At 31.5% G+C, this 51589-nt stretch carries 49 protein-coding genes (1 of these 49 running past the window's edge); 37 read left to right on the forward strand and 12 right to left on the reverse strand.

The genetic code is table 11. The features are described 5' to 3' along the window. The 7 genes from B3792_RS08265 to B3792_RS08295 all read left to right on the forward strand — a co-directional run. Positions 1-199: the 3' portion of a DUF7683 domain-containing protein gene (locus B3792_RS08265; RefSeq protein ID WP_221854021.1), read on the forward strand. Its footprint begins 80 nt before the window's first position; 199 of the gene's 279 nt are visible here — the last part of the coding sequence; its start codon lies off the left edge, out of view; the stop codon is at positions 197-199. Between the two features lie 101 nt (positions 200-300). Further along, complete coding sequence (locus B3792_RS08270; protein ID WP_291069365.1) at positions 301-2466, forward strand: patatin-like phospholipase family protein; 2166 nt, start codon at positions 301-303, stop codon at positions 2464-2466. A gap of 4 nt (positions 2467-2470) precedes the next feature. Continuing rightward, positions 2471-2896: an rRNA maturation RNase YbeY gene (gene ybeY / locus B3792_RS08275; protein ID WP_291069366.1), complete on the forward strand. Its 426-nt coding sequence runs from the start codon at positions 2471-2473 to the stop codon at positions 2894-2896. A gap of 54 nt (positions 2897-2950) precedes the next feature. Further along, the gene (mnmG, locus tag B3792_RS08280; RefSeq protein WP_291069367.1) at positions 2951-4822 is read left to right on the forward strand and encodes a tRNA uridine-5-carboxymethylaminomethyl(34) synthesis enzyme MnmG; all 1872 of its coding nucleotides are present in this window, start codon (positions 2951-2953) and stop codon (positions 4820-4822) included. 1 nt (position 4823) lies between these two features. Next, positions 4824-5717 (forward strand): class I SAM-dependent methyltransferase, encoded by an 894-nt coding sequence (locus B3792_RS08285; protein ID WP_125349119.1) that lies wholly within the window; start codon positions 4824-4826, stop codon positions 5715-5717. Positions 5718-5843: 126 nt separating this feature from the next. Next, entirely contained in the window at positions 5844-6359 is a 516-nt protein-coding gene (locus B3792_RS08290; protein ID WP_286495675.1) for a lipocalin family protein, read from the forward strand. A gap of 26 nt (positions 6360-6385) precedes the next feature. Beyond that, positions 6386-7087 carry an OmpA family protein gene (locus B3792_RS08295; RefSeq protein WP_221854015.1) on the forward strand — a complete coding sequence of 234 codons (702 nt, stop codon included), beginning with the start codon at positions 6386-6388 and terminating at the stop codon, positions 7085-7087. Between the two features lie 70 nt (positions 7088-7157). Here B3792_RS08295 and B3792_RS08300 read toward each other — a convergent pair whose 3' ends face one another. The 4 genes from B3792_RS08300 to B3792_RS08315 form a co-directional block, all read right to left on the reverse strand. Then, a complete protein-coding gene (locus B3792_RS08300; RefSeq protein WP_291069368.1) occupies positions 7158-8249 on the reverse strand; it encodes a hypothetical protein in 1092 nt (363 codons plus the stop codon). A gap of 154 nt (positions 8250-8403) precedes the next feature. Next, positions 8404-9117 carry a pirin family protein gene (locus B3792_RS08305; protein WP_114998600.1) on the reverse strand — a complete coding sequence of 238 codons (714 nt, stop codon included), beginning with the start codon at positions 9115-9117 and terminating at the stop codon, positions 8404-8406. Between the two features lie 338 nt (positions 9118-9455). Next, positions 9456-10409, reverse strand: coding sequence for a 2-hydroxyacid dehydrogenase (locus tag B3792_RS08310; protein WP_291051310.1), 954 nt, complete (start codon positions 10407-10409; stop codon positions 9456-9458). 155 nt (positions 10410-10564) lie between these two features. Next, positions 10565-11437, reverse strand: a complete 873-nt coding sequence (locus B3792_RS08315) for a diacylglycerol/lipid kinase family protein (RefSeq protein ID WP_291051307.1) — start codon at positions 11435-11437, stop codon at positions 10565-10567. Positions 11438-11548: 111 nt separating this feature from the next. Between B3792_RS08315 and B3792_RS08320 the strand changes: the two genes are divergently transcribed. The 5 genes from B3792_RS08320 (at position 11549) to B3792_RS08340 (ending at position 16369) form a co-directional block, all read left to right on the forward strand. Next, on the forward strand, positions 11549-11977 hold the full coding sequence (locus tag B3792_RS08320) for a SufE family protein (protein WP_125349112.1): 429 nt from the start codon (positions 11549-11551) through the stop codon (positions 11975-11977). 29 nt (positions 11978-12006) lie between these two features. Beyond that, positions 12007-13857, forward strand: coding sequence for a monovalent cation:proton antiporter-2 (CPA2) family protein (locus tag B3792_RS08325; RefSeq protein WP_291047390.1), 1851 nt, complete (start codon positions 12007-12009; stop codon positions 13855-13857). After that, a complete protein-coding gene (locus B3792_RS08330; RefSeq protein WP_291069369.1) occupies positions 13811-14842 on the forward strand; it encodes a glycosyltransferase family 9 protein in 1032 nt (343 codons plus the stop codon). Before B3792_RS08325 ends, B3792_RS08330 begins: the two co-directional genes overlap by 47 nt. 57 nt (positions 14843-14899) lie before the next feature. Next, positions 14900-15952: an alkaline phosphatase family protein gene (locus B3792_RS08335; RefSeq protein ID WP_291066125.1), complete on the forward strand. Its 1053-nt coding sequence runs from the start codon at positions 14900-14902 to the stop codon at positions 15950-15952. A 123-nt stretch (positions 15953-16075) separates the two neighbouring features. After that, a complete protein-coding gene (locus tag B3792_RS08340) occupies positions 16076-16369 on the forward strand; it encodes a hypothetical protein (protein WP_280050809.1) in 294 nt (97 codons plus the stop codon). Positions 16370-16469: 100 nt separating this feature from the next. Here the strand turns inward: B3792_RS08340 and B3792_RS08345 are convergent, their stop codons facing one another. Further along, positions 16470-17153, reverse strand: coding sequence for a LysE family translocator (locus tag B3792_RS08345; RefSeq protein ID WP_180905536.1), 684 nt, complete (start codon positions 17151-17153; stop codon positions 16470-16472). A gap of 41 nt (positions 17154-17194) precedes the next feature. Then, positions 17195-19354, reverse strand: coding sequence for a ribonuclease R (gene rnr / locus B3792_RS08350; protein WP_291069370.1), 2160 nt, complete (start codon positions 19352-19354; stop codon positions 17195-17197). Between the two features lie 278 nt (positions 19355-19632). Between rnr and B3792_RS08355 the strand changes: the two genes are divergently transcribed. Further along, complete coding sequence (locus tag B3792_RS08355; protein WP_038336196.1) at positions 19633-20430, forward strand: glycosyltransferase family 25 protein; 798 nt, start codon at positions 19633-19635, stop codon at positions 20428-20430. A gap of 133 nt (positions 20431-20563) precedes the next feature. Here the strand turns inward: B3792_RS08355 and asnA are convergent, their stop codons facing one another. Both asnA and rpiB read right to left on the reverse strand, forming a co-directional pair. After that, a complete protein-coding gene (asnA, locus tag B3792_RS08360; RefSeq protein WP_280034991.1) occupies positions 20564-21568 on the reverse strand; it encodes an aspartate--ammonia ligase in 1005 nt (334 codons plus the stop codon). 231 nt (positions 21569-21799) lie between these two features. Then, on the reverse strand, positions 21800-22240 hold the full coding sequence (rpiB, locus tag B3792_RS08365) for a ribose 5-phosphate isomerase B (protein ID WP_291069371.1): 441 nt from the start codon (positions 22238-22240) through the stop codon (positions 21800-21802). A gap of 540 nt (positions 22241-22780) precedes the next feature. Here rpiB and B3792_RS08370 point away from each other — a divergent pair. The 3 genes from B3792_RS08370 (at position 22781) to B3792_RS08380 (ending at position 27370) form a co-directional block, all read left to right on the forward strand. Further along, positions 22781-23971: a phosphoglycerate kinase gene (locus tag B3792_RS08370; protein WP_291069372.1), complete on the forward strand. Its 1191-nt coding sequence runs from the start codon at positions 22781-22783 to the stop codon at positions 23969-23971. Between the two features lie 489 nt (positions 23972-24460). Next, entirely contained in the window at positions 24461-25612 is a 1152-nt protein-coding gene (locus B3792_RS08375; protein WP_291069373.1) for an ATP-binding cassette domain-containing protein, read from the forward strand. Between the two features lie 12 nt (positions 25613-25624). Further along, positions 25625-27370, forward strand: a complete 1746-nt coding sequence (locus B3792_RS08380; RefSeq protein ID WP_291069374.1) for a hypothetical protein — start codon at positions 25625-25627, stop codon at positions 27368-27370. Positions 27371-27592: 222 nt separating this feature from the next. On the opposite strand, the gene B3792_RS08385 is transcribed toward B3792_RS08380, so the two are convergent. Continuing rightward, positions 27593-28033: a hypothetical protein gene (locus B3792_RS08385; protein WP_291047408.1), complete on the reverse strand. Its 441-nt coding sequence runs from the start codon at positions 28031-28033 to the stop codon at positions 27593-27595. 225 nt (positions 28034-28258) lie between these two features. After that, positions 28259-28864 (reverse strand): hypothetical protein, encoded by a 606-nt coding sequence (locus tag B3792_RS08390; protein ID WP_038336180.1) that lies wholly within the window; start codon positions 28862-28864, stop codon positions 28259-28261. A 261-nt stretch (positions 28865-29125) separates the two neighbouring features. Here B3792_RS08390 and B3792_RS08395 point away from each other — a divergent pair, with 261 nt between their 5' ends. The 13 genes from B3792_RS08395 (at position 29126) to B3792_RS08455 (ending at position 41482) form a co-directional block, all read left to right on the forward strand. Further along, positions 29126-30127, forward strand: coding sequence for an AAA family ATPase (locus B3792_RS08395; protein WP_407932366.1), 1002 nt, complete (start codon positions 29126-29128; stop codon positions 30125-30127). A gap of 25 nt (positions 30128-30152) precedes the next feature. Continuing rightward, a complete protein-coding gene (locus B3792_RS08400) occupies positions 30153-31025 on the forward strand; it encodes a DUF58 domain-containing protein (protein WP_125350567.1) in 873 nt (290 codons plus the stop codon). Then, the gene (locus B3792_RS08405) at positions 31025-31990 is read left to right on the forward strand and encodes a BatD family protein (protein ID WP_291047413.1); all 966 of its coding nucleotides are present in this window, start codon (positions 31025-31027) and stop codon (positions 31988-31990) included. The genes B3792_RS08400 and B3792_RS08405 overlap by 1 nt, the downstream gene beginning before the upstream one ends. A gap of 2 nt (positions 31991-31992) precedes the next feature. Beyond that, a complete protein-coding gene (locus B3792_RS08410) occupies positions 31993-33009 on the forward strand; it encodes a vWA domain-containing protein (protein ID WP_291047415.1) in 1017 nt (338 codons plus the stop codon). After that, positions 33009-34019, forward strand: coding sequence for a vWA domain-containing protein (locus B3792_RS08415; protein ID WP_125350569.1), 1011 nt, complete (start codon positions 33009-33011; stop codon positions 34017-34019). The genes B3792_RS08410 and B3792_RS08415 overlap by 1 nt, the downstream gene beginning before the upstream one ends. 17 nt (positions 34020-34036) lie before the next feature. Continuing rightward, the gene (locus tag B3792_RS08420) at positions 34037-34900 is read left to right on the forward strand and encodes a tetratricopeptide repeat protein (RefSeq protein ID WP_114998633.1); all 864 of its coding nucleotides are present in this window, start codon (positions 34037-34039) and stop codon (positions 34898-34900) included. Beyond that, the gene (locus tag B3792_RS08425) at positions 34900-36693 is read left to right on the forward strand and encodes a BatD family protein (RefSeq protein WP_291047418.1); all 1794 of its coding nucleotides are present in this window, start codon (positions 34900-34902) and stop codon (positions 36691-36693) included. Before B3792_RS08420 ends, B3792_RS08425 begins: the two co-directional genes overlap by 1 nt. Before the next feature lie 165 nt (positions 36694-36858). Beyond that, positions 36859-37485 carry a hypothetical protein gene (locus B3792_RS08430; RefSeq protein ID WP_286495653.1) on the forward strand — a complete coding sequence of 209 codons (627 nt, stop codon included), beginning with the start codon at positions 36859-36861 and terminating at the stop codon, positions 37483-37485. Positions 37486-37551: 66 nt separating this feature from the next. Further along, positions 37552-39084 (forward strand): histidine kinase, encoded by a 1533-nt coding sequence (locus B3792_RS08435; RefSeq protein ID WP_180905517.1) that lies wholly within the window; start codon positions 37552-37554, stop codon positions 39082-39084. Next, the gene (locus B3792_RS08440; RefSeq protein WP_260509601.1) at positions 39085-39807 is read left to right on the forward strand and encodes a CPBP family intramembrane glutamic endopeptidase; all 723 of its coding nucleotides are present in this window, start codon (positions 39085-39087) and stop codon (positions 39805-39807) included. An 8-nt stretch (positions 39808-39815) separates the two neighbouring features. Beyond that, positions 39816-40568, forward strand: coding sequence for a LytR/AlgR family response regulator transcription factor (locus B3792_RS08445; RefSeq protein ID WP_219034073.1), 753 nt, complete (start codon positions 39816-39818; stop codon positions 40566-40568). An 84-nt stretch (positions 40569-40652) separates the two neighbouring features. Beyond that, positions 40653-41267, forward strand: coding sequence for a MarC family protein (locus tag B3792_RS08450; RefSeq protein WP_125350575.1), 615 nt, complete (start codon positions 40653-40655; stop codon positions 41265-41267). A 14-nt stretch (positions 41268-41281) separates the two neighbouring features. Beyond that, positions 41282-41482, forward strand: a complete 201-nt coding sequence (locus B3792_RS08455; RefSeq protein ID WP_125350576.1) for a hypothetical protein — start codon at positions 41282-41284, stop codon at positions 41480-41482. A 44-nt stretch (positions 41483-41526) separates the two neighbouring features. Here B3792_RS08455 and rnpA read toward each other — a convergent pair whose 3' ends face one another. Then, positions 41527-41907 (reverse strand): ribonuclease P protein component, encoded by a 381-nt coding sequence (gene rnpA, locus B3792_RS08460; protein WP_125350577.1) that lies wholly within the window; start codon positions 41905-41907, stop codon positions 41527-41529. A 112-nt stretch (positions 41908-42019) separates the two neighbouring features. On the opposite strand from rnpA, the gene B3792_RS08465 reads away from it, so the two are divergent. From B3792_RS08465 to B3792_RS08480, 4 genes are all read left to right on the forward strand, one after another. After that, positions 42020-42430: a BrxA/BrxB family bacilliredoxin gene (locus B3792_RS08465; RefSeq protein ID WP_038336154.1), complete on the forward strand. Its 411-nt coding sequence runs from the start codon at positions 42020-42022 to the stop codon at positions 42428-42430. A gap of 257 nt (positions 42431-42687) precedes the next feature. Next, positions 42688-43683, forward strand: coding sequence for an aspartate-semialdehyde dehydrogenase (locus B3792_RS08470; protein WP_038336152.1), 996 nt, complete (start codon positions 42688-42690; stop codon positions 43681-43683). Between the two features lie 152 nt (positions 43684-43835). After that, positions 43836-44378, forward strand: coding sequence for an RNA polymerase sigma factor (locus tag B3792_RS08475; protein WP_291047424.1), 543 nt, complete (start codon positions 43836-43838; stop codon positions 44376-44378). Continuing rightward, positions 44375-45412: a hypothetical protein gene (locus B3792_RS08480; protein ID WP_291047426.1), complete on the forward strand. Its 1038-nt coding sequence runs from the start codon at positions 44375-44377 to the stop codon at positions 45410-45412. Before B3792_RS08475 ends, B3792_RS08480 begins: the two co-directional genes overlap by 4 nt. A gap of 36 nt (positions 45413-45448) precedes the next feature. Here the strand turns inward: B3792_RS08480 and B3792_RS08485 are convergent, their stop codons facing one another. Beyond that, a complete protein-coding gene (locus B3792_RS08485) occupies positions 45449-46378 on the reverse strand; it encodes a bifunctional riboflavin kinase/FAD synthetase (protein WP_286495649.1) in 930 nt (309 codons plus the stop codon). 188 nt (positions 46379-46566) lie between these two features. Between B3792_RS08485 and atpD the strand changes: the two genes are divergently transcribed. The 4 genes from atpD (at position 46567) to B3792_RS08505 (ending at position 51249) form a co-directional block, all read left to right on the forward strand. Continuing rightward, on the forward strand, positions 46567-48075 hold the full coding sequence (gene atpD, locus B3792_RS08490) for a F0F1 ATP synthase subunit beta (protein WP_114998651.1): 1509 nt from the start codon (positions 46567-46569) through the stop codon (positions 48073-48075). A gap of 85 nt (positions 48076-48160) precedes the next feature. Then, positions 48161-48454 (forward strand): F0F1 ATP synthase subunit epsilon, encoded by a 294-nt coding sequence (locus B3792_RS08495; RefSeq protein ID WP_280038257.1) that lies wholly within the window; start codon positions 48161-48163, stop codon positions 48452-48454. Between the two features lie 449 nt (positions 48455-48903). Continuing rightward, positions 48904-50211: an O-acetylhomoserine aminocarboxypropyltransferase/cysteine synthase family protein gene (locus B3792_RS08500; RefSeq protein WP_291047430.1), complete on the forward strand. Its 1308-nt coding sequence runs from the start codon at positions 48904-48906 to the stop codon at positions 50209-50211. Between the two features lie 30 nt (positions 50212-50241). Next, positions 50242-51249 (forward strand): homoserine O-acetyltransferase family protein, encoded by a 1008-nt coding sequence (locus tag B3792_RS08505; RefSeq protein WP_038336140.1) that lies wholly within the window; start codon positions 50242-50244, stop codon positions 51247-51249. Positions 51250-51589 lie beyond the last annotated feature (340 nt).

Below are 51589 nucleotides of genomic sequence, written 5' to 3' on the forward strand. Positions count from 1 at the left end.
ATCTGAACAGATTCTTTTTTATTTAAATGATTTTATCTTAAATGAGGATGATTATCCAACAGAAATTTATGATTCATATCCACTTTCTGTTTCACAAATAGAAAAACTAAAGCCTTTTCTAAAACTAAATAAAGCTTTTTCTCCCAACTTTTCAAAGTTTTCATATTATTTAAGTTGTTATGAAAATAATGTAGAATAGTTAAACAATTCTACAACTTAGATTCAAAATTGCTATCTTTATTCCTCAATTTAGATCAATTTATGCGCAGTCTTTTTGCTTTCATTTTCATTATTTCAACCATGACCTTTGCACAAGAAACAAAGAATGATTCAACGCGTCTAAAAGTGGGTGTTGTATTGAGTGGTGGTGGCGCAAAAGGCTATGCACATGTTGGCGCTTTGAAGAAGATTGAAGAAGCGGGAATCAAAATTGATTACATCGGAGGAACAAGTATGGGCGCGATTATCGGTGGATTATATGCCGCTGGATATACACCTGACGAACTCGAGAAAATCATGCATCAATTGGATATTTCTTCATTGATTACGCAAAATAAAGATCGTGCAGAGATTCCTTTTTTCGAGAAAGCATACAAAGAAAAATACATCTTAGAATTACCTTTTGATAAGTTCAAATTAACGATTCCAAATGCCATTTCAAAAGGTCAAGGTCCGCTTGATTTATTGACCTATTTATTGCGTCCAGTTCATGATATTGATGATTTCAATAAACTTCCAACGCCTTTTGTTTGTATTGGAACTGATCTCGAAACTGGAGAAGAAAAAGTCTTTCGTTCAGGATTTTTACCTCGCGTTATTTTGGCTTCGGGCGCTTATCCAACCATGTTAGATCCTGTCACAATTGATGGTAAAATATATGTTGATGGCGGTGTTGTCAACAATTTCCCCGTGAAAGAAGTGAAAGATATGGGTGCTGATATTATTATCGGTGTAGAATTAGGTGATGGTTTACAAAAACGTGATGATCTAAATTCTGCTATTGATATTTTGAGTCAAATTATGACGATGAGTATCGTTAAAAAAACGGATGAACAAAAGAAATTAGTCGATTTATTGATTAAACCAGAGTTAAAAGAATATGCAGTTACAAGTTTTGACGAAGTAGATTCTATTTACAATCGTGGACTTATTGCTTCTGAAAAAGTATATGATCAACTCAAAGAAATTGCAAAAAAACAGCATGCTTCAAACAAAACTCGAAACGAAATTAAACTTGATGATTATGTTTTGGTGAAAGAAATTGAAGTTGAAGGATTGAAGAATTTCAACACAAATTATATCGAAGGTAAGCTAGGCATTCGTACACCTGAAATTATAAAATATGATGATTTAAAAGCTGGAATTTCGAAATTGTATGCTTCCGGAAACTTTAATAATATCACGTATAAAATCTCAGAACTTAACGATGAAGAGAATTTATTGACGTTAAAAGTTCAAGAAAATAAGACCAAACAATCAATCCGATTTGGATTACATTACGATGATTTATTCAAAACAGGATTACTTTTAAACTTCACTTCAAAGAATTTATTTGTCAAAAACTCGGTGCTTTCTGCTGATGTTGTGGTTGGTGATTATGCGCGATATAACATCAATTTTTTCATTGATAATGGATATCTTCCAAGTATCGGCTTCAACTCTTTTTCACATTATTTTGATAAAGAAATTGATCTAAGAAACTTCTTTGGCCAGGATAATATCTACAAAAAAGTAAATTATAACTTTAGAGAATACATCAATCAAATCTACATTCAATCGACTATCAAAGAAAAATTTGCTATTGGCGTTGGATTAGAGCATCAATACACAAAAGTTTTCACGAATAATTTTATTGCTTCTAATGAGGAATTTCCAGCAAAATCCGAAGGTTATTATTGGAAAGCGTATGGATATATCAAAGCAGATAATCGAAATAATGCAAATTTTGCGCGTAGTGGTTTAAAATTTGATGGAAGTTTCAAGTATTTATTTGATTCTAATGTAACTGGGTTTGAAAATAACTATTTGTTAGAATCAAGTTTAGAGGCAAATTTTCCGTTAAATAATTTCCTAAGTTACAGATTTACTGCTAACTTTGGAACCTTTTTCAACGATAATGTAACAATGCCTCAGAAGTTTTATATCGGAGGTTATGTTGAACAAGATTTTTTCAATTACACTAAGTTTTATGGGCTTCCCTTTGGCTCTGCAATTGGCGACAATCAATTGCTTTTTGGCTCTCATATTCAAGCTCGAATTTTGAAAAATCATTACACAAGTCTATTTATGAATATAGCAAATATCACAGATAGATTTGAGCAATTGAGTTTAACAGATTACAAATATCTTGGGTACGGCATTACCTATGGCTACGATAGTCCATTAGGTCCTTTAAATTTTATTTGGAGTTATTCGCCTTACACAAAAAAAGGATTATTTAATTTAAGTTTAGGTTACTGGTTTTAGAACAATGATAGAATTATTTTACGAAACAGATTTTGAGCTAAAAGATGCTCAAACTTGGATAGATTGGATCGTAGAGAGTATGAAGAATGAAAGGAAAACAATAGAAGATTTAAACTATATTTTCTGTGATGATGAATACTTACTTCAAATTAATCGACAATATTTAGAACACGATTATTACACAGATGTTATTGGTTTCGATAATTCTATTGAAGATAAATTGATGGGTGATATTTTTATTAGCGTCGAACGAATCAAAGATAATGCTGAGCAAAATAATATTTCTTTTGAAAACGAATTAGCTCGCGTTGTTATCCATGGGATATTACATTTTGCTGGTTATATGGACAAAGAACCAGATGACAAAGAATTAATGACTGCTAAAGAAAATCAATATTTAGAAACGTTTAGTAGCTATCTAAATCAATAATGTTCCACGTGGAACATTTATTATTTTAACAAGAAAAATAAGTTTACAAATCAAATGATATTTCAATCAGAATATGATGTAATTGTAGTTGGTGGTGGTCACGCAGGTGCAGAAGCAACAGCGGCAGCAGCCAATTTAGGAGCAAAAACGCTTCTTGTTACAATGAACTTACAAACAATCGGACAAATGTCTTGTAATCCTGCTATGGGTGGAATTGCGAAAGGGCAAATTGTTCGCGAGATTGACGCTTTAGGCGGATACTCAGGTATTATTACCGACAAAACTGCGATTCAATTCAAAATGTTGAATCAATCAAAAGGTCCAGCGATGTGGTCGCCACGTGCGCAATCAGACCGTATGCGTTTTGCAGAAGAATGGCGTTTATCTTTAGAGAGAACAGAGAATGTTGACTTCTTTCAAGATATGGTAAAAAATTTAATCATCGAAAATGGTAAAGTTTGCGGAGTAATTACAGCCATGGGAATGAAAATTCGTTCTAAGTCTGTTGTACTTACAAATGGTACTTTTTTGAATGGTTTAATTCATATTGGAGAAAAACAATTTGGAGGTGGACGCATGGGAGAATCTGCTGCTTTCGGAATTACGGAACAATTAGTTGATTTAGGTTTCGAAGCTGGACGAATGAAAACAGGAACTCCTCCACGTGTAGATGGTCGTTCTATCGATTATACGAAAATGGTTGAGCAACCAGGTGATGAAAATCCTTCAAAATTCTCATATACAAATACACAAAAATTAACGAAACAACGTTCTTGTTGGATTACTTATACCAATCAAGAAGTTCATGATTTATTGCGTGAAGGCTTTGATCGTTCTCCAATGTTTAACGGAACAATTAAATCGACAGGACCAAGATATTGTCCATCTATCGAAGATAAAATTAATCGTTTTGCAGACAAAGATCGTCATCAGATTTTTGCTGAACCGGAAGGTTGGCACACGATGGAATTCTACATAAATGGATTCTCAACATCTTTGCCAGATGATATTCAAGCAAGAGCTTTACGTTCTGTTCCTGGTTTTGAAAATGCAAAAATTTTACGTCCAGGTTACGCCATCGAATACGATTATTTTCCACCAACACAGTTAAAACATACGCTAGAAACTAAGTTAATTGATAACTTATATTGCGCTGGTCAAATTAACGGAACAACAGGTTATGAAGAAGCTGCTTCTCAAGGTTTGATGGCGGGTATAAATGCTGTGTTAAAAATTCAAGGAAAAGATCCATTTATCTTAAATCGTAACGAAGCTTATATAGGAGTTTTAATCGACGATTTGATTACAAAAGGTACAGAAGAACCTTATCGTATGTTTACGTCTCGTGCAGAATATCGTATCTTATTGAGACAAGATAATGCGGATGAACGTTTGACAAGAAAAAGTTTTGAACTTGGTTTAGCTTCAGAAGATCGTTTGAGAAGAATGGAAGAAAAATTTGACAAAGCTGAAAAACTTGTTAATTATTTCGAAGAAAATTCCATCAAGCCACAAGAAATAAATGATGTAATTGAAGAGCACGAAGGAACACCTTTGAAACAACCAAACAAAATGATTTCGGTTATTTCTCGTCCTGAGTTAAAACTTTCTGATTTTACGAAATTAGATCGTGTAAAAGAATTTATTGAAACAAATGAATACGATCAAGAAGAATTAGAACAAACAGAAATTCAGATCAAATACAAAGGTTATATTAAGAAAGAACAACAGAATGCAGATAAATTGCATCGTTTGGAAAATCTAAAAATTCCGGCTGACATCGATTATCATGTCTTTGGTTCGATGTCGATAGAAGCTCGTCAAAAATTAACAAAAATAAAACCTGCAACGGTAGCACAAGCATCAAGAATTAGTGGTGTATCACCAGCAGATATTAGTGTATTATTAATTTACATGGGAAGATAATATGGAAAATGTTCCACGTGAAACATCTCAAGAAAATCCTTCAAAAGAAGGATTTTCTGGTATTAAGAAATTAGATTTAAAAGATTATTTTTTAACAAAAGAAAAGTTCGAAATTTACGAAGATTCAGAAACTGAAGTTTTGTATACTCTCCCCCAACCTATCGAAAATTTGGGAAAGTATTACGAAAGTAAAAATTACATTTCCCATACCGATGGAAAGAAATCTATTTTCGAACGTTTTTATCAAATGGCAAAATCAATCAATCTAAATAATAAATTAGAATTGATTAATAAAATTGGCAATGGTAAAAAGATTCTAGATTATGGTTGCGGCGTTGGAGATTTTTTAGAGCATCTACAAAAAAATGGTTACGATGTTTTGGGAATGGAGCCAAATGATTCGGCAAGACGAATTGCTCAATCAAAAGTAGGAATCGAAAAAGTTACTTCTACAGAATTAGAACAGAATACAGAAAAGTATGATGTGATTACCTTGTGGCATGTTTTAGAACACATTCCTAATCTTAAAGAAATAATTACAGAACTAAAGAAACATTTAACAAAAAGTGGTATCTTAGTAATAGCTGTTCCAAACCACCAATCGTATGATGCTAAATATTATGGTGAACATTGGGCAGCTTATGATGTACCTCGTCATTTATGGCATTTCACAGAAACCAGCATGCGAAAGTTATTTAGCAACTTTGGTATGAAAATTGAATCTATCCACCCGATGAAATTAGATTCATTTTATGTGAGTCTACTATCTGAAAAATATAAAGGTAATAAGTTAGGTTTTATCAATGCACTTAGAATTGGTTTGAAGTCTAATACTCAAGCTAAAAAAACAGGTCAATATTCTTCTTTAATCTATATTATTAAAGCTGAAAATTAAAATAAGCGTTTTTAAAGAATGATTATCTAATCAGATGTATTAGAAGTCGTTTTTTTTCTAAAACTTTATTAAATCTAATTTATAGAAGCCGTTTTTTAAGATTAATAATAGATAAAATAAATAGCTATGAAAAAAAGTATTTTATTATTTGGGATATGCGCTTCAGCATTTTTAACTTCTTGTGCATCTACAACCGTTGCAAAACAAGAAATACAAACAGGTAAAGAAGTGAGAGGTGCATGGACTTTGACAAATGTAGACTACCAAGGTTTAACAACAAACGAGGTACAAGGTAATGTAAAAGTTACTGATGCAGTTGCGAAAGTTTTTGACACAGCAAACCCAGAATGTTATGAAGGTTCTACATGGAACTTAGTTCAAAACAACAAAAAAGGAACATATACATTTAATAACGCTGGCGGAGATTGCCCTTCAGGAACAACAAATATTATTTGGGATTTACAACAAGATGGTTCTACAACTTACTTTATCTTCAAAGATGTTACAGGAATCAAAGCGAAACAAAATACAGCAGGATATAAAATGCGTGTAGATTATGTTGATGCAAATTCGATGAAATTGGTACAAGATATCAATGCAAATGGAAAAATTGCACAAGTGATTTATAACTTCGTACGTTAATCAACAATTTAAAAAACTTAGAAATTATGAAAAAAATAAATACTAAAATAGCTGCAATTGTATTAGGAGGATCATTTATTATGTCTTCTTGTACAGCTGTACAAAATGCAAACAATACACAAAAAGGTGCTGGTATTGGTGCTGTTGCTGGTGGTGTTATTGGAGGAATCTTAGGTAATAATATCGGTAAAGGTGGTAACACTGCTTTAGGTGCTGTAATTGGAGCTGCTGTAGGTGGAGCTGCTGGTGGTGTTATTGGTAACAATATGGATAAACAAGCGCAAAAAATTGAGCAAGTTTTACCAGGTGCAGAAGTCGTAAGAACTGAAGAAGGGATTAACTTAATTTTAGATGAAAACTCTAAAGTTACTTTTGATTATAACAAAGCTTCTTTAACTGCTGTTGCTAAATCTAACTTAGATAAATTAGTAGAAGTTTTCAACGAATATCCTGATACAGATTTATTAATTGTTGGCCATACTGATAACGTAGGTTCTCAAAATTATAACTTACCATTATCTCAAAAACGCGCACAGTCTGTAAAAGATTATTTAGTTTCTAAAGGTATTGCTTCTTCTCGTTTAACATCGAAAGGAAAAGGTTTAGAGGAACCAATTGCTGATAATACAACTGCAGAAGGACGTGCTCAAAACCGTCGTGTAGAGATTGCAATTACTGCAAACGCAAAAATGAAAGCGGACGCTGCTAAAGAAGCAAACGGACAATAATTCATTTCAATATAAAACAAGAAAAGCGTTCAGATTTTGAACGCTTTTTTTATGTTTAATACGTTTACGATTATTTAAAATTAACCACAAACCATTTATTATTAATCTTTTCTAAAGTCACTTGATATGTCTTAGAATATTGGTCTTTTAAATTTGCATTCACTTCAACTAATGCAACTTTTTCGTCTGCATCTAACACTTTTGCATCATTAATTGTTGCTTGCTCTAAATTCTTAATTGATTCATCAGAAGAAAATTTTTGGAAAGTATTCCATTCACCACTTCTTGTCAACGCAAAAGCACCAGAATAATTTTTCTTTGATAAATTTGTCATAAAACGATTCGAAAGAGATTTTACCATTCCAGCTTCTTTACTTACATGTGCAGGCGTACTTTCAACCAAAAGAGAATCTACAACCTCAGCAGCACCAACTAAATTCAACGGAACTTTTACCGCTTTACGATTCGTTAAATATCGTTCAGAATTCGGAATTCGAACCAAAATATCTAATCGATCACTCTTAATTTTAGAAGCATCTAATGACGAATATTTAATATTAATTGTATTTTTTCTGTACAAATCATCCATAGAATTTGGATCAATTGTAGAACGAAATGTGTACACAATACTACCTGAATTAAACACTTCTATCGTTGCCGTTACAGCTTTATCCAACTGAATTTCCTCTCCTTGCGCATTGTAGAAAAAAGGAGAAATTGAGATTCCACTATCATCTTGTTTTAAACTAAAATCGAAACGTTGTACATTAGAAGTCGGTTCAGCAGGCGTTTCTACAGTTTCAATTGCACCTGATTTTGGAATTCCATTCACCAAAGGAACTTGATTTCTATTCCATGTAAATTTATTTTGTAACGCGACTTTTTCAGCAATATCAAAAACCTCATCTACTGTTTTTCCATCTAACAACGTACGCACAATTCCCCAACGCGATTCATTATCCATTGATTGACTTGTGTTATACTCGAAAATAATCTGTAAAGCTTCCTTAAATTTATCTTGTTGCATAACAGGCAAAGCCTTCGAAATTTTGTCTACCGTTTCACTAAAAGTTTGCGCAGATGTAGAATCAATTTCAATGTTATCATTTTTACAACTGATAATCATTAAAGCGAAAGAAGCAATGATGAATAAACGTTTCATATAGTATAGATTAATACGTTTTGAGTTAAAGTTTTATAAGCAGTAAATATACTAAATACTTGTGTTGATAATGGTATTTTTTTAACAAAAAAAAAGCAAATTCCATTTCTGAAATCTGCTCTATATATAAAACAACTAAAACTTGAAAAAAATTCTAAATATCCATAGGAACTTCGATTAACATCAAGCGAGAATCTTTTGCTACATTAAACGAAAACTCGTTTGTATCTTTAATCTCGATGACATCTCTTCGTCCTAATTTGTTTCCATCAAATTCAACTTCTCCTTCCACAACCATAAAGAAAACACCATTTCCTTCTTTTTGTACTTTGTATGTTTCTTGTTTATCTTCTGTATAATTTCCTAAAAAAATCCATGCATCTTGATGAATCCAAACTCCTTGATCATCTGCATTTGGAGAAAGAACTTGATATAATTCATTTTCTTTTGCTACTTCACGAACAGAAATTTGTTGATAACGAGGCTCAACATTCATTTTATTTGGAATAATCCAAATCTGAAAAAAATGTCCTTCTTGGTTTTCATAAGCATTCATTTCACTATGAAAAACTCCCGTACCAGCGCTCATTACTTGTACATCCCCAGACTCAATTACAGAACCAGTTCCCATTGAATCTTCGTGAGAAATTCCTCCTTTTGTAGGAATTGTAATAATCTCCATATTATCATGAGGATGTTTTCCAAATCCCATTCCTCCGGTAATTATATCATCATTTACGACACGCAAAGCTCCAAAATGAATACGAGCTGGATCGTAATAATTTGCAAAACTGTAAGAATGTTTAGAGTCTAACCACCCATGATTTCCTCCACCTCTTGATTCTGATTTAAATATTTGGTAATTCATAGTAATTTATTTTTATACAAATTTAGGGTGCAAAAAAAACTTATCTATTGACATGTGATAAGTTATCAATTAACACACCTAGAAGATGAATAAAACTTTTTTTAAATTATTAACAAAATGTTAAAAATAATTTATATTTTAGCATTCAGTTAACACATGAGACATATATATGCTATCAATTTCAGGCGAATCAACATTTAATGTTATACTTTGGATTCTACTCCAAATCGTTCTTGTTATTATAGTAGCAGTTATTTTGTATAAAGTTTACAAAAAACTTACAAAATGAAAAAAGGTTCCGAAGTTTCGGAACCTTTTTAGTTTATATCAATTAATCATTACTGATTATTCTTCCAATCAATTATTTTATCACGAATAAACTCTGCTAATTTCACTTTACTTTGATGCGTCCAACCTGCAATATGTGGCGCCAAAACAACATTATCCGCTTGGATTAAATACTGAAATTCTTCTGGTAAATCAGATGCAACTAATTTCTCAAAACTCGATTTTTCAAATTCTAAAACATCTAAAGCTACTCCTAAAATTTTTCCTGTTTTCATTGCTTCAACCAAATCTTTTGTCACAACAGATTTACCACGCGCTGTATTCACAAAATAAAATGTTTTTTTAAAGTTAGAAATAAATTCTGCATTAATCATTTGCATCGTTTCTGGTGTTTGCGGCGTATGTAAACTTACAACATCAGCTTGTTCAAAAATTTCTTCTAACGAAACTTGCTTCGCAAATTCATTTCCTTTATTTGGCAAAATATCATAACAAATCACATTAACTTCAAAACCCTGCAAACGTCTCGCAAAAGCATTTCCCATATTTCCATAACCAATAATTCCAACCGTTTTTCCCTTCAATTCATCACCACGATTTTCTTCACGTTTCCAAATTCCATTACGAACTTCGTTATCAGCTCTGCGCAAATGATGCATCAACATCAACAACATACCAATCGCATGTTCACCAACAGAATCTCGGTTTCCTTCGGGAGAATTGAATAAAACAATGTTATGATCAGCTGCAAACTCTTCGTCAATATTCTCCAAGCCTGCCCCTACTCTACCGATAAACTTTAAATTCGTTGCTTTTGCTAAAAAATCTTTATCAATTGGAAATCTACTCCTTACAATCATTCCATCATATTCATTAATCTTTTGTTCGATGATCTCTTTGGGTGAATTGTAATCTTCATCAACAATAAAACCAGCTTCGCGAAGTCCATTATTCAAACATTCATGATTAGAATCGATTGCTAAAATTTTATAAGGCTTATTCATTGCAAAAATTTTATTCAAAGTTACAACGAATGCAAGTATTATTATAAAATTGAAGATAAAAATGGTTACAAACAAATCGTTTACAACTCAGTTAATAACATTTTAATTTATTGAAAATGTATGATTTATATTGTTAATTAAATAATAATTGAAGTTTAAAAAATGATTTTTAAACCATTTGGTATGACCTTAACTTTTACTTGAAGTGAATCGGTATTATGAATCTCTCCATCAAGTTGATACGTAATCGGATTATTATCTAAACTTTCAATCTTGAATTTTTTCACTTTTCGATACTTTGCTTTGTCTAATAAATCAATTTTCTTGGCTAAAACCAATACCGAAAAATAAAATTGTTCGAAAACATCTAAATCTTCAATCATCAATAAATCCAATTCTCCATCAGACAAATCAGCTTTCGGTGTAAAAGAGATTCCATAACCAGCAATGTTAGAATTAGAGCAGAATAGATAATAAAAATTTTTTTCAATAATTACATCATCAATATAAAGGCGAAACAATTTAGATTTATAATTCAACAACGTTTTCACAGATGCATCAACATAACCAGTAATCGTACGTTTTTGATTTTCTTCATATGTTTTGATAACTTCTGCGTCAATCCCAAAACCTAAATTGCTAAAAAAATAGTTATCCTCTACTCTACCAACATCAATCGTATGAACAATATGGTTTTTGATAATTTCGATTGCCTTGTTAATATCTTTCGGAATATTAAGATTTGTAGCCAAACCATTTCCAGATCCGGCAGGAATTATTCCCAACGGAATATTTTTTTTCACCAAAGCACTCGCCACTTCATTGATTGTCCCATCACCACCGCACGCAACAATAACATCTGAATTTTCTGCAATCGCCTCCTTCACCAATTCTTTTGCATGAAATTGATAAACGGTTTCTTTCAAAACGATTTCGTCTGAAGAATCAAATTTTGATTGTAAAAAATCGAGCGAAATATCGTGTTTTGCGTTTCCAGAATTAGGATTAACAATGAAAGTGTACTTCATTTTTTGGGAATTGAAATTTATCAAAACACAAAAATAAGAAATCTAAAAGAATCAAGCTATTTAACGTCTTTTTTTGAGGAAAAACTATCAAAAACTTTCTAACTTTGTCATATGAAAATTAAAGAAATTCAAAACGAAATAGTAGATGAATTCTCATTTTTTGACGATTGGGAACAACGCTACGAATATTTGATCGAGTTAGGAAAAAGCTTAAATACTTTGCCTGAAGAAGCAAAAACAGATGATAAAATCATAAAAGGTTGTCAATCTTCTGTTTGGTTAGATGCAGAATTGGATGGTAATACAATCGAATTTAAAGCTGATTCTAATGCTATTTTACCAAAAGGAATTGCCGCATTATTGGTGAGAATGTATAATCATCAAACGCCAAAAGATATTTTAGAATCGGATACAGATTTTATCAACGAAATTGGTTTATCAGAATTTTTATCACCAACTCGTGCAAACGGATTATTAGCGATGATAAAACAATTCAAATTTTATGCGATTGCATTTCAATCAAAACAAAATAATAGTTAGACACATCATCTAATCAACCTTATAAAATAATGAACGACTTTTTAGGCCAAGCATTTATTTTTCTATTTTCCGCTGTAATCTGCGTTCCTATTTCCAAAAAATTAGGAATGGGTTCGGTTTTGGGATATTTAATTGCCGGAGTTTTAATTGGACCTTATGTGCTAAAATTTGTTGGCAATGACGGAACAGACATTATGCACGCCACAGAATTTGGTGTAGTTATGATGCTTTTTTTGGTCGGATTAGAACTTGATCCAAAGGAATTCTGGAAGATGAAAAATAAAATCATCAACCTTGGTGGAATGCAAGTTTTGGGGACGATAATTATTACAACTTTAGTCGGAATGTTTGCCTTGAAAATGGATTTTTCTTTGGCTGTTTCTATAGCTTTTGCAATAACCATGTCTTCAACAGCCATTATTATGCAAACACTTAGCGAAAAAGGGTTGACCAAAACAAACATAGGTAAATCAACTTTTTCAGTTTTATTGTTTCAAGATATTATGGTGATTCCAATCTTAGCAATTATTCCACTTTTAGTTGGAGATTCTTTGATTCAGTCCATTGGAGATGATTCTAAAAGTTTGTTAGTTGGTGGACCAGCGTTCATGAAAACCTTGGTTATTGTTGGTGCAATTACATTTATTTATGTGATTGCAAAATACATTATTACACCTTATTTTAAGTATGTTGGACAATTACAAGTTCGAGAAATTTACACCGCTTCTGCCCTACTTTTAGTCATTGGAGTTTCAATTTTGATGCAAAAAGTTGGAATTTCTCCTGCCTTGGGAGCATTTATTGCTGGTGTTGTTTTGGCGAATAACGAATATAAACATCAATTAGAAAGTGACATTGAGCCATTCAAATCATTATTATTAGGAATCTTTTTTATTGCTGTTGGATCAACCATTAACTTCAAATTAATTGCAGATAAACCTTTTATGATTCTTGGATTAACATTTGGAATAATGTTAATAAAATCATTGGTTTTATGGTTTATTGGAATCAAACATAAATTTGATTTTGATCAGAAATGGTTGTTCATTTTGCTTTTATCACAAGTCGGAGAATTTGCTTTCGTTATCTTATCATTGACTCGAAATTTAGATATTCTAAATAAAGAATGGTACGATTTGATGTTAGCTACAACTGCGATAACAATGGTAATAACACCATTACTTTTAGTCTTAAATGAAAAATTAATTCTAAAATATTTTGGTGTAAAAACAAAAGTAAAAACAATCATTGAAAACGATAAAATAAATCCACATTCAGCAGAAGGTGAAATAATTATTGCTGGATTTGGTGATTTTGGAAACACAATTAGTCGTGTCTTGAAAAGCACTGGAATAAAATCGATTGTTTTGGATAATGATAGTGAGCGTGTAGAGAAAATGCGCAAGCAGGGTTTTAATGTTTTTTATGGCGATGCAACAAATGTTAACTTACTAAAATCGGCTGGTGCTGAACATGCAAAATATTTTGTAGCTGCTTTGGATCCGCCAGAAATTAATCAAAAATTAGTTTATATTGTTCGTAAAAACTTTCCGAATTTAGAAATTATTGTTCGTGCAAAAAATCGTAGTTATGCGTATAATTATTTGAAAGATGGTATAGACGAAGTTTATCGAGAAAACTTTTTCTCATCTGTTTACGTTGGTAGACAAATCCTTATAAAATATGGTTTTTCACCTGAAGAAGCGTCTAAAATTGGGGAAATTTTCATAAAAAGTGACCGAAAATCGTTGCGTAAAATTGCAAAACATGCCGAAAATTCTGATCAATATTTTGAAGCATCTAAGCAAGAATTTGAAAAGCAAATGAAAATGGTTGCAAAAGAAATTAACAATAGGAATAATGGAGAAAACGAATCATAAAAAACTATTAGTTTTACGTTTTTCTGCTTTGGGGGATGTTACAATGATTGCTCCTGTTTTACAAGAGTTTATTGAACAAAATCCTAACATCGAAGTTTATGTTGCTTCGCGCCCTTTTATGGGAAATATTTTCAAGCAATTTCCTCAAATCAAATTTATTTCGGTTGATTTGAACAAAGACTACAAAAGCTTTTTTAGCTTGTTCAAATTATACAAAGAATTAAAACAATATAATTTTGATTATGTAGCTGATTTTCACAACGTAATCCGATCAAAAGTAATTACAACTCTATTCAAACTTAACGGAACAGAAACGGCTACTTTAGATAAAGGTCGTGAGGAGAAAAAAGCTTTAGTCAATCAAAAAAATCGCGTTTTTAAGCAATTAAAATTAACAACTGAGCGCTATGCTGATGTTTTGCGTCAACTTGGTTTTAATATTGATTTAAAGCATAAAATCGAACCAAAATCGATTAAAGAATCTAAATCAATTGGAATTGCGCCTTTTGCAGCCTTTACAAGTAAAATGTATCCAATCGAAAAGATGAAAATCGTTGCGAAGAAATTAGCTGAAAATGGGTACAAAATTTATTTATTTGGCGGTGGAAAAACTGAAATTGATGAATTAAAAACGTGGGAAAGTTTTAATCCAAACATCAAATCTTTAGCTGGAACAATCTCTTTTGAAGAAGAATTACAAGCAATTGCTAAATTAGAAGTAATGATTTCTATGGATAGCGCAAATATGCATTTAGCTTCGTTGATGGGAACACGCACAATTTCTATTTGGGGTGGAACGCATCCATTTGCTGGATTTTTAGGTTATGGACAATCTATGAATGATGTGATACAAGACGAAACGATGAAAATTCGTCCAACTTCTATCTTTGGAAAAGATCCAAAAAAGTTTCAAAATTATGATTATTTTCAAAATTTGAGTGCCGAAGATGTTTATCAACAAATCGTCAATAAATTAGAAAAATAATACTTTTAAAAGCATCATATCGATGCTTTTCCTATTTTTATAAGAAATTATAATCACATGAAGTATACATTTCTTATTCTTGCCTTATTCTCAAATTTTTTATTTGCTCAAGAACCGAAAGTTATTTTGGTAACGTTGGATGGTGTTCGTTGGAAAGAAGTTTTCCGAGGAGTTGAAAAATCAATTTTAAATGATAAAAAATACAACTCACTTATTGTCCAAACTAATGAAAAATATTGGACAGAAGATTCTATAAAACGTCGCGAATTATTGATGCCTTTTACATGGAAAACGATTAAAGAAAAAGGAGTTATTTTAGGAAATCGTGATGAACAAAACTTTGTTAATTTGACCAACAAAAGATTATGGTCTTATCCTGGATACAACGAAATAATTACAGGAAAAGCTGATGATGAGCGAATTAAAAATAACAAAGATATTCCGAATCCTAATGTTTCAGTTTTTGAAATTGCAAATCAGCAAAAGAATTTAAACAATAAAGTAATGGCTTTTGGAAGTTGGAGAATGTATACAAATATTTTCAACCAAGAGCGTTCTAAATTGTTTGTAAATGCTGGATATCAAAATAGTTTTAATCAAAATAAATCTGAACGAGAATTACTAATAGAACGTTTTCAGTTAGAAACACCAAGACAATGGTGGGGAACTAGATTTGATATTTTTACGCACGAATTTGTCTTAGAAGCCATGAAAAATCAGAAACCTAAATTACTTTTTATAGGTTATGGAGAAGCGGATGATTACGGGCATGATGAAGATTACGATCAATATATTACTTCAATAAACCGCAATGATAGAATGATTGAGGAATTATGGAATTATGTACAAAGCGATCCATTCTATAAAGATCAAACAACTATTATTGTAACAACTGATCACGGACGTGGAAATGGAAGACAATGGACAGAACATTATGATGAAATTCCTGGATCGGACGAAGGATTTATTTTGCTGATTGGAAACAGAATTAATCCTAAAAATTTCAAACAAAACCAAACTTATCTCAATCAAATTGCCTCTACTATTGCTGATTTGATGAAAGTAAAAACATGGAATTATAAAGATTCTGGAAAATCTCTTTTGAAGTAAATTTGGCAGATTTGGATATACTCTTCTAACAACAAAATGCGACTTACAGAGCATTTTAAAACTCGATTTTACTTATTCAAAACGGCACTATTTCAAACACAATAATTTAACCTAAAAAAATATATGAACAATCTTTACACAAGATCAGGAGGACTTATAATAGGTTCTATTAGAATCTCAAGTTTACTTGCTCAAATAAATATTTATGAAGACAGGTTAATAATAAATTATTTGTTTTTCTTTAAAATAATCCTTTTAAAAAAAGATATTATAGATATAATTGCATCTAACGATTTTTTTGAAAAAGGAATTAAAATTCTTCATAAAAGCCCTAAATATGATTCAAAAATAATTTTCAGAGTTTCTAATCCTAATAAATTAATAGAAGAAATAAAAAAAACAGGTTTTATGAATTAATGATAAAATATTTATTTTTATTTCTCTACTATTGAGGATTATACAAATAAAAATATTATAAACAAAAAAAGCTCATTCATTGAATGAGCTTTTTATATTTTTAACTTGTTTGTTCTTGATTAATGAGCTGATTCTCTATTTTTTGATCGATTTCTTTAAAGAATCCGAAACCTTTTAGGATAATGATTAATCCAAAGATTAAAAGACAAATTCCAACTCCTTTTCGTACCATAAATACTTTTTGATCGGTAAAACGTTTTTGAAGTTTTCCTGCCAAAAATATTTTTCCCAAATCTATTACAAAATAGGTGGTCAAAACAACGCCCATGTAAAGCATAAAATCGCTTGGATTTGGATATTGAATCATAATTGAAGAGACAATTACAAACCAAAAAACAATGACACCGATATTCAACAAATTCATAATGAATCCATTGATAAACGTTCTCAAATAATTGTTGCTTACAAATCCTGCTTCGCCTTCTATATGTAGCTTTGGTTTAGAGAAATACATGAAAATTCCGTAAATCAATACAAAGAAACCTGCAATGATATAAATACGGTAAAACTTTGGATGATTGGTCACATAATCTGTAAAATCTTTACTTCCATAATAGGCTGCTGCAATACACAAAATATCGGCTGCAATAACTCCTAAATCTAGAACTACAGCGGTTTTCCAACTTCTACGCAAACTGGTTTCAATAAGTAAGAAAAATACAGGTCCAATAAGAATTGTACTTAACAAAAAACCTATTAGTATGGCCGAAAATATTATTTCCATAACATAATTAAGGTCTGCAAGATAAGTCTAAAATATGAAACTTAAGCATCAACTAATTCAAAATCTAATTGCTTCTTGATTAAATCAGCATTTAAAACTTTGATTCTAACCGGACTTCCTAACTGATATTTAACACGTGTGCGTTTACCTATTAAAGCATGATTTTTTTCGTCAAAAACAAAATGATCACCTTTCATAGCACGAGAACGAATCAAACCTTCGCAACGCGTTTCTGGAATTTCAACAAAGATTCCATAATCTTGTACACCTGTAATAAAAGCATCAAAAGTTTCGCCAACAAATTGCTCCATGTATTTTACTTGCATATATTTTATTGACTCTCGCTCTGCTTCTGCAGCAATTTTTTCGCGAGATGAACAATGTTTTGCTTTATCTTCGTAAACAGCCGCTGCAGGAGATTTTTTACCATCTAAATAATCTTGCAACAAACGGTGCGCAATCATATCTGGATAACGACGAATCGGCGATGTAAAATGCGTGTAATAATCGAACGCTAAACCGTAATGTCCTATATTCTCTGTTGTATATTTTGCTTTCGCCATTGTTCGCATTGCCAAAGTTTCAACCATATTTTCTTCTGGTTTTCCTTTCACTTCTGCTAACAACTTATTCATAGAATTGATAGTTGTTTTACGATCTCCAATCTCTAATTCATACCCAAATTGGCGAATAAAATTCTTTAAGTCTAATAATTTATCTGGATTTGGATCATCGTGAACACGATAAATATAAGTGTTCGCATTCTCTTTTCCATGTTTATCTAAACTAATGAATTCAGAAACTTTTTTGTTACATAATAACATGAATTCTTCAATCAATTTATTCGAATCTTTCGAAATTTTGAAGAAAATTCCTTGCGGATTATGCGTTTGATCTAAATCGAATTTTACTTCAACTTTATCAAAATTAACCGCTCCATATTTCATACGCTTTTGACGCATTGTTTTTGCTAAACGATCTAAAGTCAAAATTTCATCTTTAAAATCTCCATCTTTTCCTTCGATAATTTCTTGTGCTTCCTCGTATGTAAAACGTCTGTCTGAATGCGTTACTGTACGACCAAACCATGTTTTTACAATCTTTGCATTATCATCCATTTCGAAAACTCCCGAAAACGTATATTTATCTTCGTTTGGACGCAAAGAACACGCAACATTCGACAGCACTTCTGGCAACATTGGCACTACTCTATCCACCAAATAAACAGAAGTTGCACGCTTGTATGCTTCTTGCTCGATCAACGAACCTGGACGAACATAATGCGTAACATCAGCAATGTGAACACCAATTTCCCAGTTCCCGTTCTCTAATTTTCGTATTGATAAAGCATCATCAAAATCTTTTGCATCTTTCGGGTCGATTGTAAATGTCGTTACATTTCGCATATCTCTACGACGAGCTGCCTCGGCTTCATCTATCGAAGTATCCAACTGATTTGCTTCTTCTTCTACTTCCTCTGGAAATTGTGCTAGCAAATCGTATTCTAACAAAATCGCATGAATTTCTACATCCGTATCATCTGGACTACCCAAAACTTGCGTGATTTCCCCAAATGGTGAATTAGATCCTTCTGGCCAGTTTGTTAATCGAACCACAACTTTTTCTCCTGGTTGAGCATTTTTAATTTTCTCTTTCGGAATAAAGAAGTCGTGATTACCATTTTGCATCGTTACAAAACCAAAATTTCCATTCTTTCCTAACTCGAAAATTCCTGTAAATTCAGTTTTATTACGCTCGACAATTTCTACAATTTCTCCTTCTGCTCTCGATTGATTGGCATGTTTTTTTGGATAAACATATACGCGAACTGTATCGCCCATTAAGGCATTTCGCGTTTTTCCTTTTTGTACAAAGACATCTTGTTCAAGACCATCAATCATAATATAAGCACTCCCTGAAGAAGTCAAATCCGCAATTCCAACCATATAATCATTGGTCGCATTGATTTTGTATTTTCCTCTTTCTACTTCAGAAATCTTTTTGTCAGCTAATAAAACATTCAAATTCTTAATCAATAATTCTGTATCAATTCGATTTGTTAGGTTTAAAGCTGCTGCAATTTGTTTATAATTTAAAGGTTTATTCGGATTTTGAAATAAAACTTCGATGATAGACTTCGTAAACTTTGTTATGTTTTTGTCTTTTTTCGCCTTTGTATTTTTAAAATTTCTTCTTGGCATAATTTGTTTTCTGTCAAATCTCTTCTTGTTTTTTCGAGATTTATTTTAAAATAGTTAATAAATAAACACCTTAATTATTTGATTATCAAATTATTTTTAATAACTATTGATAAGATGTTAATAAACAACATAACCACTGCAAAGGTAATATATCCTTTTTCTAAAATAACAATTTACAGCCAATTCTATGTTACGGAAAGGATAAGATTACTTGTAACGTTTTGATTTATTGCGAAAATTGAGCCAAAAAAACTATTTTTGCATTGATAATTAATTGAATGAAAACTAAACCATTATACCAAACCTACTTGATTAACCTTGATCGAGCTACGGATCGACTTGAATTGATGCAAAAAGAATTCGAAAAATGTGAGATTACTTACGAAAGAATTTCTGCTGTAGATGCCAAAACTTTGGATTCGTCAACCTATAAAGTAAAAAATAAATATGACCGCGATTTAGTTCCTGGAGAAATTGGTTGTTATTTGAGTCATGTGAAAACGCTAGAAACTTTTTTGACTTCTGAAAATTATTTTGCTTTGATTATAGAAGATGATGCTATTTTGGTTAATGATTTCAAATCTGCTGTAGAAAAAGCAATGATTCAATATGATGATTTAGAAAGAAAAGATCATTGGGATGTTTTGAAGTTGTTTAATGGAAAACGAAAACATATCAAAATAGCTGATGTTGACCAAAAATATATAATTGCAGCTTGCGGAACGAGTATTCCAATCACAACAATTGCTGCCATTTGGACAAGAAAGGCCGCAGAAAAATTTTTGAATAAAATTAAAACTCCACTTCCTACAATTCAACGTCCTATTGATTGTGATTTACAGCATGCTTGGGAATTTGATTTAAGAATATATAATCTTCTTCCATCGCTTGTTAAACCAGCTCCAGTAGAAACGCAAATTCAGATTGATCGCAGTTTAAGAAAGTCTAAATTTCCAAGACAAATTCAATACGAATTGAATCGATTATTTCCTAAATATTTCTATTTGATTAATCATCATGGTTTCAAAAAATTCTATGATAGTTTTATTTCGAAGAAAAACGAACGTATTTCTTAATCAACAATTATAAAACATATTAAATATCTGAATTAAAACAAATTAACAGCCTTTATCAACAGTTATAAACATTGTTAATTTCGATATAAAATACAAAAAAAGCAGTTTCAAAACTTTGAAACTGCTTTTTTATTTATAATAATTCGATGCTTTCTTCTTTTAATTTTTCTTTTACTTTTCCGTCCCAAATACTTGCTTGTACTTCACCAATATGTCGAGATTTCAACATAAACATACACATACGAGATTGTCCAATTCCACCTCCAATAGATTCTGTTAACTTGTCATCTAACAACATCGAGTGAAATAATAAATTTTTACGATCCGAAAAATCTCTAATTTCTAATTGTTTGGTCAAAGCTTTTTTATCCACACGAATTCCCATCGAAGATAACTCGAAAGCAGATTCTAAAACAGGGTTCCAAACTAAAATATCACCGTTCAAACCTCTAAAACCAGCACTGTTTTCTGTACTCCAATCATCATAATCAGCGGCACGTGCATCGTGTAATTCACCATTACTCAATTCTCCTCCAATTCCGTAAATAAAAACAGCTCCAAATTCTTTACAAATTGCATTTTCACGTTGTTTCGGCGTAAATGTTGGATACTTTTGTAATAAATCTTCAGACGAAATAAATGTAATTTGTTCTGGTAAAACAGCTTTCAATTGCGGATATTTTGCTTCTACATTTTGCTCAGTTTGTTTAATAACTTCATAAATCGATTTTACTGTCGAAAAAAGATAATCCAATTGGCGATCTTGTGGAACAATTACTTTTTCCCAATCCCACTGATCAACATAAATAGAATGAATTGGAGAATAATCTTCGTCTGGACGCAAAGCGCGCATATCTGTTATAATTCCTTCGCCTGGTTCTATTTCTAATTCTTTCAAACGGATACGTTTCCATTTTGCTAAAGAATGTACAACCACCGCATTTTTATCATTCAAAGATTTTATAGGGAACTTTACAGGTCTTTCGATACTATTCAAATCATCATTAATACCCGTTCCATCCAATACTACCAATGGTCCAGAAACTGGAATAATGTTTAATTCTTTTTGTAATCCTTTCGAAAATTCTTCTTTTACAAAAGAGATTGCTTGTTCTCTACGTAATAATGCTCTGCTCATCTTTTAATCTTTAAATAATTTGTTTTTTTTACTGATGTAAAAGTAGAACAGCTACAATAAATAAATTTACTATTGACTTAAATTGGTTTAAAAATATTTAATTTTAAATATAAAATATTATTTATACTTAACTATTTAAACTTTATAATAGTTTTAAATTTAATTTTTAAAATATAAATCGGTCAACTCTTACGAATTGACCGATTTTGTATCTTATATAGATGTATAAAATTATCCGTTGTATGAACAAGCAATTTTATCTACACGCGCTTGGTGGCGACAACCTTCAAATTCTGTTGCTAAAAATGTATTTACAATTTCTTCTGCATATTCATACGCAATAAAGCGTGCAGGTAATGTTAACACATTTGCATTATTGTGTTGACGAGCTAACTTTGCGATATCAGTCATCCAACATAATGCAGCACGAATTCCTTGGTGTTTATTTGCAGTCATTGTAACGCCTTGCGCACTACCACAAATCAAAATTCCGAAATCTGCTTTTCCATCTTCTACAGCTTGTGCCGTTGGGTGTGCAAAATCAGGGTAATCAACACTCGCTGTTGAGAACGTACCAAAATCCTCAACCTCAAATCCTTGACTTGTTAAAAAGGGTACTAATTTCTCCTTATAATCGAACCCAGCATGGTCCGCTCCGATTGCAATTTTCATTTAATTAACAGGTGTTTGTGTTGTTTTTGTTTAAATAATTGTAAATCAAATGTTAAGTAAAAGTAACAACTTGTTAAAAGATGATTGAATAAAACTAATAACTTTTCAAGAGAAAAATTTGGAAATCTGATTCAAAAAATCAATTAGAAATAAATCAATATAAGTCAAGTAAAAGTTTTCATTTTGGCATAAAAGATTTACACACCGTTATGAATAGTTTTCACAAAACTTCTTTTTAACAAAAGTTGTTTATCAACCAAAATGATAAATTGTTGATAGAATATCTAACTCTTTCATTACAAAACAAAATTACAAATAATAGCTTGTTAATTGCTATTAAATAAAATTTATCTCGCTTTAGTTATCCACATATTAACACTGCTAATAATAGTAACATATTTTTTTTAAAAAAATTTAAAAATTAATTAAACTATATATATTATTATGAATTGTTAATAGTTGAAAATTGTGTTAAATGATTTTAAGTATCAAAATGAAAGTTTGATTACTTTTGTGTAGTTCAAAATTTCAAATCAAAATATGAAAACAATCAACGACTACAATTTCGAAAACAAAAAAGCATTGATTCGTGTTGACTTCAATGTTCCGCAAGACGAAAACTTAAATGTGACAGATGATACACGTATTAGAGCTGCAAAACCAACGATCGACAAAATATTGAAAGATGGTGGCGCTGTTGTATTAATGAGCCATTTGGGACGTCCTAAAGGCGAATTCAATGATAAATATTCATTAAAACATATTGCATCAAAAGTTTCAGAAATTCTTGGCGTTGATGTGATCGTTGCGAATGATGTTATTGGCGATGATGCGAAACAAAAAGTTAGTAATCTAAAATCAGGCCAAGTTTTATTATTGGAGAATGTTCGTTTCCACAATGAAGAAGAAGCTGGAGATAAAGATTTTGCTAAAGCATTGGCTCAATTTGGAGATATTTATGTGAATGACGCTTTCGGAACTGCACACCGCGCACATGCTTCGACTGCAATTATTGCAAAATTTTTTCCGGAAAATAAATGTTTTGGCTTGTTAATGGAACAAGAATTAACAGCTATTAACAAAGTATTAGCTGATGGTGAAAAACCTGTAACAGCGGTACTTGGAGGAGCAAAAGTGTCTTCTAAAATTACAATTATCAACAATATTTTACCAGTTATTGACAACTTGATTATTGGTGGTGGAATGACGTATACATTTGTAAAAGCAAATGGAGGAAAAATCGGAAATTCATTAGTTGAAGATGATAAATTAGATTTAGCGAAAGAAATTTTGGCTGAATGTGAAAAACATAATGTAAAAGTTTATTTACCAGTTGACAATGTAATCGCTGATAATTTCAGTAACGATGCAAATACTCAAACAGTTCCTTCAGATGAAATTCCTGATGGATGGATGGGAATGGATGTTGGTGTAGAATCGTCAAAAGTTTTTGCAGATGTAATTAACAATTCGAAAACAATTCTTTGGAATGGTCCTTTAGGAGTTTTTGAAATGTCAAATTTTGCAAAAGGAACTATAGCTTTGGGTGATGCAATTGCAGAAGCTACTGCAAACGGCGCTTTTTCACTTGTTGGTGGTGGAGATTCTGTTGCTTTCGTAAAACAATTTGGTTACGACGATAAAGTAAGCTACGTTTCTACAGGAGGTGGCGCAATGTTAGAATCGTTGGAAGGTAAAGAATTACCAGGAGTTGCAGCGATTTTAAAATAAGAAAGTGAAAAAAATACTTAAAATAGTAGAAAAATTAAGCCGAGCATTTGCTCGGCTTTTTTTGTGACTTTTAAAGTCATTCTGAACTCGTTTCAAGATCACACCATATGAGAAACTGAGTTTATTTCTTTTTGGTAATTGTTAATAGTAATTGATTGTTATTTAATAAATTAACCACTTTTCAACTGAGTTATAAAAAGAATGTTTATAGCTTGATTAATTACTTAAATTGTTAATAGTAAACTATTTAATATAAATGAATTAAAAAGTTATGAATAGACTTTATTAAAACTTGTGAATAATGATGATTTTAGAACTAAATTGATTCAATAAAGTTAAAATTGTTAATTATAAATATTTGATAAATAATAAATTAAAAAGTAATTAAGATAGTTTATCAAAAATTGTTGAAACTGAAATCTCCCTACAATTAGCCATTTTATTTGTAGAAAAGGATTGTTATATTCGTAATCATTTAATAATCAATATATGAATGAATTTAACCAACGACTAAACGAAGTAGAAAATCATTTGCAGCACAATGATCTTGATTTGGGCTATCGCCGATTAATTGATTGTGTATTGGATTTGGGTGAGAAATCTTTTTACAAAGAGATTATCTCCTATTCGGATCTTTATTACAACGAGAATTCTACGAACGAAAATAAAACAACGCAAGCTTTACAATTGGTGGAAAAGTTGAAACAAGCTTCTCCTCCGCCCTTTCAGAAAGAAGAAACATTGATATCAACCAACAATGTTGAAAAAGCTTATCATCGTCGAAATTTTAAACTTCATCCGATCACTTTTGATTTGAAATTACGAGAAGTTGTTGGATTAGTTGGAGAAAATGGAAATGGAAAAACAACTTTATTACGTTTGATTTGTGGTGAATTGAAACCAACTTCTGGCGAAATAAATTATCATTTTTCTAAAGCAAAACCGTTTAGTTTCGAGCTGAAAACTAAATTGGTTTATGTGCCACAGCGAATTGAGGTTTTATATGGTTCGTTGATGGAAAATCTGCAATTTACCTTGACATGTTATGATATTTACAACGAAGAAAATTGGTTGTTGGCGAATGTTATGTTGGCGCGTTTGGGGCTTTGGCCGTACAAGGATTTGCAATGGCGACAATTGTCGTCTGGTTATAAAATGCGATTCGAGTTGGCGCGAACGTTATTGCGTCGCCCAAAAGTATTGTTGCTAGATGAACCTTTGGCGAATTTGGATATTTTGGCGCAACAAATTATTCTCGAAGATTTGAAATTTTTATCGCAATCTATTCGCAATCCTTTTGGTGTTATTTTGAGTTCTCAACAATTGTACGAAGTTGAAAAAGTATCGACAGAAGTTCTCTTTTTGGAGCAAGGAATGCTTAAAATACAAGGAGATACAAATGATTTGGAAGGTGATTTTACGATTGTTGAAATTGATGTGGAAAACACAAAAGAAGAGTTATTAACAGCTTTATCTAACATCGAAATTAAGCAAATAAAATTCAATGGAGGATCATATATCGCGTATTTTGATGATGAAATTTCGATGAATATGATTCTGTCCGAAATCGGAAAATCATCATTGAAAGTAAAATACATTCGAGATATTTCGAAATCAAGTCGTCGCTTTTTTGTCAATTAAAACTAACCAACTATGTTCAAAAAAATAAATCAAACTTTAATTACAAAATATCCGCTGATTTGGAATCTAAAATTTATTTGGATTTTATTGACGGTTTTAGTTTTCAACTTGATTGCATTTATCAACGGATTTCTATTTATTACTAAAAAATCTCAACTGCAAGAAAGTGGACTTTATGAAGTGTTTTTCAACTCAGGAATTATTATTTATTATCTATTAATTGGTGTTATTATTGGCGTTATTTGGCTGTATTTCTATATTAAAAATAATCGTTTCAAATCTAATTATCCAACTTCGAGAAATTATTTGTTCAAAGAATTTTTGGCCGTTTTCTTCATTATATTTTTGATGTTTTATGTGCCAAATTCGTTCAAAACTGGTCTTAAATTTCGTGTTTCAAATTATATGAGCGAAGAACAGTATTTGAAAGATATCGATATTATAAATAGAACGCAAGGTTTTACGTTGCAACCAAATTTTGGATACGATAATTATTCGAGAAATTTGTCTGTTCCAGCTTTTGATTCGTTGGTTTTGGAAAAAGAAACAAGAGAATTATATGAAAAAAATAAGAGAGAATATTTAAGAAAAAATCCAACATACTCATATGATGCTTTTTTGGATCCGTATTTCAGAAATCCTGAATTTGAAACCTTATTAAGAGATTATTTTCCGGAGCGATTTAGTTATTCTAAAATTAATTTTAATCAAACGTATCAACCTCTAAAAAAGAATAATTCATCTACAGATTCATTTCAAGAAGAAATGGACTATCCTACTACAGCAGCTGTAGATTCAACTTATGCTGTTGTCGATTCTGCTGCAGTATCATTAAATTCTGCTGGAAAACCAGATGTTTATTACAACTTAGCAAGTTTGTATAATTATAGTTTTTTGGTTTTTAACAATCCGAAAGATTCTACTTTAAATCATCAATTTTATGATGAACAATGGATTGCTTTGTTGCAAAAAAATGATCGAAAAGTAATTGAAAATTTATTGAATAATTATACCGATTTATTAAAAAATCAAGAAATTGGTTATCAGTTCAAACATAAAAATTGGATTGATTATTTGCCTCAATATCCATATTATTTCATTGATCATAAATTGAATTATATTGATCCTTATCAAACTGTAGATAAAAAACTGAATGATTATATCAACCAATCAAGTTTAAACAAAGTGTATGAAAATATTGAGTTTTCGAAATATAGTTCCACTTGGTTAGAACATATTCAGTATTATTTACTAATCGCTTTAGTTATTACCGTTCTTATCATTACATTCAGATTTAGTTCGTTCAAAGTTTGGTTAATTTCATTAATTGGCGCAGGAATTTTGGCAATTTTAGGAAGCGTTTTCGGAATTTCTATCGATGCGAGTATTGGTTATACACAATTCACACCTTATATTATTTTATTTGTTTTTTACATTGCATTTATAGTGATTACACTAATTGGCTTACGTTCCAAAAAATATAAAGTTTTGACAGGTGTTAATCTTAATTGGTTTGTTGCGACCAATATTTTTATTGGAATTGTGATGCTTAGTTTTTACACAGATTTGCGTGAAGAAATGTTATATGAAGCAAATAAACATATGAATATTTATGAGTTTAGACAAACAAATAAAGAATTATTGATGTTACAAGAATTTGCAAAAATTTTTCTTTACATCAATCCAATTTTATATTTAATAAGTTTTTATTTCATCATTAATCTTTATAAAAAATGGCAAGCAATGCCAGAAGAATAAAAAAAGAAAAGCGAGCCGATTTAGCTCGCTTTTCACTTGATAATTGAATGAAAATGAATTTTAAAAACTACTTTAAAAAAACTTACTTATGAAATAAAATAACACATTGTGCTATTCAATAATAATTTTAAAACTCATACAAATTTTAAAATATTCTTTCAAAATTTAAATTAATAGAGGTTAACCATCAAAATTTGTAGGTTAACCCTATTTTTTATGATTTTATGCACATTTAGAAGAATGTCTATTTCCTTTTGCATCACGTTTTTTGTGCATACTAAATTTATCAGATTTCATACGTTTTTCACGATCTTGTTTGTATTGATTGAACTGATTTTTGTCTAAAATTTTCTCTAATTTAATATCAAAATCGTTTGTACCTTTTTCTGGTCGAGAACCTCTTTTTCCTTTTTGAGTAGAATTTTTGTCTCTGTTCGCAAATTCTTTTTTCATGTCAGAATCTCTACTTTCTAACAACGATTTTACTTTTTTCTTTTGAGTAGAACTCAAATTATATTGATCAAATTTTTTTAATTGTTGATCTACAGTTGGGCGTTCTCTTTGCTCTTTTCTATTTCCAGATCGTTCACCTTGTTGTGGTCTTTGTTGAGCAGAAACTGCCATAACCATCATTATACTTGCTAATAAAAATGCTTTTTTCATAATCTATGTTTTTGTTTACAACTAAATGTTAGAATTATTTTCTTTTCATTTTTCTTGAAACAAAGTTGCAACACAAAAAAAAGACGTCAAAAATATTGAGGTAAACGAGTGTTAAGTATCGGTGAAATCAAGGATTTATTAAATTTTTTAACAAAGTTGTCAAATTTATTGAATAAAAAAATCCATTCGATAAAGAATGGATTTTGATGTATTTTTTTTGAAAGATTATTTTATTTTTTTCTCTAACATTTTAGAAAAAGTTTTAGCAGTTTTTGCAAACCCTTCTCCAATTCTCGATTCATCACTATAATTATTACCGAATTGAGTTCCTGGAGCTTCTTTATAATTGACAACAAATTTTTTATCTTCAAAATTATTAGAATCAACAATAGTAATAGTTGTAGATACTTTTGCAGCTTGTTTCATTACAAATGCATCCCAACCTGGATAAATCCAATCAACTTTAACAATCATTGTGTAAGGAGCATCTGTAGCGTTTTCAGAGAATGAAATTCCAGTAGATTTTGCACCATATTTAGTTAATAACTCCATAAATTTTGGTTCCCAGATAGACTCTTTTGCACCAGTCCATTTATCATTCCAAATATCTCCATTTCCAGCATTTTTGCCATTTAGATCAACAATCTTTTTTTGAACATATTCTGCTTCTGTAATGCTATCTGCATTAATTTTTAGATTTGAATAGTCAAAAATAACTTTCATTTTAGATTGTCCTTTTAAGAAATCGACAGTACCAGATTTTACTTTCTCTTTTTGAGCATAAATGTTTGAACCGAGTACAATAATGATTAATAATAAATAGTTTTTCATAATAGTTTTAATAAATTTCAGCAAAATATAAATATTCTTTAAATAGTTATTGTATAATCATTTAAAGAAATATTATTTAGAAACGTTTATTGTTTATAAATAGTTTGTAAGTCTTGGAAAAATTTTACTGAAAATAATAATCAAAACGTTTGGTACACTACTTTTGTCTTAACAAAGTTTAACAATATTGTATGAAAGTTTTAATTTCTAAATCAATTGTATTTGTTAATTTTAGAGGAAATTTGAATCAATAATATAAACATTAATTTCAACGAAATTTTGGATATACAACAACTAAACCAACAAATAGAAGCAAAAAGCGAAAGCATTGCAAGGTTGACATCGGAAATAAATAAAGCGATTATTGGACAAGAAAAAATGATTGAAAGTCTATTAATCGGATTACTTGGAAATGGACACGTTTTATTAGAAGGTGTTCCTGGATTAGCAAAAACATTAGCTATTAAAACATTATCTGATGCTGTTGATGGATCTTTTTCTCGTATACAATTTACACCAGATTTGTTACCTGCCGATGTTGTGGGGACACTTATTTATAATGTAAAAGAAAACGATTTTAGAATCAAAAAAGGACCAATATTCGCCAATTTTGTTTTAGCTGATGAGATTAACCGTTCGCCTGCAAAAGTACAATCTGCCTTGTTAGAAGCAATGCAAGAGCGTCAAGTAACAATTGGTGACGAAACGTATCTGTTACAAAAACCTTTCTTGGTTTTGGCGACTCAAAATCCGGTGGAACAAGAAGGAACTTATCCTTTGCCAGAAGCACAAGTTGACCGTTTTATGTTGAAAACGGTCATTACTTATCCAGAATTTGAAGCAGAACGTTTGATTTTAAGAAATTCGATTAATCAATCTTTTCCAAAAATTGAGAAAGTAATCTCTATTCAAGAATTGTTGGATGCGCGCGAAATGGTGAAACAAGTTTATATGGACGAAAAAATTGAAAAATATATTTTGGATATTATTTTCGCGACTCGTTTTCCAGAAAAAGTTGGATTAGAAAAATTGGTTCCAATGATTTCGTTTGGTTCTTCGCCTCGTGGATCGATCAATTTGGCACAAGCTTCAAAAGTGTATGCATTTTTACGCAAACGCGCTTATGTTATTCCAGACGATGTACGTGCAATGGCAAAAGATGTGTTGCGTCACCGTATCGGAATTAGCTACGAAGCAGAAGCAGAAAATGTTACGCCAGAAGAAATTATAGACAATATTCTTAATGTTGTTCCAGTTCCTTAAACCACTATTCAAAATCATTTAAACTTTGGATGCAAAAGAAATCATCAAACGTGTAAAACGTATTGAGCTAAAAAGCAAGCGTAAAGCGAGCAACCTTTTTATGGGTGAATATCACAGTTCATTCAAAGGAAGAGGTATGATTTTTAGTGAAATTCGTCCTTATCAATACGGTGATGACGTTCGTAATATCGATTGGAATAAAACGGCTCGATATAGCGAACCTTATGTAAAAGTTTTTGAAGAAGAACGAGAATTAACCATGTTTTTATTGGTTGATGTTTCGAATTCTGAAAACTTTGGAACACGAAAACAAATTAAAATGGAAACGATTGCTGAATTGAGCGCTACATTGGCTTTTTCGGCAATTACCTATAATGATAAAGTTGGTTTGATATTATATTCGGATCAAGTGGAGAAATTTATTCCACCCAAAAAAGGAAAACAACATGTGTTGCGTTTGGTGAGAGAAATTGTTTCGTATGAGCCAAAAAGTAAGAAAACTGATTTAGCAGAGACTTTGGAAACATTTATGAATTTGGTTCGCCGAAAATCAAATGTTTTTATTCTTTCAGATTTTATTGATTCGTCTGATTATGAAAAAGCATTGCGAATCGTGGCAAAAAAACATGATGTGACTGGAATTAGAGTTTATGATGAAAAAGAACAATCTTTTCCAGATGTAGGTTTGGTTCATGTGCAAGATAACGAAACAGGTGAAATCCGCTTGATTGATACTTCATCGAAGAAATTGCGTCAACAATATGCGCAATATTATCGCGATTTAGATCAACGTTATCAATCTATTTTCAAAAAAAATCATTCAGGCGCAATCAGTATTCGTACCGACGAAGATTATGTTCGCCCATTGTTAAACTACTTTAAAAGTCATAAAGCCTAATGAAGAATTTATTGCTTTTAGTAAGTTTTTTTATCCTTCAATTTTCGTTTGCGCAAGAAATTACGCCAAAATTAGATCGCACGACAATCAAAATTGGCGAGCCAATCCAATATGAAGTGAAAATTGATTACAAAGAAGGAGATAAAGTTGTTTTTCCTACGATTTCAGATTCAATTAATCATCACATCGAAGTTTTAGGTCAAAAAATTGACACTGTAAAAACGGATGGAAAATCTGAAATTGTTCAACATTTAGAATTGACTGGATATGATGCAGGTAAATTTAATATTCCGTCATTTATCATTCAGAAAAATGGAAAAGATTTAACAACAAAACAACTTGAAATTGATATTCAAGATATTGCAGTTGATACAACGAAAAATGCAATTTTCCCGATAAAACCTGTAATGGAAGAAGAATATTCTATTGGAGATTATTGGAATAAATATTGGTTGTACGGCATTATTGCGTTGATTTTATTTATTATCGGAATTGTTTTGGTTGTATTATATGTTCGCGCAAAATCGAAATTATCTGGCAAAGATTCGTACAAAACGCCTTATGACGAAGCGAAAGCAAGTCTGAAAGCCTTGGATGCTAAGAAATATTTGAAACGTGGTGAACAAAAAGAATATTACACGCAATTATCATTTATTGTAAGACGATATTTAGGACGTATTTATAACTTTTCGGCATTAGAAATTTTGTCGGATGATTTGGTAAAATATGTTGCGACAAAACCAGATGTTTTACCAGAAGATGTGCAGAAATTTAAACAATTTTTGTTCGATGCTGATTTGGTAAAATTCGCAAAACAAGAATTTGATGAACCAACAAATATTTCGCACCGAAATTGGGTAGATGAATTTGTAGATCGTGTAAAACCATTAGAAATTCCGGAGAACGAAGATTTGAAAAAAGATCAAGTGACGGGAGAAAAATATAAACAGTTTAATAACAATTAGGAATGCTAAATTTTGAGTTTCAAAATCCTTGGATCTTACTCTTATTGCTTGCTTTGCCTTTCTTTATTTTCAGAGAAATTCGCAAAACGAGCCAGAAAAAAGCATCCTTAAAATTACCTTCGCTCAAAGCATTTGGAGGTGCAAAAAGTTCGTTAGCGACGTACAAACCACTTTTATTTTTGATGCGAATTATCGCAATGGTTTTGTGCATTGTTGCTTTAGCTCGTCCACGTTATGTAGATGTTACGACAAAAGTAAAATCGGACGAAGGAGTTGATATTTTATTGACTGTAGATACGTCATTGAGTATGTTAGCGCGCGATTTGAAACCAGATCGTTTAACAGCGTTAAAAGAAGTTGCAAAAGACTTTTCACTTGGAAGAAAAACGGACAGAGTTGGTTTGGTCGAATATTCTGGAGAAGCTTTGACACGTGTTCCATTAACAACAGATCGTGATGTTTTGATACAAGAAATCGAAATGTTACATTCTGGTAGTTTAGCTGATGGAACAGCAATTGGAGTTGGTTTGGCAACAGCTGTTAATCATCTTAAAAATAGTAAAGCAAAATCTAAAGTAGTTATTTTGATTACAGATGGTGTTGAAAGTGTAAATCCTTCTGGAGATTTGATGTATGTTTCACCGAGACAAGCCGCTGATATTGCAGCAGAGAAAGGGATAAAAGTATATACAATTGGTATTGGAACAAACGGAATGGCGCCTATGCCTGTTGGTTACGATATGTTAGGTGATTACGTTTTTGAGATGCGTCCTGTACAAATTGACGAAAAACTGTTAGAAGAAGTTGCAGATAAAACTGGAGGTTTATATTTCCGTGCAACAAACAATGAAAGTTTGAAAAACATTTATAACGAAATTGATAAACTTGAAAAAACAGAGATTAACGAAGTCAAATATTATAATTATACCGAATTGTTTGCACGATTCTTATTGCCTGCATTCATTATTTTGGTATTAGAAGCCATTTTACGAAGAACCGTTTTTAAAGAATTAATCTAATGCAGTGGGGAGAATTACATAATATTTGGTTGATGATTTTATTGTTTGTCGTTATTTTTCTATCGATAACAGTATTTCAATGGCGCGAACGTGTAAAGAAAACATTTGCAGATAAAGAACTGTTTCCATTTGTTTTTCCAATCACTTCTTCAAAGCGTTATGGTTTCAAAATCATTGCATTTTGTGTGGCTTTATTTTTAATGGTAATTGCATTGATGGATCCACTTTATGGTGAACGAGATGTGCAAGTAAAGCGCGAAGGAATTGATATGGTTTTCTTGTTAGATTTATCAAGTTCGATGAATGCACAAGATGTTGCTCCTTCGCGATTAGAAAAAGCAACAAAATTAATTACAGAAACATTACATCAATTAGGAGGAGATAGAGCTTCTTTGGTTGCGTTTGCAGCGAATGCTTACACGATTTCTCCATTGACAAATGATTATGCTGCAATCGAAAGTTATTTGCAAAATGTTAATACTGAGTTAATTTCGAGCCAAGGGACAAATTACTTAAATGCGATTCAGGAAGCTGCAAAAACATTCAAAGGATCGGCGAATACAAGTAAATTAATTGTACTAATTTCGGATGGAGAAGACAACGAAAATACAGTTAATCAAGCTTCTAAAATAGCAAAAGATAACGGAATTCATATTGTATCAGTTGGTGTTGGAACAGATAAAGGAGCTCCAATTCCGATGTATTACAATGGCTACGCCGAAGACTATAAAAAGGACGAAACAGGTTCTATAGTTATTACAAAATTAGAAGATAAAAATCTTCGCAAATTGGCACAAGATACAAACGGAACTTACATTCATTTGGATAATACGCAAGATGCATTATCCGCATTATCAATGTATAAAGCCCGATTAGATAAAAACGAAATTGCTAACTCTACAACAAGAGATATGAATCATATTTATCAGTGGTTTTTAGCGGTTGCGGTTTGTTTACTTTTTGTGGAATTATTAACATCTGAATATAAGATTTTTAACAAAAAGAAATAGTAAGTTTGTATGGTAAAATGATGTACTTTTTAAAACAAATAGGATTTTTAGGAATAATGCTTTTATCCGTTTTTGGTTATAGTCAATCGAAAGCGAAAAGCTACATTATTGAAGGAAACGAGTATTATCAAAAAGGAAAATTTGATAATGCAGAAGTTGCCTACAAGAAAGCTACCATGGAAGATCCAACTTCTGTCAAAGCAAATTACAATTTAGGAAATGCTTTATTTCAACAAAAACGTTACAAAGAAAGTATAGCGCATTACAAACGTTCTGCTGAAGTATCTAAAACGAATAATGATAAACATTTGGCTTATCACAATTTAGGAAATGCTTTTATGCAGGAAAAAGATTATCAAAATGCTGTTGATAATTACAAACAAGCCTTACGAAATGATCCAAAAGATGATGCAACACGTTACAACTATGCATTAGCAAAAAAAATGTTAGAAAAAGAACGTGAGAAACAAAAAGATCAAAATAATAAGGATAATAAAGATCAAAACAAACAAGATCAAAATAATCAGCAAAAACAACAACAGCAGCAAAATAAACAGAATCAACAAAACCAAAATAACCAAAAGCAAAATCAGAATCAGAATCAATCTCAACAACAACAATCTGATCAGCAGAAACAGCAAAATCAAGGAGGAAACCCGAAAGCTGGTGGTGAAAATGGAAACAATAAAGGACAAGGAAATAATCAATCTCCAGAAATCAAACAAGGAAATAATGGAGACGGAAAAGAACAAGATAATGCAAAGAATAATTTGGGAGACGGTTTGCTAAAAGCATTGCAAAATCAGGAAGCCAAAACCCAACGAAAAATTATTCAACAAAAAGCAGAAAAACAACGAACAACAACATCTAAGGATTGGTAATGACAACGACAAGCGTTTTAAATAGCTTTTTAGTGTTTGCCTTAACGTCTATCACAGCGTTAGCACAACAAATTTCTTTTAAATCTGATGCAGATAAAACACAGGTCAGTTTAGGAGAAGCATTTAGCGTGGGCTTTTTTATCGAATCTAATACAGATAGTTATTCGATTGATCAACCAATGAAATATCCTCCACATAATGGATTACAAATTGTAGGTGAACAACGCTCGCAAAATGTTTCTTATGTGAATGGAAAAGGAGTGATAGAAGAAGGAATTATCCTTGCTTTTGTTGCTGAAAAAGAAGGTAAATATCGAATTGGAGCTGCTAAAATTGTGATTAATGGAAAAACCTATACATCGAAACCTGTCGATGTTGTAGTGAAAGGAACGGGGTTGACGCACAACAATTTTAGAAGTAATACTTCGCAGCCTGTTTTTCTACAAAGTAAAGTTTCGAAAACGAATCCTTATGTGAACGAACAAGTTGGTTTATCAGTAAAATTATACGTAAAAGATTTATCTTATCTTAATCGTAAACAAAACTTTCGTCAAGGAAATTTAGACGGATTAAGCCCAAAAATTGTAAAAAGCTCTCCCGAAAATATCAAGCAAGAAATTGTTGGAGGAAAACAATATTTCTCCGAAGAAATTGCACGTTATTATGTTTTTCCTCAAAAACCAGGAAAGATAGAAATCGATCCGTTTTCGGTAGATGTGGTGTTGCCAACAACGTATGGAGCGGAGCCTGTAGAAGTGCGTAGTAATCCAGTTGTGATTAATGCAAAAGCACTTCCAGAAGAAGGAAAGCCAAAGAATTTTAGCGGTGCAGTTGGTCAATTTAAAATGAACGCTTCGGTTGATAAAAAAGAAGTTGCAACCAATGAAAGTGTAAATTTTGATGTTGAAATTATTGGAACAGGAAACTTTAATACGATTAATTTACCTGAAATTACGACGCCAAAAAATTTAGAAAAATTCGCACCGAAAAAACGCGATGCATATAAAACCTATGATACAGGAATGAAAGGAAAAGTTGCTGAGCAAACAGTTCTTGTCCCAAATTTTGGAGGAGAATATACGATTTCGCCTGTAGAATTTTGTTATTTCGATCCTGTTAAAGAGAAATATGTAACCTTGAAATCAGATTCGATTAATTTGTCTGTTTCAGGTTCTAAAACTTCTTCTGCAACGGCTGTGGCTTCTAATTCACCAGATTCGACAATTTCTGATAAAATAGAAGAAATGACGAACGATGTGAAAGAAGGAAAAAGCGGTTGGTTGTGGTTAACTGGTGGTGTAATTGCATTGAGTGCTGGAAGTTTATTTTTGATGAGAAAGAAAAATAACCCGACACAAAAACAAAAAATTGAACCAAAAATAAAACCTCTTAACGAGCAAAATAATTTTGAATCATACCAACCAAAAACAGAAACCCAAAAGTTTACTTTGGTTGAAAAACCAACGATAAATTCGAGTCAAATTTCTGCTGAATTAGATGAATTGAAGCAAAAAATAAACGTTGAAGACCAAAAAGATTTTTATCAATTACAAGAAAATATTTTGTGTAATGCCGCGCTATTAAAAACGAATACAGATTTAGCTCATTTTTCTGACGAGGTGATTGCAAATAAATTGATTGAAAATGGTGTGAGTGAATTAGCCGTAGAACAATGGAAATTGTTGCTGAACAACGCACGACAAGCTAAATATGCCTTTGGTGGTTTGCATCAAAATTTAGAAGAAGTTTTCGAAGCTACGCAAAATATTTCCGAAGAATTATTACGAAAATAAATTTCAAGTTTTTTAGATAGTAAAAGGGACAATCTCAGTTTTGAGTTGTCCCTTTTATTTTTGCTCTTACAACTCATCCTCAAAAATTGACAATTCGGTAACATATAATTTCAAACGAAAAGTGTTTGTAAGAACTTTGACTCAACAAATAAAAAAACACAAATGATGAAAACAATTTTCTTAACAATCGCAATTTTATTCACTGTATCAACTTTTGCACAAAAGAATTTTGAATCAGATATGAATAAAACTTTAACGGAATGGAACAAAGGAAATCATTCTTCTGAAGCTAATTTTAAGCAATTAATAAATGATTATCCAAATGAATGGTTACCAAAATATTACTTGACTTTTTCTGAAGTTTTGAAAACGTTCGAATCAAAAGATATTACTAAAAATGAAAAAATTCTTTTGAATGTAAAAACTCAAATCGATGATTTAGTCAGAAATAATCCATTAAATGTAGAAATTCTCAATTTGAAAGCCTTGTATTTAACAGCAGAAATTGTGCAGAATCCAATGCAAAATGGAGCAATTTATTATCCAGAAGTAGTACAAATCTATCAAAAATCGTTGATGTTAAATCCAACTAATCCGCGTTCTGTTTTAGGTTTGGCTGAGTTTAATATCAATGCTGCAAAATATAGAGGAATGGATATTACACAAGATTGTAAAAATGTAAAAAAATCTTTAGCTTTATTTAATGCTGAAAAGCCAAAAAATAATGAACCGATATGGGGAAAAAATCGTGCCGAAGCCTTGTTGAATAACGAATGTAAAAACGTACTATAATGATAGCTTTAGTTGCACAATTTATTCACGAAATTATTTTTTGGTTAATTAATTTGATTGCTTGATATGGATAAGTATTATAAAGGATATTTGAGATTATTTTCATTTGTATTTTCATTTGCAATTTTAGTATATGTATTTGATTTTAGTACAATTAATTTTCAAAATAATTCAAATTTTGATTTAGGTGTAGAAGTAGGCTTGTTAACAGGAAACTTTCTAAAATTTGTTGCTTTAGGGTTGGTCTTTTTAAAATTCTTAGAAGGAATTATTGTTTCTGACAAAAAGTTAATTGTTCGTAATATTTTGATTCTATTTGTAATCAATGTTTTGATTTATAGCGTGATATTTTTTACATCTCCAAATGTATCATTCAATCAATTTTTTCATCCAGAAGCTATCAAATATTTTATCGGATATTTTTCGTTCAGTGTTGCAGCATCTTTTGTGAATACAAGCATTTTTAATGAATATAGAATAGATGTACCAGATTCGCCTAAACCAGAAAAAGTTTTAAGAAAGTATTTTTTACGTTCTATTATTTATACGTTGGTATTGTATTATGTATTCGTGGAGTTTGCGAATCTCCTTTTGCAGAAATATATTTTTTACGATCAATCGATCAATTATCTTTTAGTTGCAGTTATCACGGTTTTCTTTTTGTTTTTATTCTTTATTATCGATCGAAAGAAAAATAAATTAGAACGTAAAATTGTTATCGAATCAACAAAAGCAGAAACAGCAACTGCACAATTCGAAACCTTAAAAAGTCAATTAGACCCACATTTTTTATTCAATAGTTTGAATGTTTTAACTGGTTTGATTGAAGAAAATCCAGATAATGCGATAGATTTTACAACATCGCTTTCTAAGATTTATCGATATGTTTTAGAACAAAAAGACAAAGAAGTTGTGTCGATTCAAGAAGAAATAAATTTTGCAAAAACCTATGTCAACCTTCTAAAATTAAGATTTGAAAATAGCATCGATTTCGAAATTGAACAAATAACTTTCTCTGAAACCGAATTTATTGTGCCACTTTCTTTGCAGATTTTATTAGAAAATACAATCAAACACAATATTGTATCTGATCAAAAACCTTTGAAAATTAAAATTTATAAAAAAGATAATTATTTGATAATTGAAAATTCTTTCCAACCAAAAGAAACCATTAAAGATTCGACAGGAATTGGGCTGAAAAATATTATTAATCGTTATCAATTAATTTCTAACCGAGAAGTGAACATCGAAAAAAATGAACAACTATTTCGTGTAGAACTTCCCATATTAACACAAAAAAATACAACTATGAATACACAAAATTTTGACGAACAACAAGCTTATTTACGTGCAATAGAGCGTGCAAAAGAATTGAAAAAGTTTTATGCGCATTTAGGAACTTATGTTGTAATGAGTTTATTCTTTTTTATTCTGAATTTAGTTACAAATAATGGACATTGGTGGTTTTATTGGCCAGTTTTAGGTTGGGGATTGGGCGTTGCACTAAATGCTGTAAAAGTTTTTGCGTATGGTTCTGGTTGGGAAGAGAATAAAGCCAAAGAAATCTTGGAAAAAGAGCAAAATAAAAAGTGGCAATAAATGAATTTTATAAATCAAATAAAGCAAACAAATTGGGTTAGAATAATTATTTTTTATGGATTGATATTAATCGGAACTTTTCTGATTCGTAAATGTCCTAATTTTTTACAATTGATTTTTGGAGGTTTAGTCGATTTTCAACTGCCTTGGAATATGAATCATGGGTTGATTATTTTTCTAATTAGTTTACTTTTCTATAAATTCTCTAAAGTTAAAAAAGAAGTCTCTCTTCTAGGAAAAGAAGGTTTCAAAACATTGATTTTTCCATTTATATTACTCGTTGGTTATTCAATTTATGGGATAAATAACGATTACGGAATTAATAAACATTTGTGGGCAGCGATTTTTATTTCTGTTACGTTGCTTTATGATATTATGGAAGAATATACGTGGCGAGGTTATTTGAATGATGCTTTAGGCAATATATTTTGGATAATAAAAAGCATTATAACGGGAATATTTTGGGCAGTTTGGCACTTATTTATTTTTAAAGATTTCGATCAGTTTGGAGGTTTTGGAATTTTTATGTTATTGTGCATTGTTTTTTCTTTTGTATTAACTTTTTCAACAATTCGAACAAAATCGATTATCGTTCCAGCTACAATTCACGCTTTAATGGCTAAGACAAATCTTGCAACATTGATCATTTTTGTCATTATACTTGCTTTATTATTTGTTTGGAACAAAATTTTTGAAAGAAAACCGATTCGTGAATTAACTTAAAAAAAACTATGAAAATACTAATTATAGAAGATGAAAAGCCTGCAGCGCGTTTATTAAAGCGACGTGTAGAAAAATTGGGTTATCAAATACACGAAATGTTGCACTCTGTAGAAGAAAGTGTAGCGTGGTTGAAAACGAATCCAAATCCTGATTTAATTTTTCTGGATATTCAGTTATCAGATGGGTTATCATTTGAGATTTTTAATCAAGTAGATGTTTCGTCTGCGATTATTTTTACGACTGCTTATGACGAATATGTATTGAAAGCGTTTAAACTAAACTCGGTTGATTATTTGTTGAAACCTGTTGATGAAGAGGAATTGAAGTTTGCTATTGAAAAATTTGAAAGACAATTTCAGCAAGCATCTTCAAGTTTCAATCTAAATGAATTGAAAAGTCTTTTTTCGAATAATCAAACAGAAAAATTTAAAGAACGTTTTTCGATTAAAATAGGAACATCAATCAAAATTATAGAAATCGATAATATCGAATGTTTTTTTAGCGAAAACAAAGCAACGTATATTCATACAAAAGAAAACCGAAATTATTTGGTAGATTTTTCGTTGGATAAAGTGGAAGAACAAATCGACCCGAAAAAGTTTTTTAGAATTAATCGTAGTCAAATCATCCAAATCGATTCGATTAAAGAAATTACAATGTATTCTAATTCAAGATTAAAAATAATTTTGAATACTTACAATGAACAAGATATGATTGTGAGTCGCGAAAAAGTGGCAGATTTTAAGAATTGGTTGGATTAAGAATTGATTTATTGCTTTTTTATGAAAAATTGTTCATAAAAACTTCTATTTTTGCATCAACCAATTAATTATAACTAAATACGAATGGAAAATATAATATCATTTTTTCAGAAATTCTCTTTCAATCAAATCGGAACAACTTTCGCCGTACTTTTTGCAGTTATCGATATTTTAGGAAGTATTCCAATTATTGTAGGAATTCGGAGCAAAGTTGGACATATTCAGTCCGAAAAAGCCTCGATTGCAGCAGGAATTATGATGATTTCGTTTTTGTTTTTCGGAACAAAAATTTTGAAATTAGTTGGTGTTGATGTTCAGTCATTTGCTGTGGCTGGTGCATTTGTGATTTTTATCATCGCTATTGAAATGATTTTAGGAATTGAGATCCAGAAAGGAGTCGAATCTAACTCTGCATCCATCGTTCCTATTGCGTTTCCGTTAGTTGCGGGTGCGGGATCGTTGACAACTGTACTTTCGCTTCGTTCGCAGTTTGCAGATATTAACATTGTGATAGCGATTATATTAAATATGTTAATCGTATATTTGGTGCTGAAATTCGCAGGAAAACTCGAAAAATGGATGGGACCTGGCGTTTTATCGGTACTGAAAAAAGTATTTGGAGTAATTTTATTGTCAATCGCAATCAAATTATTTACGTCAAATATCGGTGCATTGTTTATGAATGAAATTAAAATTTAAAAATTCATTATCTAATGAAAACATATATTTATATCGCGACAATCGTTTTGTTGATAGGTTTAGGTTACAACCTATATGAGATGGATTATAAAGCTGGTTTTATGGCTGAAGAAAACTTTCGTAGCGTTTTAGGAATTGGAGCATCAGTTTGTGGATTAATTTTAGTATCTGTATACTTTAGTTTTTTCAGATTGCAAGCAAATCTTAAGAAATAAACAGTTTTACAACTTATAATAAATGAAAAAGATTAATCCTAGGATTAATCTTTTTTTGTTTGTATCGCTTCGTTTAATTTTTCTAATAAAGTTTTGACAGATTGTTCTATCACCTCAAAAGGTTGATGTTTTGTAGAAGTATAAATCATCACCAAATCAACCGAATAATTTTCATTAGGTTCAAGTAACAATTTATTCAATCTGTAAGCTTCTTTAGCACGACGTTTCAATAAATTTCGATCAACCGCGTGTTTGAATTTTTTCTTTCCAACACTTACTCCTACTCTTATATTGTAATCCGCTTTCGGTTTGATTTTGTAGACAAATCTAATCGGATGAGAAACAAATGTTTTTCCATCAGAAAACAATTCATCGAATGCTTTTCTGCTTTTAAGTTTCTCATTCTTACCAAAAGTCAATTTCATATTGCTAAATTCTACGTAAATTTGTAACTGCAAAAGTAAGTATTCTAAAAAGTTTTAGAATTATGTAACTTTGAAAATAATTTATTTTTATTTAAAACAAAAAAAGAACAATATGTATCCAGCAGAAATAGTAATGCCGATGAAGGCTCAGTTGACTTCTAATGGTTTTGAAGATTTAACTACTCCAGAACAAGTAGAAGCAGCAATCAAACAAGAAGGAACAACTTTGGTAATGGTAAATAGTGTTTGTGGTTGTGCTGCAGGTGCTGCAAGACCAGGAGTTGTAATGTCATTAGATAATGATAAAGTTCCTACACATTTAACAACAGTTTTCGCAGGATTTGATAAAGATGCTGTAGCAAAAGCACGTGAGTTTTTTGCTCCATTTCCTCCAAGTTCTCCAGCTGTTGCTTTATTCAAAGATGGTGAATTAGTACATATGTTAGAGCGTCACCACATCGAAGGACACTCTGCAGCAGCTATCGCAGAAAATTTAAAAGCAGCTTACAACGAGTTTGCTTAAGACTAAATTTGAAGGTTATTTCAAAAATATTTTAAAAAGTGGAGCAATTTGTTCCACTTTTTTTGTGTTCAAAATTCTTATAAAAAAGAGTTTTATAAATTTTAATTCGAGGAAAAGTTTAAAAACCTGAATTAACATCATAACATAAAATATATCATATCAAATTGATTGCTAAACCTATGAAATAGAGAAAAATGTATCAAAATAATCTGTAAATTAGCAATTCGAAATTTTTTAATATATTATTTAATAAACAAATGAGAATAGCAGTCGTAGGCGCTACCGGAATGGTCGGCAGAGTTATGCTCCAAGTTTTGGAAGAAAGAAATTTTCCAATCACTGAAATTATACCAGTAGCATCAGAAAGATCAATAGGAAAAACTATTGAATACAAAGGAAAAGAATACAAAATTGTATCAATGCAGGATGCTGTAGAAATGCGAGCTGATATCGCAATCTTTTCAGCAGGTGGAGAAACTTCCAAACAGTGGGCGCCTAAGTTTGCAGAAGTCGGAACAACTGTAATTGACAATTCATCGGCTTGGAGAATGGATCCAGATCGTCCGTTGATTGTACCAGAAATCAATGCAGATATTTTAACAACAAATGATAAAATTATCGCAAATCCTAACTGTTCAACGATTCAATTGGTAATGGTTCTTAATCCTTTACACAAAAAATACGGAATTAAACGTGTAGTTGTTTCTACTTATCAATCAGTTACGGGAACAGGTAAAGATGCTGTGGAGCAATTGAATGGAGAAATTGAAGGACGTGATGTAGCGAAAGTTTATCCATACCAAATTTTCAAAAATGCATTGCCTCATTGTGATGTGTTTGATGAAGAAACAGGTTATACAAAAGAAGAATTGAAATTGACTCGTGAGCCTCGTAAAATTATGCGTGTGGATGAAATGAATATTACAGCTACTGCGGTTCGTGTTCCTGTGCAAGGAGGACATTCGGAGTCGGTGAATATTGAATTTGAGAATGATTTTGATTTAGCCGAAGTTCGCAAATTATTAGCAGAACAGGAAGGTGTAACAGTACAAGATAATCCAGACACAAATACTTATCCAATGGCTTTCTATTCAGAAGGGAAAGACGATGTTTTTGTAGGTCGTATTCGTCGTGATTTATCTCAACCAAATGCATTAAATTGTTGGATTGTTGCGGATAATTTACGCAAAGGAGCAGCTACAAATGCGGTTCAAATTGCAGAATATCTAGTAAAACACAATTTAGTTGGATAATATTTTCAATTAAAAACTTATATAAAGTCGCTCTTGTAGCGACTTTTTTATGTTTAATGAATAAGTTTTCAGAACTTTAACAAATATTTTACGCTATCAAAGCAACCATAAGCGTAATTTTCGCATCTAAACACTGAGAAAGAAAAAGTATTTTGGACGAAAAACAACTCATAAAAGCTTGTATCAACAATGATTCGAAAGCACAGCGGCTGCTTTACGAAAAATATGATGCGCGATTTTTTGCGGTTTGTAAACGTTATTTTACCGATATACAACAAGCGGAAGATGCGTTGGTAAAAGGTTTTTTGAAGATTTTTCAGAATCTTGAAAATTATTCGTTCGAAGGAAGTTTTGAAGGATGGATGCGAAGAATTATGATTAATGAATGTTTGATGGAGTTGCGGAAAAATAAAATTTTTCACCTTAATGTAGACGATTACTCCTCTTCTATTTCATCTAATCAAGAAGCTTCGCAACAAATCGAAGAAGATGATGTGATGAAACTCCTCGATTATCTACCCGAAGGCTGTCGTCTCGTGTTTACCCTTTACGTTATTGAGGGATATAAGCACAAAGAAATTGCCGAAAGTTTGGGCATTACAGAAGGAACATCTAAATCGCAACTTAATTTAGCGAAGACGAAATTGAAGGATATGTTAAGTAAGAATGAAAATATAAAATCAAATTTATCGTGAACACAAACGATCCAATAGAAGATTTATTTCGATCAAGAAGTAGCGAAACAGTCGGCGAAAAGCCGAGTGATTTGGTGTGGAAACGTATTGAATCTGGTTTGCAGAAGGAGGAAAAGAAGAAGAAACCTATTCGCGAATTTGTTTCGAGTGTATGGTTTTCTGCTGCCGTTTTCGCGTTGATTGCGATTCCTTACTTTGTGCTTTTTATCGAGAATATTAATACTGAAAATAGAGAAAATTCACTTGAAATTGTCAAAACAAATGTCCCAGTTATCGAGCAATCGCCTGCTGAACAAGAAGAAATAGTGGTTTTGGAATCGAAAGATAAAGATTTGGAAAAACCTCTAGAAATAGTAAAGAATGATAAAGTTACAAAACAGCCTGTTTATAAAGTAATTGAAGGACATTCTGCTAGTGTAATTGCTGACGAAGGATATTTTCCTCAATTATCTAATGCTTCTGCATCGAATGCTCCAGTTACTTTATCAGCACCGCAAGCGATGGAAGCTCGTTCTAAGGTTTTAGATTCAATAGAAAAAGAAAGACAATATGCTAAAACAAGTAATCAGAATTTGGGTTCTATAAAAGATTCAGTTATTTCGGATAAGTTAGCTGGAAAAGCTTCTGGTATTGTAGTTGCAAATGGTGTAAGCAGACAAAATGCTAAGCTAAAAGATACTTCTGATGTGATGAAAATGACGGTTGTTGCAGAAACACGTGCTGCAAATGCTTCGTTAGAAACAGCTTCGGTGATGGAAGTTTCGCCAAAAAAATCTGTAATTGACAAATCTGCAATTGTTTATAAACCTTTAAAGTTTACAGTAAAATCGGATATTTTACGTACTAATTTTAAATTACAAAAGAAATTAAAAGATAAAATTTCGTTTGAAAGTACAACGAATAATCTTGTCATTACATTTGAGAAAGTAAATGATAAGATTGTTTTAATAACAAACGAACCAAAGGTTGATGCGACGCTTTTGGGAGTTTTGGAAAAAAATAAAAAAGAAATATTTAAATATTATAATAAATAGAGATTAAAAAAAGGTTCGCTTTTAGCGAACCTTTTTTTAATTATTTCCATATAAATTTATTGCATTTTCTTTGTCTTGATTCATCGCGATGATTAAATCATCTAACGAATCAAATTTCTTTTCATCTCGCAAATGTCCTAAAAATTCAAGGCGAATTGTTTCTCCATAAATATCTCGATCAAAATCCAAAATATTCACTTCTACTCGATGTTCACGAGAATTGGTAACCGTTTCTCTAAATCCGATGCTTAATAAACCTAAATATTTCTGATCATCCACAAAAACATCAACCGCATAAACGCCATCTTTTGGAATTAATTTATTGGGATCAACTTGTAAATTAGCGGTAGGAAAACCAAGTGTACGACCAATTTTGTCACCATGAACAACTTCTCCAGAAAGCGGATATTGATAGTTCAACGCTTTATTCGCATACGCGATATTTCCTTCGATAAGTGCATTTCTAATTTTTGTAGAACTCACCGCCACATCATTTTCTTCGACAGCTTGCAATTGAATCAAATTGAAACCATATTTTTTCGAAAGAACTTGTAATTGTTCAAAATTTCCTTCTCTATTTTTCCCGAAATGATGATCGTAGCCAATCACTAGCGTATCAATATTAATTTTATCAACCAATAAATTCTTGACAAATTCGACAGAAGTTACTTGCGAAAAATCTGTTGTAAACGCTTGAATAATCAAATGTTCTAACCCAAATTGACGCAAAACATTTTCTTTTTCCTCTAAAGTGTTCAAAAATTTAAGATCACAATTTGGTTGTAAAACCATTCGAGGATGTGGATTAAAAGTAATCAAAACACTTTTTCCATCAATTTCTTTTGCAATTGTATTGAGTTGTTTTAGAATAGATTGGTGTCCAATGTGCACACCATCAAACATGCCCAAAGTAAGGACAGGACGTTTGATTGGTTTGATTTCTTCTAAGGATTGATAAACGTTCACTAAAAATGATTTTGCACAAAATTAAGGCTTTCAAATCGAACTTCAAATCTATTTTTAATTTCCTTTGATTGTAATATTCTGATTACTAATCAAAATATTATGACAAAAATCTTAAAAAGTATATAAATTATACAATGTTTTTAACTTACCTTTGCACCCAAATAAAATAAACTAAATCATTTCATATAATGGCAAATCAAAAGAAAGGTAAGATTGCACAGGTTATTGGACCTGTAATTGACGTTATTTTTGATAACGCAGAAGGCCTTCCAAATATTTATGATGCATTAGAGGTTCCTCGTCAAGGAAAAGAAACATTAATTCTTGAAGTTGAGCAACACATCGGTGAAGATACTGTACGTTGTATCGCAATGGATAGTTCTGATGGTTTACAAAGAGGTCAAGAAGTTATCGCTTTAGGAAAACCAATTATGGTTCCTATCGGAGAAAACATCAAAGGACGTGTATTTAATGTAGTTGGAGATGCTATTGATGGTTTAGGGAATTTAGACAAAGAAAATGGTTTACCTATTCACCGTCCAGCTCCAAAATTCGAAGAATTATCAACATCTGCAGAAGTTTTATTTACAGGTATTAAAGTAATTGACTTAGTAGAGCCATACGTAAAAGGTGGTAAAATTGGTTTATTTGGTGGTGCCGGAGTAGGTAAAACAGTATTAATTCAGGAGTTGATGAACAACATCGCAAAAGGACACGGAGGTTTATCTGTATTCGCTGGTGTTGGTGAGCGTACTCGTGAAGGTAATGACTTAATGCGTGAGATGATTGAAGCTGGATTAATTAATTACGGTGAAGATTTCATGCACTCTATGGAAGGTGGATCTTGGGATTTATCTAAAGTAAACAGTGAAAACATGAAAGAGTCTAAAGCAGCTTTCGTTTTCGGACAAATGAATGAACCTCCAGGTGCACGTGCTCGTGTTGCTTTAACAGGTTTAACATTAGCTGAATATTTCCGTGATGGAGATGGACAAGGTCAAGGACGTGACGTATTATTCTTCGTAGATAATATCTTCCGTTTTACACAAGCAGGTTCTGAGGTTTCTGCCTTATTAGGACGTATGCCATCAGCCGTAGGTTATCAGCCAACATTAGCAACTGAAATGGGTGCTATGCAAGAGCGTATTACATCTACTAAAAACGGATCTATTACTTCTGTACAAGCGGTATATGTACCTGCCGATGATTTAACTGACCCTGCGCCAGCTACGACTTTCGCGCACTTAGATGCTACAACGGTATTAGATCGTAAAATTGCTTCATTAGGTATTTACCCAGCGGTAGATCCATTGAACTCTACATCTCGTATCTTATCACCAGCAATTATTGGTAAAGAACATTACGAAACAGCACAACGTGTAAAAGAAATCTTACAACGTTACAATGCTTTACAAGATATCATCGCGATTTTAGGTATGGAAGAGTTATCAGAAGAGGATAAGTTAGTTGTACACCGTGCACGTCGTATCCAACGTTTCTTATCTCAACCATTCCACGTTGCAGAACAGTTTACAGGTATCCCAGGTGTTTTAGTAGATATCAAAGATACAATCAAAGGATTCAACATGATCTTAGATGGTGAAGTTGACCAATATCCTGAGGCTGCATTCAACTTACGTGGTACAATCGAAGAAGCGATTGAAGCTGGAGAAAAAATGTTAGCAGAAGCTAAATAATATAATTTAACCATATAAAGAGTGCTTACGTTTCTTTTCTTTTTGAAAGTTGCTAAGTACTCTTTTTTTTAAAAACAATAGGATTATGCACTTACAAATTATTACGCCAGAATTCGTAGTTTTCGATGCAGAAGTAGATGCTGTTACTTTACCAGGTAAAGATGGTGAATTTCAGTTATTAAATAACCACGCTCCTATCGTTGCAACTTTAGGTGAAGGAACAATTAAAATTAAAGTTCACACAAAAACTTTCGAAGATTTCGATAATCAATCTGGCAAAGTTTACACTTCTCCATCAAACGAATCTACATTATTGTTAGATATCAAAGGAGGAACAATTGAAATGAGCAATAATAAAGTAATCGTTTTAGCAAACTAATTACTTTTTTATCATAAAACTTAAAAGGAGATCAATTTTGATCTCCTTTTTTTATGTTTTCTACTTAATATTCTCTTTTTTACTTCAAATTTTATTCTGTTTAAATCCTTTTTATAGATTTCGAAAGAAATATTTTTAACTTTTTGGCATGAATATTCTTTTTAAATCAATTTAATAGATTTATTTTCTAAAAACTAATTATAAATTTTATTATTTAGAAAATTATTCTAATTTCACATAAAATATAAAACTACAAAGTGTAGTTAGAAATGAATAATTTTTTTAAAGATGAAGTACAATTCTAAAAAACATTCTTTTGGACACGGCGTCCTGCTTCAGAGCATCTATAATTGTATCAATAGTAAAATTCGAATGTGCAGCTGCTAATTTTAGCTAACTAACCTACCCTACTATTTATTAATCGTAGTCACATTCAAAACAATTTTATTATGTCAACAGAAAAACAATTACATTTCGATACTTTACAAGTACACGCAGGTCAAGAAGTAGACCCATCAACAGGCTCTCGCGCTGTTCCAATTTATCAAACATCTTCTTATGTATTTAATGATGCCGAACACGGAGCAAATTTATTTGCTTTGAAAGAATTTGGTAATATTTACACAAGAATTCAGAATCCAACAACTGACGTTTTCGAAAAACGTATTGCTGCGCTGGAAGGTGGTGTTGCGGCATTAGCTGTTTCATCGGGACAAGCGGCACAATTTATTGCTTTAAATAATATTTTAGAATCAGGAGATAATTTTGTTTCGGCTTCTAATCTTTATGGCGGAACATATAATCAATTCAAAGTTGGTTTTAAGCGTTTAGGTGTTGATGTTCGCTTTGCTGAAGATGCAGATCCAGCAAAAATTGAATCATTAATTGATGAAAATACAAAAGCGATTTATGCAGAAACGATAGGAAATCCGAGTTTTAATGTTCCAGATTTTGAAGCAATCGCTGCAATTGCACAAAAATATAACATTCCATTTATTGTGGATAATACGTTTGGTGTGGGCGGTTATATTTTCAAACCTTTAGAGCATGGAGCAAACGTTGTCGTAGAATCTGCAACAAAATGGATCGGTGGACACGGAACTTCTATCGGTGGAGTTATCGTGGATGGTGGAAATTATAATTGGGGTAATGGTAGATTTCCACAATTTTCTGAACCATCAGAAGGTTATCATGGTTTAGTTTTTTCCGATGTTTTTGGAGTGAATGGTCCTTTTGGTAATATTCAGTTTATTATTCGTGCCCGCGTCGAAGGTTTGCGCGATTTTGGTCCAGCAATTTCACCGTTCAATTCTTTTTTATTGTTACAAGGTTTAGAGACGTTGTCGTTAAGAGTTCAGAAACATTTGGACAATACGTTAGAAATTGCGCGTTGGTTAGAACTTCATCCGCAAGTTGAAAAAGTGAATTATCCTGGATTAATTACTTCTCCAAGTCATCATTTGGCAAAAAAATATTTGAAAAATGGTTTCGGAGCTGTTTTATCATTCCAAATTAAAGGTGATGCAGACAAAGCGAATCAATTTATTGATAGTTTAGAATTGATTAGTCATTTGGCAAATGTTGGCGATGCAAAATCGTTAATTATTCATCCTTCTGCAACAACTCATCAACAACTGAGCGATGATGAACAAAAATCTGCTGGAGTTTTTCCTGGTTTATTGCGTCTTTCTGTCGGAATTGAATATATTGATGATATCAAAAATGATCTTCAGCGAGCTTTTGATAAAATTAAGTAAACAAAGTATTATTAGCTATAAATTAATTCAGTGAATTTTTATCAATATAATTATACAAAGCCATTTCAATTAGAAAATGGTCAAATTCTCGAAAATTTAACCATTGCTTATCATACAGCGGGAACGTTGAATCCCGAAAAAAATAATATCATCTGGGTTTGTCATGCTTTAACGGCAAACTCGGATGTTTTTGATTGGTGGGCTGGTCTTTTTGGAGAAAATGAATTATTCAATCCAAAAGATCATTTTATTATTTGCGCCAATGTGATTGGTTCTAATTATGGAACGACAAATCCGTTGTCTACAAATCCTGAAACAAATTCGCCTTATTATCGAGATTTTCCTACAATTACGATAAAAGATATGGCAAATGCGCACCAATTGTTGGCAGATCATTTAGGAATTTCAACTATTCATTTATTAATAGGTGGTTCACTCGGTGGTCAACAAGCGTTAGAATTTACGTTACTTGATCAAGTTAAAGTGGATAATTTGGTTTTGTTGGCGACAAATGCGGTACATTCTCCATGGGGAATTGCGTTCAACGAATCGCAGCGTTTGGCTATCGAAGCCGATTCAACTTTTAACGATAAAATTGAGGATGGAGGAAGAAATGGATTGATTGCGGCGCGTACAATTGCGATGTTGTCTTATCGTACCTATATTATATATGAACAGAAGCAAAAAGACAAGGATTCTGTTTACAACGATTTCAAAGCGTCTTCTTATCAAAAATATCAAGGTGAAAAATTAGCAAATCGATTTAATGCACATTCATATTGGACACTTTCGAAAGCGATGGATTCACAAAATTTGGCTCGAAAGAGAGAGTCTTTAGAGAAATCATTGGCTCAAATTTCATCCAATACAATAGTTATAGGTATATCTTCGGATATATTATTTCCGCCAAGTGAGCAAAAATTTATAGCGAATCATATTTCAAATGCAAAATTCATCGAAATTGATTCTATTTTTGGACACGATGGTTTCTTGGTCGAATTACAAGAATTAAATACAATTTTGGAACATCTCGTATAATATTATGGAATGAATAATTATATGAAGCTCGATTTATTCGAGCTTTTTTTATTTATAAATAGATTCTACTTCGTAGAATTTCTCCCGAGTAGTTCCTTCAAAAGTATCCATTTTGCTTTTCTTTTGTTCAAGAAAAGCAAAACGTCTAATCATTTTCTGCGGTAAAAACGGGCTTTTATCTTTTAAAACCTTGTATCTCACTTCTCATATCTAAAAAAAACAAAAAATATTTTCCATTGTACCAGCGACTTAAGATTAGAATGTAAAATAAAAGTAAAGTATGTTTGGAAAAACGAATAATCCAGCCGTATATTTGCAACCGCAATACGAAAGACGAGTA

Source organism: Empedobacter sp. UBA5924, assembly GCF_002431085.1.
In the GTDB taxonomy this organism is placed as follows: Bacteria; Bacteroidota; Bacteroidia; order Flavobacteriales; family Weeksellaceae; genus Empedobacter; species Empedobacter falsenii_B.

What these genes read in the sequence shown, in the direction of transcription:
- B3792_RS08270 (WP_291069365.1), top strand. Translation starts at nt 301, where the DNA reads ATGACCTTTGCACAAGAAACAAAGAATGATTCAACGCGTCTAAAAGTG.
- ybeY (WP_291069366.1), top strand. Translation starts at nt 2,471, where the DNA reads ATGATAGAATTATTTTACGAAACAGATTTTGAGCTAAAAGATGCTCAA.
- mnmG (WP_291069367.1), top strand. Translation starts at nt 2,951, where the DNA reads ATGATATTTCAATCAGAATATGATGTAATTGTAGTTGGTGGTGGTCAC.
- B3792_RS08285 (WP_125349119.1), top strand. Translation starts at nt 4,824, where the DNA reads ATGGAAAATGTTCCACGTGAAACATCTCAAGAAAATCCTTCAAAAGAA.
- B3792_RS08290 (WP_286495675.1), top strand. Translation starts at nt 5,844, where the DNA reads ATGAAAAAAAGTATTTTATTATTTGGGATATGCGCTTCAGCATTTTTA.
- B3792_RS08295 (WP_221854015.1), top strand. Translation starts at nt 6,386, where the DNA reads ATGAAAAAAATAAATACTAAAATAGCTGCAATTGTATTAGGAGGATCA.
- B3792_RS08300 (WP_291069368.1), bottom strand. Translation starts at nt 8,249, where the DNA reads ATGAAACGTTTATTCATCATTGCTTCTTTCGCTTTAATGATTATCAGT.
- B3792_RS08305 (WP_114998600.1), bottom strand. Translation starts at nt 9,117, where the DNA reads ATGAATTACCAAATATTTAAATCAGAATCAAGAGGTGGAGGAAATCAT.
- B3792_RS08310 (WP_291051310.1), bottom strand. Translation starts at nt 10,409, where the DNA reads ATGAATAAGCCTTATAAAATTTTAGCAATCGATTCTAATCATGAATGT.
- B3792_RS08315 (WP_291051307.1), bottom strand. Translation starts at nt 11,437, where the DNA reads ATGAAGTACACTTTCATTGTTAATCCTAATTCTGGAAACGCAAAACAC.
- B3792_RS08320 (WP_125349112.1), top strand. Translation starts at nt 11,549, where the DNA reads ATGAAAATTAAAGAAATTCAAAACGAAATAGTAGATGAATTCTCATTT.
- B3792_RS08325 (WP_291047390.1), top strand. Translation starts at nt 12,007, where the DNA reads ATGAACGACTTTTTAGGCCAAGCATTTATTTTTCTATTTTCCGCTGTA.
- B3792_RS08335 (WP_291066125.1), top strand. Translation starts at nt 14,900, where the DNA reads ATGAAGTATACATTTCTTATTCTTGCCTTATTCTCAAATTTTTTATTT.
- B3792_RS08340 (WP_280050809.1), top strand. Translation starts at nt 16,076, where the DNA reads ATGAACAATCTTTACACAAGATCAGGAGGACTTATAATAGGTTCTATT.
- B3792_RS08345 (WP_180905536.1), bottom strand. Translation starts at nt 17,153, where the DNA reads ATGGAAATAATATTTTCGGCCATACTAATAGGTTTTTTGTTAAGTACA.
- rnr (WP_291069370.1), bottom strand. Translation starts at nt 19,354, where the DNA reads ATGCCAAGAAGAAATTTTAAAAATACAAAGGCGAAAAAAGACAAAAAC.
- B3792_RS08355 (WP_038336196.1), top strand. Translation starts at nt 19,633, where the DNA reads ATGAAAACTAAACCATTATACCAAACCTACTTGATTAACCTTGATCGA.
- asnA (WP_280034991.1), bottom strand. Translation starts at nt 21,568, where the DNA reads ATGAGCAGAGCATTATTACGTAGAGAACAAGCAATCTCTTTTGTAAAA.
- rpiB (WP_291069371.1), bottom strand. Translation starts at nt 22,240, where the DNA reads ATGAAAATTGCAATCGGAGCGGACCATGCTGGGTTCGATTATAAGGAG.
- B3792_RS08370 (WP_291069372.1), top strand. Translation starts at nt 22,781, where the DNA reads ATGAAAACAATCAACGACTACAATTTCGAAAACAAAAAAGCATTGATT.
- B3792_RS08375 (WP_291069373.1), top strand. Translation starts at nt 24,461, where the DNA reads ATGAATGAATTTAACCAACGACTAAACGAAGTAGAAAATCATTTGCAG.
- B3792_RS08380 (WP_291069374.1), top strand. Translation starts at nt 25,625, where the DNA reads ATGTTCAAAAAAATAAATCAAACTTTAATTACAAAATATCCGCTGATT.
- B3792_RS08385 (WP_291047408.1), bottom strand. Translation starts at nt 28,033, where the DNA reads ATGAAAAAAGCATTTTTATTAGCAAGTATAATGATGGTTATGGCAGTT.
- B3792_RS08390 (WP_038336180.1), bottom strand. Translation starts at nt 28,864, where the DNA reads ATGAAAAACTATTTATTATTAATCATTATTGTACTCGGTTCAAACATT.
- B3792_RS08405 (WP_291047413.1), top strand. Translation starts at nt 31,025, where the DNA reads ATGAAGAATTTATTGCTTTTAGTAAGTTTTTTTATCCTTCAATTTTCG.
- B3792_RS08410 (WP_291047415.1), top strand. Translation starts at nt 31,993, where the DNA reads ATGCTAAATTTTGAGTTTCAAAATCCTTGGATCTTACTCTTATTGCTT.
- B3792_RS08415 (WP_125350569.1), top strand. Translation starts at nt 33,009, where the DNA reads ATGCAGTGGGGAGAATTACATAATATTTGGTTGATGATTTTATTGTTT.
- B3792_RS08420 (WP_114998633.1), top strand. Translation starts at nt 34,037, where the DNA reads ATGATGTACTTTTTAAAACAAATAGGATTTTTAGGAATAATGCTTTTA.
- B3792_RS08425 (WP_291047418.1), top strand. Translation starts at nt 34,900, where the DNA reads ATGACAACGACAAGCGTTTTAAATAGCTTTTTAGTGTTTGCCTTAACG.
- B3792_RS08430 (WP_286495653.1), top strand. Translation starts at nt 36,859, where the DNA reads ATGAAAACAATTTTCTTAACAATCGCAATTTTATTCACTGTATCAACT.
- B3792_RS08435 (WP_180905517.1), top strand. Translation starts at nt 37,552, where the DNA reads ATGGATAAGTATTATAAAGGATATTTGAGATTATTTTCATTTGTATTT.
- B3792_RS08440 (WP_260509601.1), top strand. Translation starts at nt 39,085, where the DNA reads ATGAATTTTATAAATCAAATAAAGCAAACAAATTGGGTTAGAATAATT.
- B3792_RS08445 (WP_219034073.1), top strand. Translation starts at nt 39,816, where the DNA reads ATGAAAATACTAATTATAGAAGATGAAAAGCCTGCAGCGCGTTTATTA.
- B3792_RS08450 (WP_125350575.1), top strand. Translation starts at nt 40,653, where the DNA reads ATGGAAAATATAATATCATTTTTTCAGAAATTCTCTTTCAATCAAATC.
- B3792_RS08455 (WP_125350576.1), top strand. Translation starts at nt 41,282, where the DNA reads ATGAAAACATATATTTATATCGCGACAATCGTTTTGTTGATAGGTTTA.
- rnpA (WP_125350577.1), bottom strand. Translation starts at nt 41,907, where the DNA reads ATGAAATTGACTTTTGGTAAGAATGAGAAACTTAAAAGCAGAAAAGCA.
- B3792_RS08465 (WP_038336154.1), top strand. Translation starts at nt 42,020, where the DNA reads ATGTATCCAGCAGAAATAGTAATGCCGATGAAGGCTCAGTTGACTTCT.
- B3792_RS08470 (WP_038336152.1), top strand. Translation starts at nt 42,688, where the DNA reads ATGAGAATAGCAGTCGTAGGCGCTACCGGAATGGTCGGCAGAGTTATG.
- atpD (WP_114998651.1), top strand. Translation starts at nt 46,567, where the DNA reads ATGGCAAATCAAAAGAAAGGTAAGATTGCACAGGTTATTGGACCTGTA.
- B3792_RS08495 (WP_280038257.1), top strand. Translation starts at nt 48,161, where the DNA reads ATGCACTTACAAATTATTACGCCAGAATTCGTAGTTTTCGATGCAGAA.
- B3792_RS08500 (WP_291047430.1), top strand. Translation starts at nt 48,904, where the DNA reads ATGTCAACAGAAAAACAATTACATTTCGATACTTTACAAGTACACGCA.